Source organism: Polynucleobacter sp. IMCC30063 (genome assembly GCF_021395235.1).
Taxonomy (GTDB): Bacteria; Pseudomonadota; Gammaproteobacteria; order Burkholderiales; family Burkholderiaceae; genus Polynucleobacter.
Window position 1 is genome coordinate 1 of record NZ_JAJVCQ010000005.1, and the last position, 57,671, is coordinate 57,671.

Genomic DNA, 57,671 nt, shown 5'->3' on the forward strand with positions numbered 1-57,671 from the left:
TCAGCCAAAAGTGGAGTATGCCCATCAGAGATTGGAAGGGTGCATTAAATCAGTTTAGTATTAAGTATGAGGAGAGAATCCCTCTGTAGTAAACGAACCCCGTTTACACAAAATATGGGACACCCTCAGTTTTGGCAATAAGTCCTGCACTTCCTGGTTAAACTTTTCATCTCTTTGAAAGTGATCTTGATTATTATCACCCTCATACTCTTTCATCATCATGTCCCACTCAGCTCTGACAGGCTCAATATTGATCTTATTCATATAATCATGATCAGTTGTATAAAAACGAGGACTGATCATTGAGCTAGAGACTGCCTTACGGGCAGCATCCTCTGCCGATTGAATCTCTTTAATAGTGACAGAGGCTGACATAGCTATATCTCCCTAATCAAATGTTATTTGTATGGATATATCCTAATTACCAGCCTCAAACAAGGTTTGACTTAGATCAAAGAATCTTGAGGTAATTTTTCTGAAATTTACCAATTAGGTAAAAGTACTAACTCAATCTGGAGAGAAATCCCATGGATTCATTAGATGCTTTAATGTCATCCGATTGGAAATTCAGGCCTTTGGCCTGGCCAGCACGATTCGAGCGTGCGACCTGGGCCTTAGATGAGATTATTCCAAGAGCCCAAAGTCTCTTATTGGCCGATAGCATCTGCACAAGCGTTACTTAATGTAACGCTCAAAAAAATACCAACCCTAGAGTTGGTATTGTGATTCTTGGTGGGCCCACCAGGACTTGAACCTGGGACCAAAGGATTCCGGTTTGTGTAGCTTTCACTACTCCCTGGACTTTATATTAGGCCTATTTTAGGCGCAATGAACGCTTCAAAAACCTGGCTAGCGATTCTTCAAAAGTCCCACTAAAGCAGTCGGAATCAGTCACCTGAACTTCCCGAGGATAAAAATGTGAAGCGCCTTGAATTTCGCAGGAAACATAATTTATTCCAACTTTTTTAAAGTAGTCTTCAAAAATGGGTCCTTGACTCAAAACATAATCTAAATCTTTAGACCCCCAAGAAACATAAACCGGTGGCTCATCGGCATTTCCGAGAATGCTTCTATTCATATCCATGGAATCCATATACCCCGATAAAGAAAATACAGCAGCTACCTTTTCTTTTTCAGGAAAAGCAGCATGTAAAGCTATACGGCCGCCAGCTGACCAACCACCAATTGCAATCTTAGTTTTATCGATATTAAAAAATTCAGCATTTTTTTTAACCCACTGAATTGCAGATACGCCATCATCAATAGCTCCCTCTATTCCTCTCCACAGGGTCAAATTATCTGCAGGGGGTAAATTCATAATTTTCCTTACCTCATCTACCCTGGAGCGGGGAACTGCTGCGGGACTGGAGATTGCAATGGTCTCCCCGGGATCAGGATCCTCTTGAATTAACCGATAGTCAATCGAGAAACAAACGTAGCCTCGCTTTGCAAACTCTAGACAGTATTCGGATATAGCAGTATTGGTAGATCCATTAACCTCAAAAGCATCATTATTTTTACTGCCACGATGAAACGCCCCACCAAATGCCATAATCAATGCTGGAGATGTGACATCCATTGGCAGCCCAATCGGTTCATATATATCGATTAGCACATCACGCTCAATAGGGTTTGTAGAAGAGTGGATAATTGCTCTTTTATAAACCTGATTAGAGATAAGCTTTACCTGAAATTGCTTGTTTAAATAATCTACATCGCTTGATAACATAATTTAGTATTTAATTTAATGAATAGAGGATCTATATGACAAATACAAATGAAAATCAAAGATTGGTTCTAATGCTAGATGATTTTTGTGAAGCTTTTAATCAACATAATCCTGATGCCATTGTATCGATGATTACTGATGATTGCGAGTTTAGACCTCCTATGGGAGAAAGTAGTTTTGGCGAGTCAATTAAGGGCAAAAAGGCAATTTGGGAAGTCTTTACTAATAACTTTAAAATTTTTCCTGACGCAAAATGGGTCCCAAGAAACACGAACCAAGTTTTTGGGGAGCGTGGCTTTTCTGAGTGGACATTTATTGCCACTCGAAAATCTGATGGTGAATTTTTTGAGTTAGATGGGGTAGATTTATTCTTTTTCAGAGGAGGAAAAATTTGCCTTAAAGATACTTATAGAAAAAATCGCACGCCAAAAATTTCTAATTGAGGTACTGGACTAAACCTGTTAAAAAATCATCGTCATCAATAGGACTATCTGCTGCTCTAGGCTTTGGTCGCGCGCCAAATGTGGCTACCACGATTTTTTTATGGGGATTGACATAAAGATATTGGCCAAAAATACCACGAGCCTTAAAGGCGCCCTGGTGTATTGCGCCCTTTTCAGGCGGCACTAGCCAAAATAAATAACCATAATCAACTGGCTTTCCCTTAACTTGAAATGGTGTGGAGGAATTTTTGACCCAATCCGCTGGCAATATTTGGCTTCCATTGATCATGCCATCATCAAGTAAAAACTGACCAAAGCGCGCTAGATCTCTTAAGCAAAAAGATAGGCCACCACCGCCAAATTCTTGGCCATTTATGGAATCTAGCCACCAACTTGCAGGAAATTCCATGCCTAATGGTTGCCAAATTTTTTCCTGTAAATACGTAGATAATGATTTATGAATCGCAGCTTTTAACAATGCACCAGCTATGAATGTATCTCCCGTATTGTAGTTCCACAGATCACCAGGCTTAGACTTGCGGGGTAGTTGGGACAAAAAATTTAAAATAGCATCCGCCTGCTGCAAGTGTTGTACTTCTAGCATTTTTCGTCGATCAGAATTTGGATTGCTATAAGTTTCATCCCACTGGACTCCAGAGCACATGCGTAATACCTGCTCTATGGTAACTTCACCATAAATACTTTTATCTAATTGAGGCAAATAGGTACTCACTTGCTCACCAACACCACCTATTGACCCATCTTGTATAGCAGCACCAATAAGCGTTGACGTAATTGATTTAGTTATTGAAAAACCACACCATTGTGTATCGTAGTTATTCCCATTGAAATAATTTTCATAGATCTTTATTCCATTTTTTAAGATACAAATCCCCGTAACATAATTCAGACGAATGTAATCATCTAAATTTAAATTTTGATTTAGTGTTAAAAAATTAAAATTTTCAAAATTAAATGGCTCATACGAAATTGAACTTGGAATTAAGCTTTGCTTAATCTGATGGCAAGGGAAAAAACGATCCAAATTTCGAATCGTTTTAACTCGTTGTGCAAGGTCTAATCGGCTCTCGTATAGCTCTTCTAAGGAGCTAATTTTCTCATTCTGCTGAAGATCCTGAAGATTATTCCATTTTTGCATTAACTGATTTTGCTATTTCTGCCCATTGTTTTGTCTCTTTTGCATACTGTGCGGTCCACTGACTAGGGGTACCTGCTTTTTCAATCGGTATTGATCCGCCACTAATAATTCGCTCTATCACTTTGGGCTGATCAATTGCCTTATTAAAAGCAGCACTTAGCTTATTAACAATTGGCGCTGGGGTACCAATAGGTACAAAAACTGCATGCCATCCCACTGCATCAAATGCAATGCCCGATTCTACTAATGTAGGAATGTTGGGTAAAACTGGTAAACGTTTGGGGCCAGTTACAGCCAATGCTTTTAGTTTTCCTTGCTGCACTAAGGGTAGAGTTGAAACTGCATCCAAAATACCAATGGTTACATTACCCGCCAAAATATCTGGGAGAGCTTTTGGGCCGCCGACATAGGGAACGTGGGTCATCTTTACTTTACCTAGGCGATTTATTGCCTCGCCAGCGAGATGGGATGGTGTGGCATTCCCAAATGAAGCAAAGGTTACTTTATCTCCATCTTTTTTTGCAAGCTCTAATAAGTCATTCATATTCTCAAGTTTGCTTTCACTGCGTGTCACAATTATTAAGGGAACAATTGCTAGCTGGCGCACCCCTGTAAAGTCCTTAATTGGATCGTATCCAGCTTTTGGCAGCACTGCAGGTGCAATCACAAATCCTGCGGCAGCCATTAGTAGGGTATAGCCATCAGCGGGTGATTTTGCAACATCTGCTGCTGCTACTGCCCCGCCGGCACCAGGTTTGTTTTCTATCACAATGGGTTGGCCTAATTCATTCTGCAAACTCTCTGATAGTAGGCGCGCAACGACATCAGTACCTCCTCCTGGCGCATTTGGAATAACAATTCGAATTGGCTTATTGGGATATGACTGAGCAATTGCTACCGGGTTAAAAGCGATGCTACCTATAATGCCAATAACATAAACTAGTGCCAGTTGAGATATTTTCATCAATTAACTTCCTATCTAAAGAAACTTACTTTATATTAATAATATGCAGGTCTACAACCCATTACATGATCCCTTGAGAGATTCTATACCAGGAATTAATCAACATTATTCCCCAACTTACTGGGTAGCAACAGCCGGTACTCCACCGCCAAATAATGGCTCAATTCAAGGGGATATAGACGTTGATGTGGTCATTGTTGGTTCAGGGGCCACAGGCATAGCTACATCCCTTTACTTAGCACAAGAACATGGCATACAGGCCATAATTCTTGAGGCAAATCAATCGGCCTGGGGTTGCTCTAGTCGCAATGGCGGGCAAGGACAAAATGCAAGCGGTCGACTTAGTCGGTCTCAGTGGATTGAGCGCTGGGGCCTAGATACTGCAAAAAAACTTGATAAAGAAATCCGGATGGGATTCGATAACTTTGCACAACTAACTACCGAAATTGAGTGTGAAGCAACTCCTGGCGGGCACCTCTATATAGCCCATCGCCCTGATAAATTAGCATATCTTCAGCATGAGGCTGATATTAAACATAAGATTTTTGGATACAACCCGAAAATTCTTACTAAAGCTGAGATTAAAGAGCGGTATTGCGATGATCATGATGCTCATGGCGCTATGCTTGAAGAAGAGGGAATAGGAATTCATCCGCTTAAATTTAATTTTGGCATGCTTAAAAAAGCACAGGCCTTAGGTGTCAAAATTTATACTGGTAGCCCTGTTACTGAATCTAAAGTAATAAATGGGATTCACCATTTATACACACCTAATGGCGTGGTTAGAGCTAAACGCGTTGCATTTTGCACGGGTGGATATACCGGGCAAAATCTTAATGGAGCTCTTAAAAATAAACTGCTCCCCGTGCTTTCTAATTCTATAGTGACTAGACCCCTAACGAGCAGTGAAATTGCTGCTACACAATTTCACTCTCATGTATTTATTACCGATACTCGTAAATTACGTTTTTATTACCGCCTATTAAAAGATAATCGCTTGCAAATTGGCAGTCGAAGCGCAGTGATTGGTAGTGATGCTAGTAATCCAAAGCATTACCAATTGCTGTTAGATGGATTGGCTCGTAAATTTCCGCCCTTGGCCGGAATTAAAATCGACTATTCCTGGTGGGGATGGGTTGATATGAGCCATGACATGATGCCCAGAATCATTAAACCTAACCCGGAGAATAATCTCTGGTATGCACTAGGGTATGGTGGAAATGGGGTATCTTTTTCAACTTGGGCCGGCAAAAGGTTAGCGCAGCGGATAGCAGGAAAAGATCACAGTGAGCCTGCATTTAGTTTGCCAATTTATACATCTCAGCTTGAATACCCAAACCTATTCGGCAAAATTAAATCGGAGTTATTCGCTCCTTTTCGTCGACTAGGCCAAGCGTTACTTTATAAATGGTATTGGCTGAAAGATGAAATTATTTAACGTATAGCCCCACAAGAGTTACTTAAAGTAACGCTAAAAAAAATACCAACCCTATAGTTGGTATTGTGATTATTGGTGGGCCCAAGAGGACTTGAACCTGGCTTATAGGAGATTAGATTGTTAATCTATAGGCGTTACTTAAAGTAACGCTTAGGAAGCTCATTCACGATGATGAGTGTCAAATTAAGCCAGCAGGCTTTAGCTATCATTCCTCAAAGCGATTAAGAGAGGATGCCCAGTAGGAAAATTTACATCCTCTACAGCTACTGCTACAGCTACTTCAGGTAACTTTTTGGCTACCTCTTCGCTATCCTGAAAAATCATAGTCCACTTATTAAAGCTTCTATGTTCAATTGGCTTTGACTCTATGAGGCGAATATTTTTATGCCTAGTATCTTTTTGAATTTTTTCCCATAAATCCTCAATCTGGGTCCTTGGTCCTTCAATGACTTGACCAAAGCGATTATTTTCAAAAATTAAAGCGCCTGTAACCCCTATACTCGTATTTCTCAAATAGGAGTGATAAAGCAAGCGCATCAAACCCAGAAAGGACATCTCTTGGGCGGGCTCGCTCACATAAGTTAATTCGATCAATTGGGTCATATAGTTCTAATATAAAGAAATATCTCAATCAACACAGACAACACTAATAATCCCTCGCTACAAGTAGTGTCAAATATAAAACCACCCGCAGGTAGTTTTAGTGTTTCTTGGTGGCCCGGGGCGAAATCTAACCAGGACTGAAGATGGTAAATCCTAACCCCCCACAAGCGTTACTTTAAGTAACGCTCAAAAAAATACCAACCCTAGAGTTGGTATTGTGATTTATGGTGGGCCCACCAGGACTTGAACCTGGGACCAGAGTAAATTTTAAGTTTCCAGCTTTTCAAGCTCTACTTTTACAAAATCAGTTCTTTGAGGCTCAGCACTTGGCGCAGAAGCCATAATGGCTATTATTTTTTTCCCAATAGCTTCAATATTTTCTCTATCTTTCGTGGCATCACTAAAACTTTGGATATTTAAAATTGAGTTTTGGGAGTAGCTCCTAAAAAAATTACTCGGGTTTAAATGCATCATTGATGCCAAAAGAGGAATATTTTCATTCTGTAACGCCTGGGATAGGATTTTTCTAAATAGAACAACCCCCTTATCCCCTGAAAGTCGGTGCTCATCGACGCGAGAAGCAATCTCACCTTGACCAACAATTGCTTCAAAATCACCAGGTAACATTTGCCGCTCTTTATGTGTCCGAGATCCAGCTACTTGGCCACCCAAAAAATCAATCGAGTCATGTCCAACTTGATCCATATTGCCCATATTGTCCGGGTCAATTGAAGGACCAAACATTCGCCATCCAAAAATGATTGAATTTTCGTTATCTACTGGAACATACCATCTAGCCATATGAACGCGGTGAAAAACTCTTCTGGTATTGCCCTTCTCATATAAATAGGCGTGGTGACTTAAATTCGGTAAGATACATTCATTAATCCTCCACCAAACTAATTTTTCTGACATTCTTCTTCCGGCAACAAATGCCATTGCAGTATTTTCGCGAACTGCATGGTAATCAAGTACCGGTATGCTGCTAAACGATGGAAGAGTAAAAGAGTCAAAATCAACCTCGCTGGGTAATTCCCCATCATAGAGACTCATTGGCTGATGTAAGGTGGCTGTATGCATTTGATCTGCGATATTTTCAATAACCTGCAGCCAATTACAAGGGTAAATATTGGAAAAAGCGACTAATTCTGTTTTATTTTCTTTTGAAAAAGAGTCCCACTCCTCGAATTCTGGAATGGTATCGGGATTTCCAAAATAAGCAAAGATTAAACCGTCTCTTTCGATAGTTGGATATGCGGGCTGGCAAAACCGCCCCATTACTCGCTGCCCCCCATTTGGCTCAGATGGAATTTCAAGAATTTCTCCAGTTACATCAAAATGTATACCGTGGTAACAACACTTAATTCCACCAGCTTCTTGTGTCACTCCAAACTCGAGGGAAGCTCCCCTATGGGCGCAATGAAGTTGCATTAAACCAATTTGGTTCTTGCCATCTCTAAAAATAACAAGATCTTCATTAAATATTTTTATTTTTTTTGGTAAACGTGTAACTTGAGATGCAAGTGAGACTGGCTGCCAAAAACACCTCATATACTCACCTAATGGAGTACCAAAATTAGAATCGGTCAAAAGATCATCTGGCTTATTTTGCCTTCTTATCTTATAACCTTGATACGCTGTGGATGAATTTTTTATCATATTTTTCATAAAATTACTTTTGGTTTGCTTGAGCAATAGATTCAGAAATTTTTTCAGCCAGCATTAAGATAGGAATATTGGTGTTACTACTTATATGCATTGGAAGAACTGATCCATCAACTACACGTAATTTAGTGGTCCCAAAGACTTTGCAATTAGTATCTACAACACTATTTTTTTCTAATCCCATTTTGCAAGTTCCAATGGGATGCCAGCAGGTATGTCCTGTCTCTTTTGCAAAATTCAGTAAATCGTCATTTGAACTTACTTTTTTTGTTGGTCGAATTTCTTTTGTAATTATATTTTTTAAGGCTGGAGATTCTGCAAGTTTTCGAATAAGTTGCAATCCCTCAATAACTGTTTTTTGATCTCTCGCAGTATCAAGATAGTTTGGCTGGATATTTGATGGACTATTAATATCTAAGGAATTTATATGAGAATATCCGCTTGAGTCGGGATAAATTCCGTAAACTCCGATATGAAAAGCAGAGCCAGGATCAAGACTAGCCCTAATTCCTGCTAAGTCTAGTCCAGATTTTCCAGATTCGGGAATTCTGCCCTCAGCACTCATAAGTGAAACCTGAATTCTTAGGTTTGGAATGGCCTCAGATTCATTGCTGCGTAAATATGCTGTAGATTTTAAGGTAGTCGTTGAAAAGATCCCCTTTTTAAATACCAAATAATTTAATAGTTGCATTCCCAATGAAAATTTATTACCCATCATATAGTTAACTGTATCTTTAGAGCTTGTCTCATAACAAATACGAGTCATAAAGTGGTCCTGCAAATTCTCACCAACAAATGCATTTTCAAATACCATAGGAATGGAATAATTATTTAATATCTTTGGATTTCCCACCCCCGATAACTCAAGTAATTTAGGGCTTCGAATAGCCCCAGCGCATAAAATAACTTCTTTATCTGCTAACGCTTCATATATCTGATTATTTTTTATATAACTAACGCCAATAGCCTGGTTACCAGAAAATAAAATCTTATTAACCTGCGCATTTTTTAATATAGTTAAATTTTTCCGATGAGAAATATTATCTAGATAACCCTTAGCCGAACTAACTCTTTTTCCATTTTTTGAAGACAACTGCAAATATCCGACTCCATCTGGTATATCAGCGTTATAGTCAATAACCCGTGGATATCCATTTTCAATGCATGCCTTTATAAACAACTCTGAAATTTCATCTTTTTCAGCTAAAGCAGCTCCAATTGGGCCTCCACGGTGTCTTAAATTTGACGAACTAAACTGGCAATCCTCTAATTTCTTGAAATAAGGTAAGCAGTCTTTATAGCTCCATCCATTGCAGCCCAATGTAACCCAATCATCATATCGAATTGGATGCCCCCTAACAAAAATCATTCCGTTAATAGCACTTGATCCTCCAATGCATTTACCGCTAATCCAATCAATTTTTCGCTGAAGAGTTCCGCCAGAAGGTTTTGTAATATCGGCCCATAAATTCTGCTTATTATTTAATAATTTTCCCACGCCTAAGGGAATTGATAATGCTAAATCGGAGCTAATATCATCGCCTGCCTCAATTAAAAGAACTTGATTTTGGTTGTTCTCGCTTAATCTTGATGCAAGCACACATCCTGCGGATCCAGCGCCAACAATGACATAGTCAAATTGCATATAACTTAGTCGGTATTATTTGTATATTTACGATACTTATCTAGCTCCCTAACTGGAAACTTGAGTGCATCACGCCGATATGGTTCATTTAGGATCGCAGGATCAGTCATTATTTCAATTACTGAAGGTATAGATTGTTTAAAAGCATCTTTTACCGCCGACCCAATATCCGCAGCTTTATCAATTTGATAGCTTTTTGCTCCCATATCACCAGCAATTTGAGCAAATGATGGATTTTCTAAATCTGTATAAAAATAACGCTTTCCAAAAAAATCATATTGATTTCGCCGCTCTGCCCCATAAACCTTGTTATTAAAAATAATAGTTACAAAATTGAGTTTTTCTCTAACTGTTGTCATTACCTCTTGTAAAGACATACTCCATGCGCCGTCACCAACTAATGCGAGGACTTTTCTATCGGGACTTGCAAGCGAAACTCCCATTGCAGTTGGGTATCCAACTCCAATACCGCCTAAGCTGCCTGCAGCAAACCACGATCTTGGTTTATCAAACGAAGTAAAGTAGGCATTAGCGCTACCACTAATGTTTCCTACGTCAGCTACCACTGAAACGTCAGTACCTGAAACCGCTTTTGAGACCTCCCACAATGCGCGTCTAGGCGGAATCGGATCGCCTTCGATATCGGACATTTCTTTTAATTTCTGAGACCAAGTATCCTTTTGCTCTTGAATATGTTGTTTTCTTGCTTTTGAATCAATTTCTAACTTGCATCCCGTTAAAGCTTCAATAAGTTGATTAGTTACAGCCTTGCAGTCGCCAAGTAAGCCTACGTTCATGGCCCTTAGAGAGCCTAACTCCAGAGGATTAATAGAGTTGTGTATTAATTTAGCGTGTTTAGGGAAAAAATCAATACCATACTGCGGTGTTGTTCCAAATGAATTTAATCGTGAACCCAAAACTAGAATTAAATCGGATTCGGATAATAATCGCATCGCAGCTTCTGACCCTTGATAGCCAATTGGGCCAACAGCCAATGGATGTGAACCATAAAAAGCATCATTGTGCGCATACACGCATGCAACAGGTGCCGTCAACATTTCTGCAAGGCGGGCAATAGAATCATGTGCTTCGCTGTCAATTGCGCCATGTCCTACTAATATAGATATTTTTTTACTTTGTTTAATTAGCTGAATAGCTTCTTTAATTGATTCTACATCTGCCCCACCATAACGACCATTGGTTCGATAAAGCTCAGGAGAAAGTTCGTCTTCATCCCAGATTCCATAATAGGAATCTCGAGGTACATCAATTTGAACTGGCCCACGAAGACTAACAGCTGCACGAAAAGCACCACGTATTGCCTCTGACATTCGATCTGGTCTATTTACTTGCAATTGCCATTTAACAACTGGGGCAAGCATACGCATTTGGTCAATTTCTTGAAACGCACCAGTACCAATTGCAGAAGTTACGACTGATGGCGTAATAACTACTAATGGCGTGTGATTAAGGTATGCACTAGCCACGCCTGTTACTAAATTTGTAATCCCTGGTCCATTTTGACCAATGCAAACTCCAGGCTTTCCAGTTGCACGGGCATAGCCCTCTGCCATAAGGGCTGCACTTTGTTCATGTCGGACTTGAATAAATCTGATCCCAGCCTCTGGAAAAAGATCTAAGGGGTCCATAAATGCAGAGCCAACAATTCCACAAATATACTCGACACCTTCTAAGCGAAATGCCTCTACAAAAGCTTCACTACCAGAAATCTTTCTTTTCATTTTTTTCTCACTTTAATTTTTATTTTTTAAGTATTTGCTACTAAATGCAAAATCTCTCTAATTCTTCGGGCAACTCGAACGCACTCATCACTACTAATATCTCTAGGCCTAGCACTATCCATAGTCAATATCTCAACTATCCTTCCGGGTCGAGGAGACATGATAATAATTCGATCGGCAAGTTTTATTGACTCTTCAATGCTGTGGGTAATGAATACAACTACCTTTTTGTTAAGCTGCCAAATACGTACTAGCTCATCTTGCATGCGCTCCCTGGTAAATGAGTCAAGAGCAGCAAATGGTTCGTCCATAAGTAAAATTGCAGGATCTACTGCCATAGCCCTTGCCAAGGCTACTCTTTGACGCATTCCACCAGATAGTTGGATTGGATACTTATTTTCAAACCCCTTAAGATCAATCAATTCAATGAAATGATTGACAATTTTTTGTCGTTCAGATTTTCCAAAGTTTCTTTGTTTTAAACCATACTCAATATTTTTACTAATTGTCAGCCAGGGAAATAATGCATAGTCTTGAAACATCATAGTACGATCAGGGCCCGGGCCTAAGATAGGATTGCCAAGAACCTCTGCAAATCCTTTTGTGGGGAACTCAAATCCGGCAAGGATATTTAATAAAGTTGTTTTGCCACAGCCACTAGGCCCCAATACACAAATAAACTCTTGCTGCTGAATATTGAGATTAATTTTTTCTAATGCTAATACTTCATTAGAACCGGATCCATAAATCTTTTCTAAATCTTTAATTTGAATTACGTTATCAGTCATTATTGATTTCCCAGTCTCCACCACGGCATTATGGTGGCCTGAATTAATCTAATGAGCGCATCTAGAAGCAAGCCAATTAAACCAATCACAACCATTCCTACAATTACATAATCACTTCGAAAAAGATATCTACCTTGGTTAATCAAGTACCCAAGACCTGAAGTAGCAGCAACCAATTCCCCGGCAACTAGAGCCATCCATGCAATCCCAGTGCCAACACGAAGCCCCACAAACATCTGAGGCAATGCTGCAGGAAAAATAACAGTCATAATGATTGAAAATTTTGATGCCCCTAAAGTCTTTGCAGCTCTTATATATTGCGGGTCAACATCTCTGACACCTTCCATTGTGCTTATTAAAATAGGGAAAACTGCGCCCAAGAAAATAATGAATTCATTTTGAACATTTGAAATACCAAACCATAAAATACTTAATGGTATCCATGCTAAAGGAGGAATTGGTCTAAAAAAATTCACTACGGGTTCAAAAGACCATGAAAAACTTTTAGAGGCGCCAAGCAGAGAACCTAACGGTATCGCCACTAAAAGAGCAACGCCAATGGCGATAAAAACCCTAGAAAGACTAGCGTAAATATCTTTTTGAAGGGTTCCTTTTTGAATTAGCTCAACCGCACCCGAAAAAACTTCACTCGGTGGCGGAAGTTGCAGTGAAATTGTGCTGCTATTCTCGCTTACAAGTTGCCAAACAATTATAAGAAGGGCCAAAAGCCAAAGTCTAGCAACAGACTTTAATGCTTTTTTTATTTGCAATTCATTCCCCAGATTCCATTTAAAACACTTACTAAGTATTTTTATTGATTAAATAATTTAACTTGGCTTAAATGTTTTGCCAGCGAAAGTCCATGGACGAATTAAGTCACCAGGGCCTGGAAAATTCTGCTTACCCATTTCCATCACCCCATAAGGAGGATAAGGAGGTTGACCAACCTTTCCTGCCCAATTTGAAGGCATAAAGGGAGCCTTTTTGGGCACGGCCCATCCTAATTGGTTGAATGTTTCAGCAAGGTATTTAGGCCGTAATACAGCCTTAAAATCAGCCTCGGTATAGCGGCGCTTCAAGACTCCGGCGTCAGTCATAATTCCAGATTGATATAACTCCAGTGGTATCCATAAACCTCCGGTATCTTCAAAAACATAATTTCGCGTGGGCTTAGGATTAAGCACATGGATTTGAACGTCACGCTCAATTAATTTAATATCGCGCCCTCTTTGGGATGGGTCAGCAGCAAAATCAGAAATTGCCTCTTTTGGCTTATAGCGAGCAATTAATTGCGCCTCCATAAAGCTATCCGTATAAGCCTGAACTACGTCGGGAGCATTTTCTTCAATTTCCCCACGCATATAGGAGTAACCATTAAATATCTCATAATTATTAATGAGGTCAAAAATGCGTGCATTTTTAAGAAACTCATCCATGAGCATCACATTGGGTTCCCAGATCCCGACTATATCTATCCCTTGAGGCATCATAAGAATATCGGCAGGCGCAGTATTTTTAATCACATAATCTTTGCCTTCTTCAAGCCCATACACCTTTACTGCAATTAAAAATGCGAGGTGGGTTGTGCTTCCAATTGTGATGCCAACTACAGCAGGCCGTCCAAGAACTTTTGCACCTTTTAATTCTGAAATGCTATTTTTTAAGGGGGAGTCCTTATGGCATAAAAAAGCCTGTCTTTGAGTAGGATAGCAAGCAATTGCAGCAGTGGGGATTTTTTTATCTATAACCTGCAATAAGCCTAAAGAGCCTGCTTGGGCAACTTGAACGCGCCCTGGCATGTATACCTCATTCATCAGGCTGGCGGCAACAAAGGGGCTATATTCAGCCTCGATGCCTCTTAGCTCCATTAACTTTTGCTGGCGCATTAAAAAAAGGATTATGTTCCCCTCCGACCAAAGAGGGTTCCATGCAATTTGAAGTGGCCACCAACCTTTAGACTTTAGCCACGCAACAGATTTATCAGAAATTTTTCGGTAGGGAGTTGGCCAGCCCCATTGCGTAAAAGTGCTAGTTTGGGCGAACGAAGATGTTGAACCAAGCATCAGAGACGAAAGCCCTGCTGAAGCTGTCAAACTTAAGCTTTGCTCTATAAAAGTACGTCTAGAGTTCTTTTCTAATTTATTTAAATCAGATATACCGCTTAATTTCTTATTTGTCATATCTCCTCCCAAAAATTTAATGAATTAGCTTTTCATTTTTTTAAATCTAACAGAAATTTTATTAATGTCAATATTGAGATAATAAATCTCATTTTTTGCAAAAATTGATTAAAATAAGTAAAATATCAATAGGTGACTATCAAAACTAAGGGCAGATGAAAAATAAAATTACTGGATATGACGAATTTATAAGGGAAAGTACTAACTCCTCTAAGGACTCCGCGATCACAAGAGCTATTGAAATTCTATTTGCACTTAGTAGCTCACCAGAACCTCTATCGGCGATTGGTGTTTCAGAAAAATTAAAGATCCCTAAAGCATCAATTCATAGACTAATGGTTCATTTAGAGTCAATTGGAATTTTAGAAAGAGAGCCTGGAAGTAAAAAATTTATAACAGGGCAAAGGTTAAACAACTTAGCAATAGAAACCTTAATTAACTCGCCAAATAAATCAATGCGCCATTCAATCCTTGAAGCGCTAGTGAGTGATTTAAAAGAGACTTGCAACATCACGGCTCTTGCTGGAAATAAAGTGATTTATATAGATCGAGTTGAATCACAATGGCCCCTAAGAATTCATTTGCAGCCTGGATCTATAGTGCCAATTTATTGCGGTGCAAGCGGAAAACTTTTTTTAAGTTATATGCCAGCTCAGCAAAGACGAAGAATTTTAAACTCTATAACTCTTGTTAAATACACCGAGCACACAATAATCAATATAGAAAAAATTGAAAAAGAATTAAAAAAAATTCGTTCACAAAACTATGGCTTAGATATTGAAGAGTTTATGCAAGGTCTAATTGGTATAGCGGTTCCAATTTTTAATCGTAATAATAAGATATGCGGAACCGTATCAATCCATATACCAACCGTCCGCCATGATCTATCAGAGGCGATTGCGTGCATTCCAAAGCTCAGAATTGCTGCCGAGAAAATAAGTCAAACTTTTTCGCGAGAGGATATTTAATTTGACCCCAAATTAATTTATCGAAAATCGTTCAATTTACTAGCAGTGGTTACGTAACTAAAACAATTATTTGTTAATATTTTTGAGAATTTTTTGCATTTCCTCTAAATCTTGATTCATTACCACCAAAGTATCAGATTGGGGCACATAGCTTTTTTCCGATGCAAAAGAATCCTTCAAGTAGGCTTTATATTTTGGTAAATTAACTATCTTATTTAAAGCTTGAGATATAACTGCTATTTTTGCAGGATCAGTGCCAGCCTTAATAATTAGCGCTCTTCTTTGGGGCAGTGTAACATTATATCCAACCTCCTTAGATGTTGGAATGTCTTTAAAATCATTTAATCGCTCGGCACTGAAAAAGATGATTGGTCTCATTTGCTTTGACTCTACAAAGCTAGCCACATTGCCGGCTGGCGAATACAGGGCATCAACGTGCCCTCCAATTAATGCTGCGTACCTCTCTCCAGGCTTTGCATAAGGAATTACATTTATCTTCAATCCTTTGGATTGTAGATAACTCATCGTAATATCATCCGTACTTCCAAGTCCAGAAATTGCTATTGAGACAGGACTATTTTTTGCTGCTTGCTCAAAACTCTTCCAATTATTAAATTTATCACCTGAAACATATAGGCCTGAAGGAAGTTGAATGACTATGCCTAAGTTAATAAAATCATCAATTTTCCATTTCGGCTGCTGGGTAGCTAAAAGAGCAAAATTATCCCAGGCCAATAAGAGCAAGGTTTGACCATCAGCTGGATCAGACAATAACTTTTGCATACCAATATTTCCAGTTGCCCCGGGCATATTAATTACGGGTACTGATATTTTTAACTCCTGCTCTAATTGATTGGCAATTAGCCTTCCAGTTTGATCTGATCCGCCTGAGGGACCCCAGGGGATGATTAATTGAATGGGCTTTGAGGGATATTTATCCTGGGCCCAAGAGTATTGCCCAAAACATAAGCTGGCTATAAAAAAGAAAAATAGGAAATAGCTCTTTATCTTATCAATCATTATTAACCCCAAATTTTTAATGCATTAACTTATTAACCCTCTGTTGCCCTAACCATTGCCGATGTCCAGCCGCCATCAACAGTAAGAACTGTGCCAGAAATAAAATCCGAAGAGTTAGAGCAAAGAAAAAAAACTGCATCTGCAACTTCGCTTGGCTTACCCCATCTGCCTACATTATTTTCTTTCCCCCAAACTGCAGCTAATTCATTATCAGCTGCAAATCCTGAATTTAGTGGTGTATCAATCAACGCAGGAGCAACTGCATTAATATAGATATTTTTACCGCGCATATCCAAAGCAGCAGCTTTAGTAAAGGCAATTTCGCCACCTTTAGAGGCGCAATATGCCACTCTCTCTGGTCTTCCAAATAATCCTGCTACCGATGAAATATTAACAATCTTACCTTTTCCATTTTTTAACATGTATGGAATGACTGCTTTACAACACAAAAATGGGGCTGTTAAATTAACGTCTAAAGTACGGCGCCATTCTTCTTCTGTTTGCTCTAATAATGGATTTATAAATCTTATTCCTGCATTGTTTACTAGAATATCAATACGCGAATATTTTGCAAAAGTTTGATCTGCCATATTGGCAACATCACTGGAGTTTGAAACATCTGCCTTAACTGCGAAGGCATTTCCACCGCCCTTCAGAATTTCTGAAACCGCTAAATTTGCAGATTCTAAATTTATGTCGGCAATTACTACAGTAGCTCCCTCGCTAACTAATTTTCCAACAATTGCCCGGCCTATTCCTACGCTTCCACCGGTAACGATTGCTACCTTATTTTTGAGTTCCATAATTTTTCATTTTTAAAATGGTATTGATCCCGCAAAAGTAGTTCTATGCATTTTTCTCCGTAAAGGGGGAGCATAGTCGCTGACTGCTAAATGCTGTGTGGAGCAGTTATCCCACATTATTAAATCATTAGCTTTCCATTTATGCCGATATACAAAATCTTCTCTGGTGCATAACTTGTCTAACTCTTGAAGGATTTTCTTACTTTCTGCCTCAGGGATTCCTTCTATTTTAGTAACGCACAATGGACTTAAATATATGGACTTCCTACCTGTTACAGGATGGGTTCGAATAATGGGATGGTTTTCAGGTGGCCTCTTAATCTGTTCATCTGTAAATTTAACTGCGGTTATTGTGTCTTTGGGGGCATCATCATAGGCTTTAGTCATTTTATGAAGCGCCTTTAGATCTCGTAACTTAATCTTCATGTCTTCACTTAAAGCATCATATGCTGCAAAAGTACTGGCAAATAAAGTATTTCCGAGAGAATTCCCTTTTGAATCATATGGAACCTCTAATGCATAAAGTGCCGATCCAGCGCTTGGCGTTTTTAAATAGGAGGTGTCTGTATGCCAAGTAGCTACGCGCTCAGTGTCAGCAAATCCTATTGGCTTACCGTTTTCAATAATATTTGATAGAAGAAGAATCTCTGGATGGTCTTCCAGTAAATACTGCTTTAAAGAATGAATTTCTAATGATCCAAAGCGCTTACTAAAGTCGACATGCACTTTTGGTGAGATTCTTTGATCATGAAAAACAAGTAACGAGTATTCATAGTACGCATCTTTTATTTTGGAAAAAGTTTCCTCATCTATATCCTTAGAAAGGTCAATTCCGCTGATTTCAGCTCCAAAATATGGGTTTAAGCGCTTTATTTGAAATGAACTATTTGTTTCGCTACTCATATTGCCCCCCATTTATATTTTTAGGGTTAACCACTAATTTTTTTAAATATGATTACACGGATATAAATTTAGCACTAACCTAACGAATATTTTATGATTCATATAGTATCTTAAAAAAGTAATTGCTATTAAATTTAATGTTTTTTCTTGTGGTAATTTAGCGCTAACTTCAAACGGTTTTTATCTTTAGTAAAGAATTGCAATTAAATGGTTATATTTTGAACTACTGAAATCATTTTAAAAGCCGCCTCCACAAGCGTTACTTAAAGTAACGCTCAAAAAAATACCAACCCTAGAGTTGGTATTGTGATTATTGGTGGGCGCACCAGGACTTGAACCTGGGACCAAAGGATTCCGGTTTGTGTTAGCTTCCTAACTCCCTGGACTTATGCATTCACCATATCTTTCGGCTTAGTTGGGAACCAATCCTCGCTCTAGGGGGCTTTTTTGTTTCTTGCTTAAGTAGATGTTTTGGCTATAAAGAACACTTTCGGAACTGGTGTACACCAAACTACCCCATCACCCATCTGCCCAGTCTGACAAATCAAGACAATTTGATCCATTAGTATTTCAGCAATTTCTTCATCGCAAATAATTTCAATTCTTACTTTTGCTGAGTAATCTGTTAGCTCATCTTTGATATTGACTTTATTGGTCTTGGATGGCGCACTGCAGCCCTCAACCTTAGTAACTGTCATCCCTGGAAACCCAGGTGTTTCTAGTAATGCCGTTCTTAGGGCGGCTAACTTATTTGGGCGAACAACCGCTTTGACTTCCATCATGCTTCCACCTCTTTTTCTTCAAACCATCTATATAAAACTGGTAATACTAGTAACGTTAATGCCGTTGAGGTTACCAAACCAGCAATAACTACGGCTGCAAGGGGGCGAGTAACTTCAGACCCTGGACCGCCAGAGAACAACATGGGAACTAGGGCAAGCATCGCAACTGATGCCGTCATCATGACAGGTCTAAAGCGATGACTACAACCATGAAGCAAGGCGTCCTCCATACTATATCCATCCTCGCGCAGTTGCTTAATAAAGGAAATCAATACCACCCCATTAAGTACCGCAATTCCCCACAGATTAATAAATCCTACTGCTGCCGGAACAGAAAGATACTCTCCCGTCAAAAATAAACCAAACACGCCCCCAATTGAGGCAAATGGCAGTACTAAGATAATTAAACTAGCCAATCTAATGGATTTAAAGAGCATAAAGAGCAAAAAGAAAATTGCTAGGATTGTTAGCGGAATGATAATCATCAGGCGTGCCATCGCTCTTTGCATATTTTCAAATTGACCGCCCCATTGCAAGGTGTATCCCTGAGGTAGCTCTACACCTTTGGCGATTAGTGCCTGTGCCTCTTGAACAAAACCACCTAAGTCACGTCCCTCAACATTAACACCCACAACCAAACGACGTCTACCGGACTCACGAGAAATCTGCGCCGGCCCTTCAACTAGGGCTATCTCGGCTAAGTCTCGCATTAAAACCTGAGCGCCATTAGGCGAATGCAAAATAATATTCTCAATTGCATCGATTTTATTTCGATAAAAATCTGGATAACGCAACATTAGCGGAAAGCGCCGTTCTCCTTCGTACACCGTACTGGCTTGCTTACCACCAATTGCAGTTTCTATTACCTCATTCACATCCGAAACATTTATACCGTAACGTGCTATCGCATCTCGATCAATTTTAATATTGAGATAGTTTTGACCAGAGGCCTGTTCTATGCGTAAGTCATTGCTACCTTTCATCTTCATGAGAATTTGACCGATTTGTGATCCAAGCTTTTGAAGAACAGTAAGATCTTCGCCAAAAATCTTTACTGCTACTTGTGAGCGAACGCCAGATACCATCTCATCAACACGTGCTGCGATTGGCTGAGAGATAGATAACTCAATACCCGGAAGTGTTTTAAGCTTTTCACGAATTTGCTGAGCAATTTCTTCTTGGCTTAAGTCTCTATCGCCTAATGGTTTTAGAGTAACAATCGGATCTGACTCATTAGGCTGTCCTGGATCAGCAGGAGATTCACCTTTACCCAATCGAGAGACCGCCATCTCAACGCCGGGGATAGTCATGATGCGCTTAATTGCCTCGAACTCTAACTTAATAGATTCATCTAGGGAGATATTTGGCGCCCTGATAATGACTGGCGTAATTGAACCTTCTTGCATCACTGGAATAAACGCCTTACCTAATAGAACAAAGCCAATTAGACTGATACCCAAGGCGAGTAAGGATCGCTTTACAACTAATTTTGGATGAGCCAAGCTCCAATGTAACCAACGCTCATATGGCGCCCGTAATTTTTTGACAATCTTCGTATCATCTTCACTGCCCCCCTTCAGAATATAAGAACATAGGACGGGTGATAAGGTAAATGACAAAATTAGTGAGATAGCCAACGCAATAGCAATCGTAATTGCCATGGGCGCAAACATCTTGCCCTCCATACCTTCTAACGACAGTAACGGCATGAAGACAAGAATAATAATTCCCACACCAAAAAGCACTGGTTTACCTACTTCAGTTGCGGCTTCTAAGATAATTCTATTCTTTGACTCTCCAGTCTTGAGGCGCTCACCTAATTTGGCGAAAGTGTTTTCAACAACTACTACTGATCCATCGACCATAATTCCAATTGCAATCGCTAAACCGCCTAATGACATCAGATTTGCTGAAATACCGTAGCGATTCATGACTAAGAAAGTAAGTAATGGCGTCAGCAAAAGCGTAGCAACTACAATCAAAGAGGAGCGAACATCACCCAAAAATAAGAACAGTAAAATAATTACTAGAATGACGCCCTCAATGAGAACCTTGGCTACATTAAACATCGCTGCATTAACTAAATCAGTTCGGTCATAGAAAGGCACGATCTGGAGACCGTCAGGTAGTAATTTACCTTCGTTAATCTCTTCAACTTTGAGCTTAATTCGTTTTACTACATCGCGTGCATTACCACCTCGAATCATTTGAATAATTCCAGCAACACTTTCCGTGTAGCCATTCTTAATAGCAGCGCCCTGTCTAATTTCGCTACCAATAGTAACCTCGGCTACATTTTTGACGTAGATTGGCGTGCCCTTTACTTCCTTCAAAATAATTTTACTAATATCTTCAGGCTTTGAAATTAAGCCTAGCCCACGTATTAAATATCGTTCTGCATAAGTAGGGAGTTGTCCACCTCCCGAGTTAGCATTATTTCTAGCAAGCGCTTGATAAACTTCATTAAGATTAATTTGATAATGTCGTAAACGCTCAGGGTTGACGAGTACTTGATATTCTCTTGCATAACCGCCTTGGGTATTAATTTCTGCAACCCCAGGAATCGACCGTAACATTGGCCTTACGATCCAATCCTGCACAGCACGTCGTTCAGATAGCTCATCTACAGTGAGCTCTCGGTTTCTATCCGAGGGGTGATCTAATGTGTACTGATATACCTCGCCCAATCCAGTGGATGGTGGAGCAAGTACCGGAGTAATGCCGATTGGCATTTTAGAGGCCACCTCAATCAACCTCTCAGTCACTAATTGACGGGCAAAGTAGATATCTGTTTTTTCAGTAAAAACTAAAGTAATGATAGATAAACCATTACGATTTAATGAGCGCATCTCCGTCAAGCCTGGTAAGCCCGTCATCCCCAGTTCTATTGGGATAGTAACAAACCGTTCTACCTCTTCAGGTGATTTACCAGGAGCCTCAGCTGCAACTTGTACCTGAACATTTGTTACGTCCGGAAATGCATCCACTGATAGTCTTTTGGTGGCTAATAACCCCGCTACCATCAATGCAAGCGCAACGATAACTACCAGTAAGCGCTGCTGAAGAGAAAGGCGAACGATTTTTTCAATCATTTCGCTGAGCCACCACTCAGCTGACGTTTACGTTCAGTATTTAAATGATAGGCACCTTCAATGGCGATTTCTTGCCCTTCTTTTAAGCCAGAGATGACCGGACGATAGCCTTTACCTTCGGGACCAAGTTTAACGGGAACCATACGATATACATCATCATTTATTCTCACAAAAACATGGTCTTGGTTATCGTCTCGAACTATGGAGCCTAAGGGTACAACCAACTTATCTATTGGTTGACTTTCAATCAACATGGTTGCGAGCATGCCGGGCTTAATTTGAGCTTCTTTATTGGCAAGCTCCATCCGCACAACTACAGTTCGAGTTTGCGGATTTACGATGGAATCAACATGAGCAACAGTCCCCCCAATCTCTTGATTACGTAATGCCGGAATAATTAGAGAAGCTTTTTGACCTTTACGGATTAAATAAGAATTACTTTCGGGAACTTCGGCAATTGCCCATAAAGTGCTGAGATCGGCCACGGTAAATAATGCATCTGCAGGCTGTACAACTTGTCCTTTATTAATTTTGCGCTCAACTATTTCACCTGGAATCGTTGCAATCACATTATTGATCGATTCAATCACGCCTGATTTTGCAAAGCGATCAATACTTTTTTGATCCATACCTTGTACGCGCAATTGATCATTAGCAGCACGAAACTCTGCCTTAGCACTGCTAGATTCAGCTTCTCGCCTTTGTAATTCCGCAAGAGCGATCACATCTTCTTTATACAAAATTTTGGCGCGGTTAGCTGCTTGATCGGCCAATTGGGCCGCACTCTTCGCTTTTAAGTAAGCAAGTTGCGATTGAGTTAGCTCAGTGGAAGTAATTTTGGCCAGAACATCACCCTGCTTCACAATTTGACCAGGAACCGCTAAAATTTCTGAAACTCTACCTGTAACGTTTGCACCGATACGCGATAGAAACAGTTCATTAAAGTCAATTCGACCTGATGCGCGTAACTCTTCAATAAATGGAGAGATCTGTGCTTTACCATCTGCAATAATCTTCCGTAAATCCGCATTTACTACTACGACATTAGGATCCTGAACTGATTTAATCATCGGTTTTCTATCAAATACATCAAAGTAATTCAGGGTGATGATGAGTACACAAAACCAAGGGAGTAAAAATATCCCCTTTTTAAACCACTGAGGTGATCCGTCATAACGATTAGCAACAGTTGGAGCATGGTTGGCGGTCCAATCATGCGCAATTTGATACCAATTATTTTGGGCCTGAATCACTTGCTTAAGCCAATCTTGTGAATAAAGGGTGACCTTTTGCACTAAGAAAGTCTTCCAAACCCCTAGCTTTCTCATGAATGCCATAAAGTTCTGTTTCATTGCTTTCCACCCTCTATTTTGGCGAGCCATTCAGGACTTGCCCTTAACCTCTGAATCTCAGTAAATATTGAAGCTAAATCAAACCTCGCTTTGATCAAATCATTTCTAGCGGCCCGAAAGGTTCTTTGTGCATCTAGGTATTCCAGCATGCCTCTCTCTCCATATCGATAAGATACTTCCGCAATCCGCTGAGCACTCGCGGCAAGCTGAACAACCTCCTGATCCAAAACTTTGACCTGATAAGCGGCAATTTGATATAACTTATATGCTGTCTCAAGCTGCTGATCTAAACTTTGACTCTGCGCATTAAGCTGATTTTTGGCTTTAGATGCATTTGCTTCAGCTTCAGCCACTTGACCGACCTTAAAGTCCCAAATCGGAATGCTAATTTGCAGTCCATAGAGTCGATCGGTAAAATTTGGATCGTTATACTGAGACGCTTTAAACGCTAGTCTGGGTAGACGAGCATTTTTCTCAAAACTTAATCTTGATTCGCTTGCTTCAACATCCGCTTTCGCCTTTTGCAGCTCAGGACTTTGCGCCTGAATCTCGCTTAATAGGATATTTAATGGCGGCAATGTTTCTACATTCGGCTGTTCTGAAATTACCGTGTAATTTGCTGGTAGCATATGCCCAACAACCTGACGCAATTGACTGCGCGCCTGCTCAATACGTAACTTTCCTGATTCAGCCGTAATTTGTGCATTCAGAAACTCAGTTTGTGCACGAATTAGCTCAAACCTGGCAGTTTCTCCAACATCGTACCTAAGCTGCATACGCTCACGAATTTGTTTTGTTAAGCTTAAATCTTCCTCGCTAGCCTTTGCCTCAGCTTCACGTCGCATTAATTCATAAAACCGTTGCTGAACTTTTGCAATAGTTTCTATTTCAAAAGCAACTCGAGTTGCTTCTGCTGAGCGGAGGTTTGCCTCTGCTGCATTCACTCTTGGATAGCGGTTGTAAGGCATATCCAGTGGCTGAGTAACTGACCATGAAGACACATTCCCAACCGTCAATGATCCAGAAACTGATCGCTGCTGACCAGTCCCCACCTCAAATTCAGGATTAGGAATTGCCCGAGCGGTTGATAGCTGTCCCTTAATTGCTTTTGACTGATCTCTAGCGGCTAATACCTGTGGACTTGATTCAAGGGCAATAACAATTAGCTCATTAATTGTGTACAGTTTTTCTGTTTGCGCAAAAGTATGCGTACTTAATGCAGTAGTGGCAAAAATCAAAAAAAACCATCGATACAGGTTTATTTTCAACACTTTAATAACAGAAATACTTCACTCCATTATCTATAAACTTTTTTAATTCTGACTCTACCTTGTCTTGAAATTCTAAGAATACGTCCATAATTAATCTCCTTTTTAAAACTTCATAGGTTCAATATACGTGCAGTATTATTCTTAATAAAGCAGAATTTAATTGACATAAATTCTGCTTTTTACTGAATATTTAGTGAAAAAAAGCCCTCGCGAGGAGGGCTAAAGAGGGACTACGGAAAAAATAAAATTAATCGATTACCGCTACCATCATTGCAGTTACTGCGCCAGCTCCAAGGGCTGGTATACCCCAACGCTCTATGGCAGGCATAGACTTTCCAGTAACAACTTCAACTGGTATGTTGCATATCTCTAACAATTTAGCGGTAGTGGAGTTCTCAAATAATCTACTGAGTGTGTTTTTCTTCGCGGTTCCGATCACAATTCGGCTGCAACCCAAACGCTCTGCCTCATCACACAAAGCAACGCCCTTATCACCACTTACATTGGTAAAAGAAAAATCCACTCCAGCCTTCTCTAGAAACTGAATAGCAGATGCTGCAGCAATTTTTGCACGCTCTGCTTGCCATTCATTAATCGTTTGTTTATTGAGAAACTTGCTAATATGCCTATATAAGGTTGGCTGGACGTTACAAATATAAAAATGTGTTTTTGGTTCTTTGCCATAAGCACCAACTGCATGCTTAAGCGCTAAAAGAGAATTAATTGAATCATCAACTGGAATGAAAACTTTATTCATTACTTCACCTCCTAAGATATGAGACTGCTTTTCAATCATCGTTGCGGGTGCAACTGGAGCAACTTCAGCTGGCGCAATTACCTCTTCTAGACCAAGCCTATTTTTAATAAATCCACCAAATAAAACCCCAAGAATTACCAGTACCTGTATTGCATATTCAAAAGCTGGGTTTTTAAATGCTGGCCATTCTTGAACGATAGGCTCTGAAGTCATCATTTTTGCTGCCGTCCATGCCAGTACAGCTGCTCCCAAATAAGTAACTGAGGGGTAGCGCTCTACTAACTTTAGGATTTGGGTTGAGCCCCATATCACAATTGGAACGCTAATCAATAGGCCCAGCACGACTAATACATAACTCCCATGAGAGGCCCCAGCTACAGCTAAGACATTATCTAATCCCATTACAGCATCGGCTATAACGATTGTCTTCATTGCACCCCAAAAACTGGTAGATGCATGATCGCGCTCCCCATCACCATCTTTAGCTGAATTTAATAATTTATAAGCAATCCACACCAGCAGGAGGCCGCCCAGCAACATCAAGCCTGGAATCTTTAATAGGTATACGACCGCAAGCGTCATGGCACTTCGCACTGCAATTGCACCTACTGCCCCCCAAATAATTGCCTTTTTCTGTAAATGGGCTGGTAAGTTTCTTGCTGCCATCGCAATTACGATGGCATTATCGCCAGCCAAAACTAAATCAATGACAACAATTGCCATTAATGCTGAAAAAAATTCCGGGCTAAATAATTCCAATTTCAAAACCTCTATCTATGTTAAAAGCATCGAATTACCATGGCTCTAGATGGGGTTAATTTAGACGTATTTGTGTTTAGCTAAAAGCAGATATATATTGATACTAATTTCGGAAAAAACTGATTATGAGCAATTCCTATAACTATCGTCACCTTTACTATTTTTGGGTTGTAGCTAAAGAGGGCAGCATGTCCAAAGCGGCTGAGCGGCTTGATATGGCGATTCAAACAATTAGTGCTCAAGTTCACGAACTCGAAAAATCACTTGGTTACCTATTGTTTAAGCCTGCGGGACGCGGCATTGCCCTTACAGAGTCTGGCTTTACCGCACTAGAAATTGCCGATCAAATTTTCTCTATCGGCGAAAGGCTACCTGAAGCCCTAAGAGATGCAGCTAAATCCCCAAAAATAAAAATTATTGTTGGCGTATCAGATAGCTTACCCAAACTCGTTACCAGGCAGCTACTAGAGCCTATCCTAAAACATAAAAATGCTCACCTCATTGCCCATGAGGGTAAATTTGATGATTTATTAGCAGATTTGGCGCTTCATCATCTAGATATTATTTTGGCAGACCGTCCTGCCCCAAATAACAAGAATCTCAATGTTTATAGCGAAGAGTTAGCTAAAACTTCGATTGCTTGGTTTAGCCCTAAGCAATTATTAAAAAAAACTAAAAAAGATTTCCCAGAATGCCTTGGTGAGTTACCCATTCTTCTACCAACACAGCACTCAACTGTTCGGCTTTTGATTGATCAATGGTTTAATAAGAACGGTATAACACCGAATGTTGTTGGAGAATTTCAAGATAGCGCTCTTCTTAAAACCTTTGCGGCTAGCGGCCTAGGAGTATTCCCAGCTGGAAAATTTATTCAGAAAGACCTTAAGGAAACCTATGGAATTGAGTTGCTTGGGAACTGTGATGAGATCTATGAATACTTCTATGCCATTCGATCTGAGAAAAAAATTCAGCACCCACTAGTTCAAGCCATTCTTAAAAAGTAATTTTTCTATAAGCTTATTTATTAAGGGTATAAGAATAAAAAATCGGATGTCTTTAGAATGTATATATGACCAATTTCTTAGATCCTGCAATTTTATTTTTTATATTTAGCGTATTTGCAGGCACTATCAAATCGAATCTAGAAATTCCTCCTCCAATCTCGAGGTTTTTATCGCTTTATTTATTAATGGCCCTAGGATTAAAGGGTGGTTTTGCGCTTCACAAATCGGGCTTCACTAGTGAGATTGGATTCTCGCTTGGTCTTGCAGTTTTCCTGGCCATCATCATCCCTATTTTTGGCTACTGGCTTTTAAGAAGAAGTTTAAATACCTTTGATGCCGCCGCTATTGCCGCTACCTATGGATCCGTGAGTGCTGTTACCTTCATTACTGCTACTCAGTACTTAGATCAATTCAATATTGAGTATGGTGGTCACATGGCGGCTGCTATGGCGCTAATGGAATCACCAGCCATTATCTTGGCTATTATTTTGGCTAATAAAGCGAGAGCTACTCAATCAAAAGATTTAAAAACGAAACAAGAAGTAACTGGCATCTCTAAAATATTGCACGAATCTTTTACCGATGGCGCTCAACTGCTATTGCTAGGCTCAATGCTGGTAGGCCTGATGAGTGGTGATGCTGGCCAAAAGTTAATGGCTCCTTTTTCGATTGATCTGTTCAAAGGTATGCTGGCCTTTTTCCTATTAGATATGGGCCTGATGGCGGCCAGAAATTTTAGCGGCCTTAAAGGTAAACCTCCCATTACGCTTTTATACGCAATTGGCTCTCCTTTATTTCATGCTCTATTGGCACTAGCGCTTTGTAAGCTGATTGGTTTGCCCCTTGGAAATACCATCTTACTTATGGTACTTGCCTCTAGCGCTTCTTATATTGCTGTACCTGCAGTCTTACGTCACGCATTGCCCGAAGTAAATCCAGCTCTGTATATGGGAATGTCCTTAGGTATTACCTTCCCTTTTAATATTATTTTAGGCATTCCCATCTATAGCGTACTTGCCAAGTATTTTATGCAATAAACCGCCAAGAGTTGGTATTGTGATTCTTGGTGGGCCCACCAGGACTTGAGCCTGGCTTATAGGAGACTTGATTGTTAGTCCCAATCTTTATGAACGGCCAATAGAAAATAAATTCCTAATAGCTCTCATCCTTAAGGCGCAAGCTTAGGCTCCCAAGTGCATTTAAATAAGCAATAATTTATACCGTCTTACTGCCACTAAAATGCTCTTGCTTTAGGGTATATATTTCCACAGATCATTTAAGTAACCTGCGCTATTGGTTGCGTCATACCCAAAGCCGCCAAATATCCATAAGTTGCCACTCAAATCTGTCCAACCGATACTGTCTTTTCTGCCGCCAGGTTGGTTAGTTGAGGCCAGCATCCCCATGCTTCCATAAACTCCGATCCCATTGATTTCACTACTACCACCCATCCAAGTCCATTGATTGTTGGTGGGAGTGTATTTCCATAAATCATTTAAATAGCTAGCAGTACCTGGAAGAACAGGTGGTGGAGGTGTTGATGCTCCGTTGCCATCCCCGCCGAACATCCATAAGCTTCCGCCTGCATCTATCCACGAAAACGGGGTGCGGTGAAATCTAGCACCTGGCACGTTATTAGGCGAAGCCTCCCCTTGAGATCCGTATACACCATATGCCTTATATCTCCTATCTCCACTCATCCACACCCATTGTTTCGTAGTTGGGCTATATTTCCATAAATCATTCAAAATGCCTTGAGGATTACCGAGACCATCAAAGCCTGAACCGCCAAATAACCACAAGTTACCGCTACTGTCGAGCCAACTAATCGCATCTAATCTTGAGCCAGGCACAGTAGTGCTAGTTGCTATACCCTGAACCTCATAAGTTCCCGAGACATTTGTACTGTAGCTAGAACCTGTCTTACCGGCGCCCGATCTAAATGTCCAGGTGCTATCGCCTGGATTAAATTCCCATAAGTTGTTATAAGTCGTTGTAGTTGCAAGATCACTTGCGCCACCAAAAAACCAAAGATGGCCATCCTTTGAGGTCCAACCAATTGCGCCAAGTAATCCACCTGGTGTATTAGAAGTGCTAGCAACATCTTTGGCGCCATAAGCTGGAGATGCGCCAGTTGATTTACTTCCAGATACCCAAGTCCATTCATTTGTCGTAATGCTAAATTTCCATAGATCATTTAATGTGCCAGGTAACAAATTTAGCTCATCAAAACCATATCCCCCATATAGCCACAAATTACCACTAGAATCATGCCAACTTACTGCCCCCATCCGGGCGCCTGGAACATTCCTAGCACTAGAAATACCCTGGATTCCATAAATACCTGATGCATTGGCTGCAGAAGAGCCGCTTACCCAAGTCCATAAATTCGTGCCTGGAGAATATTTCCATAAATCATTTAGAAAAGTCGTGGTGCCATTCCAGCCTCCAAACATCCATAAGTTACCGCTACTATCAGTCCAGCTAATAGAGATATAACGACTTCCTGGGATATTGGTCGCGCTTGATGACCCTTTAGTGCCATAAACACCTGGGGCGCCCGTCTGATTACTGCCTCCCACCCAAGTCCAACTCGATGTCGGTGAAGATGACGTGCAGTTTACATTGCAGCCAGATGATCCGCCTCCACAAGAACCTAAGGCAGCAATTGCAATTAACAGCAACGCATATCTAATCATTGATTTCAATTTAAAAAGCCTTATTCAATGTAATTGTTAATGCCTGGGTTGTAACATTGCCTGAGCTAGTGCCAGTATTTGTTCCGGTTCTTGTTCCGCCAATGGCAGGATTATCGGCCCATGCACCGCCCCAATTACTGGTCTGATTTCCTGTTACTGAGTAGGTATAGCTCATATCCAAAAACCAAGTTGGGTCAATAAAGTATGTGGCTCCAATCACTGCACCCGCCCCAAACACCCATTGTGAAGCTGAGTAACTTGATGGTGTACTAAGTCCTGTAACGCTGGTTGTTAAACCATTCATGTCAGCAAACCCAGTAATTTGATTAATGTTGTATTTGGTTTGAGCCAATGTAGGGCCTGCGCCAAAGTAGACATAACTTTTCTCAAAAGATCGACCAATAAATGGCATTAGAGACATCTGATGATTGATGGTTTGCTGATAAGAACGAACAACATAATTGCCATTAAACGGTGTATATGTGCCTGCTTGATAGTAGCCACCAGATTGAGGAATCAACATATTATTTACAGTGGAGGTTGTTCCTAAATAGCTATAAGCAAATTTTCCACCCCACATCCAATTACTTCCAGAAAAATGCTGAAAGTAACCGGCTTGTAATGATGGGGCTGCTGTATTTTGATTTCCTAAAGTAACTCCGGTTGATCCTGCGGCTGATCCAGTAATTGAGGCCTGTGGAATTCCTAACTTATCTTGGGTGGGAGGTGTATAAGACGTTCCTCTACCATAAGTATTTTGATTACTAAAACCAATCGTATTTTCACTAACGCCTAAGCCAACAAAAAAAGCTGATTGCGGCACGATTGAAACTGAGCTGGTTTGCGCTAAAGTGCATACACTAAAGCTAAAACCCATTAATGCAACAGCCTTTGATTTAAATTTCATACACCCACCCCTAGTTATTAGTTTAATGAAATATGTAAGATCCATAACTAAATCCTAGCATAGTAAACAGAGAATAAAAAGGCGGAATTTCACTAGATTTTTAATTGGTTTAGCATCTCATTGCGGTCAACATCCGTCACCCTATTAGCGTTACTTAATGTAACGCTCAAAAAAATACCAACCCTAAGGTTGGTATTTTCATTTCTGGTGGGCCCAAGAGGACTTGATCCTAGCTTCTAGGATATTAGATTGTTTCCTACCTTAACTAATAAGGCGGAATCGAAGCAGGGCCTAGGATGCCGATCCTAAATCAGGCAAGGGCAATCAAAAGCTCTTCTTTTAACGCCAACATCAGGCTCTTAGCATTGAGCTTTCTTGTTCTGGAATAATCTTGCCCAGCCCATAAACTTTGATATTCACCATTATTAGCTCTTCCCGCTAATTGCCTTAGAGATGCTGTCATCGTATTTTGTATTGGAAAAGGCAAAACCATTTTGTCATCCATCAATTGAATAAATTCGTTATCTATTCCCCGAGCAGGCCTTCCAGAAAATCCCGTCGTGAATACTGAGCCCCTGCTATGGTGCTTAAGCAAATACTCCTTATGAGCGGGAGAGGCGGTTGACTCAACACAACATAAAAAGGCTGTTCCCAGTTGAGCGGCCACAGCGCCAGCCTTTAACGCATTGGCAATGTCTGCTCCATCCATGATTGCGCCTGCGGTGACAACAGGAATAGAGCATTCTTTAACTAGTTGCTTAGTTAAATCCATCGCACTTAATTTTTCATCTTCTCCATCAGGGTTAAATATGCCTCGATGTCCGCCAGCCTCAATGCCTTGCGCCACAATAAAATCAGCGCCGGCTTTTTCAACCGCCTTTCCCTCTTTGAGACTTGTCGCAGTAATGCCAACAGCAATTCCTAGTGAATGCGCTTTTTCAATGAGGCTTAGCGACGGAACTCCAAAATGGAAAGTTAGTATTTCTGGGCGATGCTCCCATATAGGATTAAGTTGATCCTCAATAGCAGGATAAAACGGGGCTTGAGGCGTAGAAACTGAATACTCGCCTTCAACAGGTAAATTCTTTAATGCTTCAATGGCTTGCGTTTGAATATCTTGTGATGGCATATCAACTGAGCTAAACACAAAGAAGTTGGCATTAATGGGTCCATTTGTTAAGGCTCTCGTAGCCGCTAAATCTTCGCTAATTTTTTGTGGAGTGCTGTAAGCGAATCCAAAACTACCAACACCGCCAGCATTAGAAACTTCTGAGGCAAACAATGGATTATTGATGCCGCCAGCCATCGGCGCCTGAATAATCGGAACGCCTAACTTAGAGAAGTTGAACATAGCTGTTTCATTAAATATTGATCAAAAAATCATTATATGAGGGGCATCCAAAATACAAAGCCTCAAATGAAAAAACCACCCGAAGGTAGTTTATAGAATCTTGGTGGCCCGGGGCGGAATCGACCAGATCTAATAAATTCTTTAGATATCTCAAGGGCCAGTCGGGCCTTTGGCCTACCCAGCACGATTCGAACGTGCGACCTAGACCGATAAGCTTAGTTGCTTAACGTTGCAGCCTGATAGAAATAAATTGACCCCGTATTGCCCATCATATAAATTAATCCTCCATATCCAAGATTTGGTAGAGATCCTAGAGCAGTTGATGGCGTATATGCGCTAGATGGCGGCCTAAGAATAGTCGCACCTGTGCTGGCATTGGCCCACTCTACAGTTTCGGTATAGTTGCCACTATAGAGCGCAGCTTGCAGAACACTTGTCGAAGTAGAAATATTCGGATTAAGGTATTGAGAAATTAGTATCCTCTGGTTAGCTGGGCCAACTAAAGAAAAATAATCTGTCGTGCGCCAATCGGGTCGATTCCAAACAGTAGTCATTACGCCTGTTGTTTGATTTAAGCTAAGTCCCACTACTCCTTCATAAGTATCTTGTGCGTAAACCATATTATTTTCCGGGTCTACTCCAAAACTACCCAGTGATGCACTCCAACCCCCCGTTGGACTGGCTGTTGGGAGGGTTGTTCCCCAAGGGGTGGCACGCACAGAGGTAACAGAGCCATCCCCATTAATGTCTTGACTTACTGCAAAAGGAGTAATGGGTACTAATGCAGACCCCCCGCCATTTTGGTTGGCAATAATCCAGTTTCCTAGAACTGCAGGAGCATCCCCCGCAGTTTGACCAGGTAGTAAATAGGACGGGGGAACCCACGCTTTATCAACAGTTAATTGACTCGTGAGAGGATTAACAATAATGCGCTCTAAATTACTTAATCCAGCTAGATACCAATAAATTCTATTATTGTGCTTTGTCACAACTCCACGCGTTCCCACCATCTGATTAAGCGCAATAGAATCAATTAATTGGAGGTTACTAGAGTCCAGAGCAACCGCTGTTGAATTTGGTGGTAGCCCATACTGCGCTTGACATGAGGTCATCGCCAGATTTCCCTGAGTGGGACAGCCAATGGGTCGATTCTGGCTTTTTAATAATATGGCACCAGCTGCATTTGGGGCAATCAATAAGCCGTCAAAATTTGCGTTAATTGGACTTGAGAGAGTGGGTGATACCCCCAATTGAACTGACTTTAATATTGACCCCGTTAATGGATCGAGCTTAACAATCGTTGTGCCCGCTGCAGCAATAATTGTTCCATCGGCAATCACTCCCATGCTACCAAAAGCATTCCACTGCCCAGCAGGTAGTGGATTGACGGCATTAATATAGGTAAGCCAAATTTGTTGACCAGTTAATGGATTAAATTTTGCAACATATTGACCAGTTGTTTCAGATGCTAAACCTCCACCCATAATATAGCTGCCCGTGGGGCCATCATTCACAATAAACTGAATCGATCCCCATGTACTGGCCGATGTCATCTGGATTGCCTGATTTGAACCACTAAAAGAACCAGTAAAAGTGGCACATGGTTGCACGCCACTGTGAATCGAGTCAGTATGCTCTGGAGCCCCTATAGCAGGTGCATAGTTCACATAATTGTTTGATGGATCGGCAGCATATTGCTTCATGCATCCAACTTCTGTAGCGACGATTGTTGAATCAACAGAAATTTGCTTTGCAGTCGTATTAGTTGAGCTACTTCCCTCGCTACAACCAATGATTTGAGCAGTAGTAAAAATTGCAATGATTAAAAAGAAAATAGCTCTCATGTTTTCACCCCATGATTAATTTGATATTCGAAATCTAGAGCGGTAGGCTTAACTAAACGTTAAGGCAGCTCGAAGATCTGTTAAAAAGATTTTACCTAACTCTAGGTATGTATAAAATTCATACTCATATAGCGCTCTATAACTGAACTGGCTGCGTTTAGCGATAGCATCTGCACAACCGTTACTTAAAGTAACGCTCAAAAAAATACCAACCCTAGAGTTGGTATTGTGATTCTTGGTGGGCCCACCAGGACTTGAACCTGGGACCAAAGGATTGAGATTTTTGGTGGGCGTGTAATGATCTTTTTTAAAAATTGACCCAATAAAAAACCACTCCTAAGAGTGGCTAATTAAAACAATGTCAAAGCGGGGGTTAATTTCTTAATACTTGTATCCAACACCAACTAAAAAGTTATAAGCGCTGACATTCTGATTAACATTAAATCTAGCTTGGCTAGTAGCATTAATAGTTGGAGTGCTTAGCGTACTCGAGCTATATCCCAGGTAATTAGCTTCGCCAAATCCATAAAAACCGCCAGAGATAATTTGTTTATATCCTACTCCCAAGATATATCCGCCCACCCTATCTGAATTCGTTGCGCGACCATCATTAGGGTTTTTAATTTGAATAATTTCGCTTGTATACCCCAACTTCACATAAGCTAACTTATCTTTATCGATTGCGTATCCTGGCGTAACATATAAGTTGTAGCGGTCTTTTGCTGTGTAGTAATAGCTTACCTTGCCATTGGCTAATTGACCTTTAAAATCTGTTGCTACAGTATTGCTATTAGGCATATACAGCGAATAGTCAGCGCCAACGCCTAAGGTCCATTTAGGCATTACTTCAAAGATGTAACCTACGCCGACATTTAAAGGAGTGTATCCCCAGCTTCCAGTATCACTTGCGGTACCTGTAGCCGAACCATATTTTGAAGTTGTAATTGAGGGTGAGCTAGATTGTGCTGTATTTTGATCCCAGCCAGTAGAGATCTGTCCATAAACACCCACAAAATCTGAATAAGGAGCAACCGAAACTGAGCTCGTTTGCGCTACAGAAGAAACGCTAAAGCCAAAACCGAATAATGACAATGCTAATAATTTGCTTTTCATATACCCACCTTTAGTTCGTATTTTCATGAAATATGAGATTTATTATCAAATATTTTCATGTCTATTTCATCAAAAATTAGGGTAAATCACTAGTAGAAGTGCTTTTATCTACCAAAAAGCACTCCACAAGCGTTACTTAAAGTAACGCTCAAAAAAATACCAACCCCAAGGTTGGTATTTTGTACGACTCGACACATAGTTAACACTTTATACCGGACACATACTTTACAGTTTTAGGCATAGGAGGGACCACTCTATGCCGTGGAATGAAAGTACTGGGTATATGTAACCATGTGATCGGTACCGGACGTAAAGCATGTGTCCGGTAAGGACCTTTTCATTTCTGGTGGGCCCAAGAGGACTTGAACCTGGGACCAAAAAATTCCGGTTTGTGTTAGTTTCCTAACTCCCTGGACTATGCGTTCTAAAGGGTATGCTAGTATTTTGTCAGCAGCTATCGGAGCTGACCTTGATAACGGAGGCAAGCATGCCATTGATACAAATTTCACTAGCTGAAGGAAAATCCCCAGAATATATTCAAGCAATAGCTGATGGCATACACCAAGCATTACAAACTTCTTGGAAAATTCTATTAAATGATCGATTTCAGATAATTTCGGAACATAAAAAATCCCATTTCCTGATCGATAAAATGATGTGGAATGGAAATCGCTCTGACGATGTTGTGGTAATACACATCACTTCTGTTTTAAGAACAAAAGAAATGAAATTGAATTTATATAGTGAATTGGTAAAAGTGTTGACTGTCAATCCAGGAGTTAGAAAAGAGGATATCTTTGTAACTATTGTTGACAACACTCCAGAGAATTGGTCATTCGGCAAAGGACTTGCACAACTCTCAGCCTGACATTTATTAGGTGTGCGTAATCGACCAGGGCCTGGGATGCCCAATCCCCCCCCCACAAGCGTCACTTAAAGTAACGCTTAAAAGACTAAACCCCCACTATCGCTAGTGAGGGCTTTTTCTGGTGGGCCCAAGAGGACTTGAACCTGGGACTGGCTGGTTCTGAATTTTGTAATTTTCTTTACTCCCTGAACTTTGCATTTGTCAAGTTAAAACAAGCTTAATACCTGCTAACTTGAGCAATGCTAACTAATACCGCCAATCTTTAGATAAAAGCATTTCGATCTGCAATACCAGTACATATATTTTTTGCAGAACTATGCTATATTTTTCTGACGAAATGAATTTAGCGAGGGAATTCTGTGCCAAAAACTATTAAACCAAGCGCAACCCATGCAAATACACATGACCCTATTACCTCGGAACAGGTAAAAAGCGATGCTGCAGAAATTCTTACTGTTCTCAAAAATGGTGGGGTCGCAGTACTGGGGCTAGATGTAGCTTATGCTGTAATTGGCAGTAGAGAAAATGCGATTAAACGAATTTTCCAAGCAAAAAATCGGAGCTATGAAAAACCGAGTGGGTTTTTTTCCAACTGGGAAATTAGTAATGAGATTCATATGCTCCCAAGTGAAAAAAGAGGGGTGATTCGTGAAATTATTGAGCAGGAAAAATTACCTTTCTCTGTAGTAGCCCCTTTTAAGCCAAACCATTCCTTCTTTAAAAATGTAGATCCCTTTGTGCTTCAAAATTCAACAAAGGGTGGCACGATTGACATGCTACTGAATGCGGGCGTGCTGCATGATGAGTTAGTTAATCAATCTTGGGAAATGGGTATGCCTGTATTTGGCTCCTCAGCTAATACATCCCTTATGGGAAGTAAGTATCGTGCTGAAGACATTGAGGCAGAGGTATTAAATTCAGTAGATCTTGTGGCTGATTATGGGCTTTCTAAGTATCACAATCCTCTAGGGCGTTCTAGCACCATTATTGATTTCAGTGATTTTTCTGTTATTCGCATAGGCGTCATGTTTGAGCAATTACAAAAAGCCTTTAAGAAGCGCTTCAATATCAATCTATAAACTACAAAAAAAGAGTCTCAATACACAATATGAAAATGCGAATTTGTAATCAATTAAAGCAGCTACTGCTTACTCTGTGTTTACTTAATGCTATATCAAATGCTTATTCGCAGACTTCAAACAATTACCCCAACAGGCCAATTAAATTCATAGTTCCCTATGCAGCCGGCGGTGGAACTGACATATTTGCCAGGCTCGCCGCGCAAGAGCTAGGAAAACAAATTGGTCAATCAGTTATTGTTGATAACGTGGTGGGTGCCGCTGGCATGGTCGCTGGATCAATGGTAGCCAAGGCCGCACCAGACGGCTATACGATCTTGGTAGATCAAGCCTCTATTGCTACTAATCCACTGCTTTATGACAAAGTGCCATTCGATCTTAAGAAAGATCTAGAGCCCGTTATGCTGGGTGTATCACTAGATAATATCTTAGTAGTTAACCCCAGCTTAATGGCAAATAACGTGAATGAGCTGGTGGTTTTAGCCAAAAGTCAACCGGGGGTTCTCAATTACGCTTCCACTGGGATTGGCTCGCCGCAACATTTAGCCATGGAAATATTCAAAGATAAAACTGGGGCTAATATTGTTCACATTCCTTATAAGGGTGGAAGCCCTGGAATTATGGCTACAAGCACTAATGAAGTCCAAATGTTTTTAATAAGTGTTTCTACTGCATTGCCATTTATAAAATCTGGCAAAGTACGAGCGCTAGGTAATGGTGGTCTTAAGCGCTCGCCATTACTGCCCGAAGTTCCTGCAATTGCGGAATCATTACCTGGTTTTCAAAGCACGAATTGGCTGGCCTTTTTTGCTCCAGCTAGTACGCCCAAACCTATCATCGAAAAATTAAATAGCTCTCTCCAAAAAGCATTCGCAAATCCAATACTAATGGAGCAATTTAAACAGCAGGGGATGATCCCATTAGGGGGGGCACCATCTGATTTAGCAAATACAATTAATCGAGATATGGCTTACTTTGGACGAATCATCAAAACTGCAAACATAAGAGCGGAGTAAGTATTACTGCAACCTAAAATGTTGATTTGTACGCAAAACTGATCCAATTAGCGCCTTAATTTGCAACCAATTTCAGACCAACATCCGCTCAATATAGGCTGTCAGTCAAAGATAACAATATCATTTGGATGGATTAAAGTTAGATACAAATGGTGGATCAGTTTTAGATGTAAACCAACATTGTTAAGGCAGAATTGACCAGACCTGGGATGCCTAATCCTCTCTCACAAGCGTTACTTCAAGTAACGTCGAAAATATACCAACCCTCATAAATTGACCCATAAAATTTGAGCAGTTTTAATAGGCAACTTTAGCCACACTCACCCTATTTAATTAGATAAAGAAACCTGCCCACGCACTGCATTCGCTTTAGCATTAACAATAATTTGGCCGTTACTTGCTATAGGTAAGCTCTTACATACGCCATTAATCATTAATTTTTGATCACCTAATGTCATGGAATTAAATATCGTTTTTATACTTGAGTCTAATAATGCAGTACTCCAGTAGTCTTCAAAGTTATTGAAAGTTTTTTTGACTATAAATTCATCCATCTTGATCGATTTTAAATTAGCCTGAGTCCAAAGATTTTGCAACACAACTAACTTAGAAGCCTTCAAGCTTGGGGGTAATAATTCTTGTATGCCCATCGCACTAAGCTGTTGATTTATTGGTGCTAAAGGATAAAGGTTGTCTAGCATATCCCAGGCATAAGCAGCTACGCTCCCACCAGGTCGAACCACACGAACCATCTCAGATAAACCTTTTGCAGGCTCAGGTACAAAAAAAATACTTAATGCCATTACAGCAACATCAAATTGGTTATTAGAATACGGCAGATTAATTGCATTCCCAAGCCGAAAACTGGCAAGCTCACATCCCGGTCTTGATCGTGCATAGCTTAATTGTTCAGCTGAGGGGTCCATACCCGATATTGCCTCTGGTGAGTTGCGCTTAATAACCATTTCAGTAAAGTCACCATTACCGCAACCAACATCTAACCATTCGAGTTTATTGGGTAAATCAAGCCAGTCTAAAAATACGCCACCAACAAGCTCGCTCCAGGCGCCCATTAATTTTTCATAATTGGCGCCATTATTGAAATTTATCTTATCCTGAGACATCAGCAACTTTCCATTTATTCTAAATACTAATACCTAAAGTTGGTAATTAATTAGAAAAAGCAAGCCTGCCAGAAGGAAATTTTGCTTTTCTAGTTAGATCAAAAGGACTTGAACCTGAGTAAATGCTTTTGGTTTGCCGGTCCTACTCTGGCTAGCTAATTTATGAGGCAGTTAACGATAGAAATAAACGATTAGGACAAAAAACCGCTCCGTAGAGTGGTATCAAATGCATTAATTAACTTATCTTGTGACCTAAAACGCATATCCCGCCCCAATTAAGAATTGATAGGTATTTAAGCCGTTAAAGTTTGTAGAGTGATAGGTAGTAGATGTTGAAGTTACGCCCAGATTATTTTTTACGGCAGAATAACCCGTGGTGTAGCTATAACTAGGATTCGCATAACCCATATAGTTTCCTTCAACAAATCCATAAAAGCCACTGGCAATCATTTGCTTATAACCCAAGCCAATCAGATAACCGCCGAGGGTCGAAGACTGGGAGGATGCCTTGGTCGCCGAAGTGGCTGAAATTCCGTTAGAACTAGTTGTAGTAGCGCTACCCGGAGGGTTGTATTGCGCACTAACTTGGCTATAGCCAGCCTTCAGATAAATTATTTTTTCTTTATCTAAGACATAGGCAGGACTAACAAAAAAATTATACCGATTAGAAGCTTTTAGACTTGCACCATTTCCTGAATCGGTAGTGCCTGGAGGAAGTAAAGAGTTACCAGCCGCATTAGTATTAGTAACAGAGAAAGTAGAGCTAGTTTGTGATAGTGCAGAATAATCAGCACCTAAGCCCAGTAACCAATTAGGACTCGCTTGCCAGTAATAGCCTATACCAAGTACTAATGGCATGCCCCCAAAATTTTGACTGGGACTACTTCTATTTAGATTACTGTTATCTGCAGGAACGGCGACTGCGGTACCCGTCATGCTTCCTAATTGATTACTTTCATAACCAGTAGAGACCTGTCCATAAAATCCAGCAAAGGCACTTTGAGCCTGAACATTTGAACTATTAAAGCCAATCGTCAGTAAAGCAGTCAATAGACTAAGCGTGAATCTGTATTTCATAAGCCGCCCCCGTTAGATTGAAAAATACTTCTCTATGAGTATTTCCAATCTCAGGCGGTGCGCTAGATATATCTAGTCGAAGGAATAAACTGGTTATAGGAACTATATGCTTATATATAGCTTAAGGTGTGCTGGTATACCCTTGGTTTAGTAATTAATTAAGGATTACTCCATCCCCCCCAAGCGTTACTTAAAATCACGCTCAAAAGACCAAACCCCCACTATGGCTAGTGAGGGCTTTTTCTGGTGGGCCCACCAGGACTTGAGCCTGGGACCAAAGGATTATGCTTACCACTACAGTTTTCACTGCCTGTTTCCAGTTTGTAGTCTGGACTGTCTCTTGTCTTTACGACCTACCCGTACAGTCTCTACACCTTCTAAGCATTGCTGCCTAGCTTGGCTCGGGATTACCACGCTGTTACACAGAGGCTTCCCCGAATTTGAGTAGTTCTACATACGAGCAGAGCTAACTTACTCATATGCAACCCACTAGCAATAAACCCTGGCACTTTTGATGCTGTAGTTGGGATCGAAACCTGGTGAAATGCGCCATTTATCAAAATCAATCTGGCTTTATATTTGCAACCCGGATTACTTTGCTCCACTTATCAATTTCACTATTAATTAAAGTGCCAAATGATTCAGGAGAACTTCCACCTAAATCAGCACCAAGACCGGCAAGTTTTTTTCGAATCTCTGGGTCTTGTAAGGTTCGACCAATATCTATATTTAATCTAGCAAGTACTTCCTTAGGTACGCCTGCAGGTGCAATAAAACCAAACCATGCTGTAACATCATAGCCAGGAATTCCACTTTCATTGAGCGTTGGTATATCAGGTAAAGTTGGATGTCGGTCCAAAGTTGAAACGCCAAGCACCTTTAATTTTCCTGCCTTTACATATTGAGTAACTGCTGGTCCACCAGTAAAAAGAATTGAAACATGCCCAGCCAATAAATCAACGATGGCTGGGCCATTACCTTTATAGGGTACATGTGTGAGATTTATGTTACCCATTGAATTAAGTAACTCGCTACAGAGATGCGGCATAGATCCATTACCAGCTGATGCGTAATTAATTTGCCCAGGTTTTATTTGCGCTTGGGATTTAAGATCCATTACGCTATTTATTTTATGATCTGAATTTACGACCAATAGCATGGGGTAAGTACCCACAATACTAATCGGAGCAAAAGCCTTCTTTGTATCATAAGGAAGCTTAGATTGCATGCTAGGATTAATTGTTAAATCAGGTGTTGCCAACATAATGGTATAGCCATCTGGCGTAGCTTTAGCCAGCATTTCAGTTCCAATAACTGTACCGCCACCGGCGCGATTTTCAATGATGACGGGCTGGCCAAGAAACTCTGAGAGCTTTGGACCTATTGTTCTAGCAACAACATCTGTTGTTCCCCCAGGAGCAAACGGAACAATAATTTTTATCGGTTTTGTTGGGTAAGTCTGAGCCATAGCTGGAAGGGCAATACTCAGGCTAAAAACAACACTAGATACAGTGCGATAAAAGTTTTGCATTTTATAGCCCTCCACTAAGTAGCCATTAGTTCTATTTTTGACCCCAATAACTCCTCAAGCGCTGCTTTAGCAGCTATTTTTTGAGTGGGTGATGCTGGTGTCAATGGCCCCCTGGGATTACCTACGGGAATCCCCTGCAATCCTAAAGTGTACTTAGTAACAGCTAAGCGATTGTCGCCTGAAATTGAATTCCACATCTTAAGTAATTGATTATGCAATATCAAAGCATTTTTATGATCACCTTTTTGAACTAGATTCCATAAATCGACACAAGGTCCAGGCACTGCAGATAGAATCTGCGAAATAGCGCCGTGCGCCCCTAATGCAAAGGTTGGATATAGCAATGCGTCTATTGCTGCATATATTCGACTCTCTGGTTTACAGCGAAGTAATAAATCAGCCATCGTTTTTAAATCGCCTGCGCTTTGTTTAACGCCACAGATTCCTGGATTATCTTTCATTAATTTTATTAAAAGGTCTACTGATAAATAATTCCAAGGAATAACGTTATAAATAATGATGGGAATTCCAACGGCATCATATATTTTTCCGAAGTGCCGAATCATCGCCTCATCATCATTCTTATAAATGTAATGTACGGGAGTAATTTGAAGAGCAGACACCCCTAAGTCAGCAAGCGCTTTAGCTCTTTGAATGGCATCACGAGTACTATTGGCAATAATTCCCGCGACAACGGGAGTCCGACCATTAACTTCTTCGCAGGTTATGCCCACAATACGGCGAAGCTCATCTATCGAAAGTGTATTCCCCTCTCCAGCACTACCCCCAGGCACAACGCCGTGAACACCCTGATCCAGCATATATTTGATTTCTTGTCGCAAGATATCATCTCTAATCTCTTCATTTTCATCAAATGGGGTTAAGAGGGGCGGAAGAATTCCAACTATATCTTCAGGTTTGAATATTTTTGCATTTTTCATATGACACCTTTAAATAAAAATTAATAGTTACCTACAAAATAGTTCTGGTTAATCTACTTTTGATAATCTCCTTGTGATCAATTTTGCTTCTCGACAAACAATTTGAATTAATTTTTGACGACTCTGTTCATAACGCCAAGTAGGAGCGCCTAGATTTAAAGCTGCAATAATTGCACCACTTGGTCCAAATATAGGTGCCGAAACCCCAGAAGCTCCTTCAATATTTCCATCTTTGAGCTCAGCGAAACCATCTTTATATGCTCGTCTAATCACGGCATATATTTTTTCTAAATTTATTTCAGTATATTTTGTTATAGATTTAATCTTAGCTAATTTTAGCCATCGTGCTACATCGTCACTAGATGAGTAGGCCATCATGAGCAAACCCATTGAAGTGCAATATATAGGACGTAGGTGATCTAACGAAGCGTCATATCGAATTTCATTCTGACTAATTGCTTTAGCTAAGTACTTAACCTTAGCTTCGGCTGTCAAAACGCCAATAAATGCAGATTCTTGACTCTCTTCTGCCATAGCTTCAAGAACTGGTTTCGAAATTGATATAAGTCTATTTTGAATTCCCCCCACCCAGCTACCCCTTAGTTTTTCAGGAAGAAAATATCCCAAAATATCTTTCGAGAGATAGCCACGTGCAACCAAAGTTGTTAACAATGCTTGAGTGCTACTTTTTGGCATTTCCAGGCGCCTTGCTACATCACTTACACCTAATGGTTCCTGAACCGCTGCAAATAACTCAAGAAGCTCTAGCGTCCTAACGGATGACTTTACTAATTCGTTCATGTATGTGAATATTTATAATTGATTAATTTATATATATATTATCTCTATTTAATATAAAAAGCATAGATTTATATTAAATAAATTCTTATTTGTTCATATATAAGAACAATAAACACTAGCTTCTATTAATAATTAAAAATACAGTCACTTAAAGTAACTAAAAAAATACCAACCCTAGAGTTAGTATTAGATTATTGGTGGGCCCACCAGGACTTGAACCTGGGTCTAGGAGCTTGGATTGAGGTGGTCTAGTCTGACTGCTTTGACGGAATGACTCAGAGTCTAGAATTTTGATGGCTAATAATTTAGGCTATTTCGCCCAAGACAGCATCTAATCAAAAAGCGGAGTTCACTAACTCATCCAACTGATTTTTCAAGGTAGGCGGCGTAAATAATGAGAGCATCGCCCTATAGGCATGCTTATCTATAAGCTTCATTCCCTTTTGCTTAAACTCACTAAACTCCGCAGCCTCTGGAATACTAAAGTAACAGCGCTTATCAGCAATTTGCGGGCTTATAAAAGGGTCTTTATTTATGACAAGGTTATTAACTAATTCCAAAATCAATGGAATACCAGCAAGATAAAGCTCAAATGTATGCTGCATTAGGCATAGATTTTGGCGAAGCGGAACCCAAGCAATATCAATAATTGGGCCAGTATCAATTCCTGAATCAACTCTATGAAATGTGCATCCAAGCGTAGGGGCACCCGATAGCATCTGACGAAGTGGCGCAAACAAACCGCCGAAGGCGGGAAGCGCCCCAGGATGTAAATTAAAGATACCAAATTTTGGTAAGCTAAAAATAGGTTTTTTAAATATTAATCTGAATCTGACAGATATGATTACATCTGGATCAAATGCATAAAGAGTTGCGCCGTCTCCAGTGGGTAACAAATCTCGCAATACATTAGTTTTAAAATGATACTTCTGAGTCATTTGAAGCGGGGTTAATAGCTCTCCAACATTGCTCGTTTTTTCTATTAGAGGAAAGAGCGTGTTAAGTGGTAGATCCCGCTCAAGAAAATTAAACCGCGCAAGCTCAGGGACTGATGATTCACCGGAGAGACTTTCATGGCTAAAAAAAACTGCTAGCTCATGCTCGGACAGATTGGGTATTAAGTGATTTAGAACGATGGCCCCAAATAAATCATGCTTAGTGCAAATTGCGATTTTCAATTTCTTGCTTTCCTAATATTTATTAGATTACTTCCCTTAGTTATTTTCATTTTTAGCACAAAAATATTTCCAGGATCCCATAAATGACAAAACCGCCCGAAGGTGGTTTTAGTACTTCTTGGTGGCCCGGGGCGGAATCTAACCAGGGCCTAGGATGCCCAATCCACTTACCCATCCGTCACTTAAAGTAACACTCAAAAAAATACCAACCCTAGAGTTGGTATTTTTTTGCTAAACGTCCAAATAGGCCCTAAAATTTATTAATATTTAATTATTTCCACAGCGAACATTTTGATTCGGCTTTAGTTGCAAAGGCCTGATCACCAGGAACTGTAGCTACTAACTTGTAATAATCCCAAGGATATTTGGATTCAGAGGGTTTCTTGACTTGCATTAAAAACATATCGTGTACCATGCGGCCATCTGGACGAATATAACCACCCTTTGCAAACATATCATTAATTTTGGCTGTTTTTAATTGGGTCATCACCTTTTCAGGATTATCTGTACCAATTGCTTTTACTGCTTTAAGATAAGTTGTAGTTGCTGAATAGTCTGCGGCCTGAGTGGAGGATGGCTCCTTTTTCATAATTTCAAAATATCGCTTAGCCCAAGCCCTAGAATCTGGATTTGAATCCCAATACCAAGCATCAGCTAGATACATATTTTGCGTTAAATTAAGTCCCAAAGCATGAATATCGGTAATGAACATGAGCAAACCAGCCAATTGCATTGTTTTGGTAATCCCGAATTCATTGGCGGATTTAATTGAATTAATAGTGTCGCCGCCAGAATTAGCTAGGCCAAGAATTTTTGCTTTTGAATTCTGTGCCTGCAATAAGTAAGAAGAAAAATCTTGAGTATTGAGTGGAGCTTTAACATCCCCAAGCACTTTACCGCCCGATGCTTTAATGACGGTTGAGGCATCATTTTGCAATGCGGCACCAAAAGCATAATCTGCAGTTAGGAAAAACCAAGTATCGCCGCCTTGCTTAACAATAGCTGAACCAGCTACCTTTGATAGGGCGATTGTGTCATAGGAATAATGAACGGTATAGGGGGTGCAGTCTTCATTAGTAACACGTGATGTACCTGCGGAAACGACGATAATTGGCTTCTTTTTCTCTAAGGCAATTTTATTCATTGCTAAAGCTACTGCTGAGTTAGTTCCAGCAATTAATAAATCTACTCCCTGCTGGTCAACCCACTCTCGCGCCTTACTAGCAGCAATATCTGGTTTATTTTGATGATCAGCTGTTAATAGTTCAATTTTCTTTCCATTAACACTTCCTCCAAAATCAGCTATGGCCATTTTGATAGCTTCAATACCGCCCTGCCCGTCAATATCACCGTATAGCCCGGAAATATCTGTTATGAATCCAATTTTTACCGTATCGCCAGAAATTTGGGCTTTACTAACGGTAGACATACTCATTACCGCAGCTGCAATTGCCGTTGTTACCAATATTTTTGATTTTTTCATCATCATCTCCTTTGTTAAATTAGTTTTAAACATTCACATCTACAACAATTCGTCCACGTACTTCACCAGTTAAAATCTTTTTTCCCGCATCAATAGCACTTTCTAAATTTACTAATTGCGCAATCGAATTTAAAGCTGCTGGAGGCGTATCACTGGCTAAGCGTTTCCATGCCGCATCCCTAATCGAGCGTTTAGCCATAACACTATCCACTCCAATTAGGCTAACAGATCTCAAAATAAAGGGGGCTACCGATAACGGTAAATCCATGCCCTGGGCTAAGCCGCAGGCAGCTACCACGCCACCATATATAGAACTAGCACACGCATTGGCTAATGTGAATGAGCCAACAGAATCGATCACACCAGCCCACCGCTCCTTTTGCAAGGGTTTGCCAGGTTCAGATAAAGAGGTGCGCGAAATAACATCCTTTGCGCCTAAGCCCTTAAGATAATCGTGCTCAGCATCTTTTCCAGTGGAGGCAATTACTTGATATCCCAAATTTGATAACAAAGAAATTGCAAAAGATCCCACTCCGCCACTAGCACCAGTGACCAAAATTTCACCTGCTTGAGGATTAACGCCATTTTTTTCAAGAGCCATGATACAAAGCATTGCCGTATATCCAGCAGTACCAATAGACATGCAGTCTTTAGCGGTAAGAGATGCTGGCTTTCTAATTAGCCAATCCCCCGATACGCGTGCCATTTGCGCGAGGCCACCCCAGTGGGATTCACCGACACCCCAGCCGTTCAATACAACCTCGTCCCCAATTTTCCAATTTGGATCATCGCTTGCACTTACGGCGCCACAAAAATCAATCCCAGGAACCATCGGAAACTTTCTCACAACCGGAGCCTTGCCGGTAATTGCTAAGCCATCTTTATAGTTAATAGTTGAGTATTTAATAGCCACTGTTACGCCCGACTGATCAAAGTTTGGCAAATCAGAGACGTCCAAATTTTTTAAATTGGCCTCTGCTTTTCCGTCTTCTGACTTAGTCAAATAAATTGCACGAAACATATTTTTCCTTATAAATTTAAACTGGTTGAAGTAATTCGGTAATAAATAATCTGCTCACAATGTTTAAAGGCTGGGTTGATAACTCTAATTTGGAGCATAAAACTGCTCCCTCCCAGGCGCACCAGAAAAAATTAGCCAATTCAGACGCATCAACTGTTGTTTTTATTTCTCGTCGCTCTTTAGCTAAATCGATACATTGTCGAACTTGATCACGCCAGTCTGCAATGACATTTAAAAGCTCAATTCGAAAACGCTCCTCTAAGGTTGCCATCTCCTGCCCAAGATTGCCAATAAGGCAGCCACGCTTAAATTCATAGCGCCTTACACCAGCCTCTGCCTCCTTGGTAAATTCTTTGAGACGTTCTAATGGAGATTTTTTTTCGTTACTTAAGATACGCTGTAATTTATTTGAAAAATAAATTCCATAATTTTTAATTACTTCAATTGCAAATTCATCTTTACTTTTAAAGTAATAATAAAAAGAGCCCTTTGGTATCTCAGCAATTTCAACAATCTCATCAAGACTTGTAATGCTGAAACCTTTTTGAGTAAATATTGCTGTACCAATATTAATTAATAATAATTTTTTATCATTTGGCTTTGCCGCTGCCTGCTTAATTTGCATAATTTTATTCACAGCTAATTTCCTTTGACTTGAGAAAATTGAAGGTTCTGTTTTTCCTTAAGCAATCCCCTCATAAAAAATAAACCAAATATGGGTCCGGGCAATAAAAGCCATGCCACTTTATCTCCTAAATATGGAAAGGCGAAAGTGACTATGAATATAGAAATGATGGTGATCAAAAATCCAATACTATTTTGAATTGTTAGGGCTGTGCCCACTAACTCCTGCGGGCATGCCTTAGCAGAAATAGCTGAAAATTGAGGAGAATCCGCCACAACTGCAAATCCCCAAACCAATAAAATAAAAATTTTCCAATTGGGAGAAATTGCATTGAGAAAGGGATAAATCAAGCAAATTACTCCCGAGGTAAATAAGGCAATCCAAGCAACGCGCCCGCTCCCGATAGATTGGCTCAGCCATCCGCCAATAATGCAACCAAGGGCTCCAATACCTATCACCATGAATGCCAAAAACGATACATTTTCATGCGCTACAGCGCCTTCAGTAGACAACAATATAAGTAACAGTAATGGGATAATTGTCCAAAATGAATAGAGCTCCCACATATGGCCAAAATAACCAAAAGCAGATGATCTAAATTCAGGTACGCGAAATGCCTGAATAACATTTGAAAAGGGAATACGCTGTTTATTGGGGGCATTCTTTAAATAAGGGCCATCGCCCAATATTCCGATAGCAATCGCTGCAATAAGGGCCAAAACCGATGAGCTTAATATCACGGCCTGCCAAGACAAGTCAGCGCCTACAGCTCTAATACCATGAGGCAATGCTGTGCCCAGCGTTAGCATCCCTACCAATAATCCTAAGTTTTTACCTGCCGTATTGGGATCCCAACTAACAATTAATTTCATTCCCAGTGGATAAATGCCCGCCAGAGAAACACCTACAAAAAATCGAAACATAATTGCTGAAATTAGACCTTCGCTGAGTAATGCAAAACAGCCATTTAATATTGCGCCAAAAATACTACAGAAAGCAAAAATTTTACTAGCGGGGAATTTATCAGCCCATCCACTCAAAGAAAAAAATAAGGTGCCAACAATAAAACCTAGTTGCACAGCATTTGTCAGTAAACCAATATCGCCTGTACTTAACATCCATAATTTAGTTAAATTATCAGAAGCGCTATTTGCACTAAACCACAGGGAGGTGCCAAAGAGCTCTGCAATAATAATTACTAAAATTGGTTTACTCATTAGTAGTCGTACCTGCAAACCGCGCATCTCTCCAGGCTATTGCCTCCCGCATTCCTCTTTCTCTAGCGATATCCATAAATACTTTTTTATCTGGGGATCCTACTGATTCAATTTGATGATCAATATCTAAAGCGACCTTTAGCGCCCTCTGAATTCCCTGAATTTCATATGTACTATTGATTGCTTTTTTAGTTCCCATCACTACATTAGGATCAACCAAAGCAATTGATCTAGCAATTTGTCTAGCGACCTCAAGATGCATACCGTCTTTAACTACCCTACTAATAATTCCCATTTGTAGGGCGCTCGGGGCATCTATTCTGTCTTGACCAGTAAAAATAATATCTTTTGCTTTTTTGGGGCCAATTACCCAAGGCAATAGAAGAGTTACTATGCCAGCACCAAATTTAAGTTCTGGCTCTCCAAAAATAGCATTCTCAGACGCAATAGCTATATCACAAGACAAGGCAAATTCAAAAGCGCCTGCCATACATGCTCCATGGATGGCCGCTACGGTTGGTTTTGGGCTATTCCAAAACCGCATTGTTGTATTGAAATCTAAATCTAGTATTTCTCGCCAAACTTTTTCTCCTGCTGGTTTAGCATCCATCTGGGCCTTAAGATCAAAACCTGATGAAAATGCTCGCCCTGCTCCGCATAAAATAATTACTCGGACTTTACTATCGGCTTCAGCCAAATCCATAGCATCATTAATCTCTATTAACGTGGCCTTATCTAAGGCATTCAGCCTATCTGGGCGGTTTAAAGTAATTTCCGCAATATGTTCATTAGCGTCATACAAGATTGAATTAAATTTTTTCATTTTGTAATTTATTGGTCAAGAAACTGCTATAGGCTCTATTGCCCCAGACAAAATCTTATTCTTAAACTCACCCCGATCTGCTTTACCCGTTCTTCCCAATGGTAATTCGGACAAAATATACATAGCATCAGGATGTTTATATTTTTCTAATTTTTGCTGCAAAAAATGATTCATTTGCAAAAGCTCTGCCACTACACCCACTTTAAGAACTAATAAAACGTGTATTCGCTCACCTAATATAGAATCTGAAACGCCTACTGCCATTGCTGCTGCAACCATTGGATGAGCGCAAATTATTTGTTCAATCTCGCCAGGCGTAATCTTATTTCCTCCGCGGCTAATAATTTCTTTACTTCGCCCCATTAATTCCACTAGTGATCTATCAACTTCTCGTGCTAGATCACCAGTTTTGAACCACTTATCAAAAAATGCTTTTTCCGTAAGATCCTGTTCATCTAAGTAGCCGTTCATTAAAAATGGGCTAGATATTTGTAACTCGCCTATCTCACCAAATTTAACTAACTCATTTTTTTGATTCACTATTTGAAACTGGACCTCTCCAGATGGGCGACCAATACAACCCGGGAACCGAATAAAATCGTTTGGAAAAAGAAAAAAGTCGCAGGTAGCAGTTTCAGTAGATCCATAAATATCAATTAAATCAGTATTAGAAAAATTTTCTCTAATGGAGATGGCCAAAGATTTCCCAAGTGACTCGCCGCCCATTAATATTTGCTTTAAAACTTTATTTTGATTAATAACTTTTATTTTATTTAGCACATCAAGCCGAGAAAATATACTTCGCATCATTGTTGGCACCATCCCAACTCGAGTTATTTTTTCTTCTAATAAAGAATTTAAAAATATTATTGGATCAAATTTTTCCAGCATCACTAGACTTCCACCTGTAAAAAGAGTCAGGAGGCAAACCCATAATCCAAAGCTAAAGTTGATGTTTAATACAAGTAAGGTGCGCTCATCAGTCTTAAAATTTAATAGCCGATTTATTTCATGAATTTTTTTATAGAAGGCTTGGTGAGAAATAACTGCGCCCTTGGGCTCGCCCGTTGATCCTGAAGTAAATATGACGAAGGCCGCATTTATGAGAATTTCTCTTTCTGGCGGAGTCTCTTTTGCTAAAATTAAAATACTTTTATTAATTTGAAAGCGGGCCTTGGTTTTAATTTGTAATTTTTTTAATACTTCATCGGGAGAGCTTCTATGCACTGGAATAATGACTCCACCCGCGAGCCATACACTTAAAATAGCTGCTACATCCATCATCTGATTAGAGACCGTGACGAGAACTGGTTCATTTGGTCTGATTCCCAGTTCAATTAATCGCGCTGCATATTCTTCCGCTGCCGCATTTAGCTTTGAGTAACTAAAAGTTTCTTTATCAGCGCTTAAAGCTATTCGTTTGCCGTATTTGAGGCATGCCGTAGATAAAACGCTACCAAGGTTTACTGACAAGATATAGGTGACCTTCTTTTACCAATTGAAATACCAACGGAAGGACTAAATCTAATCTTAACTAGACGAACGGTCAACTAGTATGTTCCCTAACTTAAATAAACCGTATTTTTCTTAAAGTACGAATCCCAATTTGGCCAAAAATTCATTACACACTTAATTGCACGCCCTATTTTGACGCTTGTAAGCTATTGAATTTACTGTAGTTTTAGGTGGAACAATATTCTTTTAATCCGTTGGTGGTGGTTCGAATCCCGCCCGACCCACCATATAGAATAGAGCTTTGCAGGCCGTTTCATAATCCTCGCGTGGAACATTTTCCTATAATCCGCTGTTTTACCCATTAGGCCCATATAGATCTTGGCGTTCAAGCTGACAAGCTCTTTGCATACTTGATGCTTTTTCGTGCGTAAATGGTTCGACTCTGTGGGTGATATTTTAATTCTTGGTGGGCCCAAAGGGACTTGAACCTGGGTCTAGGGGATTGGTTTGTGTTAGTTTCCTAACTCCCTGGATCAGACGATACAGCCTGCATCTAGCGGATGTCCGACATACATTATTTGGTGCTATTTACAAACTGTATTAATTCTCGATTAAACCGAGGCGCATTCTCCCAAAAAGGTGAATGTCCTACGCCCTCATAAAACGAATCCTTTGCTCCTGGCACGGTTGCAACGAGATATTTGCCAAGACCAATGCCAAGAATCTTATCCTGAACACCATGTGTTACAAGAGTGGGAACTTTTACGGCCTTCAAAGCATCTTCATAAGGAGCTGGACGACGTAACCAACTCCTAATTTTTGGTGGGACCACCATATTAAATGCAAGCATTTCCTCAAACTCAGATCTCGTTGGCTGAATTTCAAAGCAGCCACGGATGAAGTCCTTGGTTGCTTGGATATTCTGCGCTAAATCTTCTGTGAAGGTTTTTGGGATTAATTGAATCAATGAGCCTAGATTTTCAGGCGCAGCATTACCAGCACCACCGACAAAGTTGATCCCAGCAATGTTAGCGTCACCATACTTTTTTAAATAATCACTAATTATTCGCGATCCATAAGACCATCCTACAAGAACTGGTTTTTTTAATTGTGCAGTTTGAATAACTGCATTTAGCTCATCAGCAAATTTTTCTGAATTGTTATATAGCGCTGGATCCATGATCTTGTCTGAGAAGCCATGACCGCGAAAATCATAAGTGATAATCCGAAATTGCTTGGTAATCTCAGGGTCATTTAGTTGCTTTGCCCACGAAAGGTGACTTTGCATAAAGCCATGAATAAAGACTATTTCTTTGCCATTTGGGTTGCCCCATTCTTGAGCGCTAATATTTACACCGTCTGGTGTCTTGACGGTAAATGACTTATAACCTTGTGCGCTGGTGAAACCCACCCCAAAAAATAATAAAAGACCTACCAATGTGATGATTCTTAGAAAGTGTGGCATGCAACCCCCTTGTTCGACATACTTTTGAATAAATTCAAAAGCGGGTCATTTTGTTTCATTATTAGTTAAAAAAACCATAAAAAGGCAACTATTCTAAAAATTGAAACAATTTGTCTCAAAAAATATAATAGAAATTAATTTAAAGCGTATCTTAAATAGTGTCAAGCTACTATTAATGGATTCAAATTTATAGCATCAGTAGGTGTTTATAAGAAAAAAACCGCCCGAAGGTGGTTTTGGTCTTTCTTGGTGGCCCGGGGCGGAATCTAACCAGGACTGAAGATGGTAAATCCTAACCCCCCCCCACAAGCGTTACTTAAAGTAACGCTCAAAAGACAAAACCCCCACTATCGCTAGTGAGGGTTTACTTGGTGGGCCCACCAGGACTTGAACCTGGGACCAAAGGATGTCTGGCTCAATTCGTACTGAAGCCACCTGAAGTAGGTACAGTTCCCCAACTAATACATTCACCACTAGCATTGGTTCCAGTACAAAGAGCGTTGTAGCCTTGGCAATCTGAATTTTGAGTACATGAAACACCTAAGCCCCCTGCACTCCCTTGATTTATACCCAAATTTTGCTGACCATTAATTCCCCCAAAGCAGCTCATCAACAACATTCCTATTGTTCCACCCTTACCGCACTCAGTGCACGCACCAGTTCCCACGGTGCTTCCCTTAGGAACTCCAACTGGATTCCAACATCCTCTGACAGCGCCATCGTAGTCGCAATTGGTCTCAGTACCATATCCGTTTGTCCAGCCTTGAGGGCACTCGCAATTATAAGTACCACTTATGCCGCTGGGATCAGTGGGATAACCGCCATCTTTAGTTCCAGCTGCGTTACTGCTACACATGTTTATAGGAATCCCATAGCTCGTGTCGCCATAGTTAGCAGCTATCCAAGCCTGCGCCCCCACGCTCCCAGCAGTTAAGCTAGCGGTAATAGCAAATAAAATAGTGATGCAGTATTTTTTGATGAAGTTCATAAGCTTTCTGACATTATCAAATGACGCTGTTAAATGTATTTATGAAAATGATTCAGCATTAAAGTTAATTCGCTGTAGTAGGAGCACGCACAATGGCACATTTCAATTTCTTTTGTAAGGTTTTATCACTGCTAGTAACACTGACATAATGCCCTGCTGGTGAATTCGCTCCCAGACCATTACAAGCTTCAGTTGTAGTTGCTGCGCCAATTGCCCCATTGCAGTTTTCTGAAGAAGAAGGTTTGCCAGTAGTAATATCTTTTTGGGCAGCACAACTTGATAAAGCTCGAGCATATACAAAGCTACCATCAGATTTGGTATAACTGCATGCCCCAAGGGCATTGCAGTCTTTTTCGGTGGTTGTAGCTTCCATTGCAGTTAAGCAGGCAATTGATGGTCCGCCTACTGCTTTCATACAGCCAGCTAGTGCTATCGGTGTAGCAGTAGAAGAGTTACTTGAACTAGAGTCGCCACCACCACAAGCTACTAGAGCAAAGGCGGCTACTAAGAACAAGCTAATTAAATAGATGCGCATGACTTATCCTTGACTATGAGTATTTCCAATCTCAGGCGGTGCGCTAGATATATCTAGTCGAAGGAATAAACTGGTTATAGGAACTATATGCTTATATATAGCTTAAGGTGTGCTGGTATACCCTTGGTTTAGTAATTAATTAAGGAATATTCCGCCACGAGCGTCACTTAAAGTAACGCTCAAAAAAATACCAACCCTAGAGTTGGTATTAGATTATTGGTGGGCCCACCAGGACTTGAACCTAGATCTAGGAGCTTGGATTGTGGTATCACCTGCGGTTGCTTGGGGCCAATCGAACTAAGATCCAGGATACGCCATACCTATTTCACTGCCTTAAAGTCATAGCATAGAGCAGCGTAATTATTAAACCAATCATCAAACGTTCCTTTAGATCCTCGAACTGCCCCGCAACCAGAAAGAGAATTACCTGATAAATTCAAAAGCAACGAAAGGCCACCTTGGTCAGTTGCCATTATTTGCTTGCCGTCTTTGGAAATAGTAGCAATCCAATGAACTTCACCCCTGGGATGCTTAAGTGCTAGGTCTAAATGCCGTCCCTCTTGCCGAAGAACGGTAAGCGTTCTGGCCTCATCAAAACTGTTCCAATCTTTGGCAGACTGATTAGGATTGGCTACTTTATTAGCGCTACCAATTGAGGTTGAGGATACTTCACCCTTCCATTCTTTGGGCAGCATTGGAGTAGTTTGAGCAAATACTGAGCCACAGAAAACTGATGTAGTAAATAATAAGCAAAGCTTTTTCATTTGAAAAAATCCTTTTAAAGACTTGGGTTAGAGTGAAAGGTGGAAGCGAATTCACAAATATATTAACTGCTTTTTTACTATTAGCCATTCTTATTAAATCGGCCTTCACAAGCGTTACTTAAAGTAACGCTCAAAAGACCAAACCCCCACTATCGCTAGTGAGGGTTTTTTATGTTTAAAAGTCTACTTTCTACCCAAAGCAGACTTTTGCGAACAACCCATTATTTAAATTAAAGTAATCACGAAGGCACTACAGTTACTCGCTGAATCATTCCTAGATCAGAATGCTGCAGCATTTGACAATGCATGACGTAGGGTCCTGTGAAATCGTCAAAACGCATTCTGAAAGTAATCGATTTGGGTTCTAGCGCTGTTCCGCCAGCAGGTAAAGCGACCGTATCACACCAATAAGGCTTTATCGAGGTGCCATTGATACGAGTAATGAACATCGGATTGACATGAATATGAAATACATGAGATAAATTATTGCAGTTAAAAATAGTCCATTCTTCCACATCGCCCAGAATAATATTTTGAATAATCGTGTTTGAAGCTTGCAATTCGTATTCGTATTTTGGTACAGGGTTCGGCGCAATATAAACTGAACCTGCTATAGGCATCCCTATAAGCTTTGACAGATCGTCTTTTACTTTAGCAGTATTTTTCTTAAAAGACTCTAAGGTATCAGAACTTATTTCAGTCAAACCGGTAAATGCTTTATTCCATGCAGAAAAACTGCTATCTGCATTCTGCTTTATTTCATTACTAATCATGTTAAAAATAATACTGCGCTTCTTACCGCCAGCATTAGCAAATTCTTCATCGGTAATTGGCTTTAAATAATCCGTCATAGGTAGAGGTGCGGCTGGAATAGTAGTGGCAGTAGGGGCTGCAGTTGTTAAAGCTCCAGCTTTTTTTGCATCTACTACGATCACTGTAGCTAAAACATCTCCCGGTAATATGATGGGATTGTTTCCTTGGGTAATTTTGACGGGTAAAGATCTTAATAAATAGGTTCCTGGCCTACCCGCTTTCACAATTACTGAGGAACGGTTACCTGCTGCCAAAAGTACACCCCTACCATCCTTTTGCCGTGTATCCGGAAATTCTTGATAAGCGCTACTACCCCAACCATCGGTAGTATATTGATGGAAAACATGATCATCTAAATTAAGATTAAGGTAATTAAATACCTGAGTATTGATGAAACGCCATCTTTGTACCTCACCGCTTTGCATCACAATAGTAGGCTGACGTACACCGTTGATCAGTACTGGCTGCGCATTAATGTAGCCATTACTATGGCTGAGCCCATGACCTGTTGGATGATTGGCTATTTGTGCAAATTTTTCCAGTAAGCCATCCTTTACACCATAGTTATTAGGTACTTTGCTATTAGCAAAGTACGGTGCCTGAAATAAGAAAACGAGTTCAGTTGCTTGCGCCATCTCCGGCAACTCATCAATTGCGCCGCGCACCAAGATAGCGCCAGCCATTAGGCTGGCTACTTGAATCGCACTTGAACCGTGGTATTGAGGATGATAATAAAAAGGACCTGCAGAATGATTCTTTGGTAAGTGATATACATACTGGCGCTTGTCCCCTTGAGGAATTACTCCGCCATAATTAGGATCAACTACATAATCACCATACTTAGCGTCTTTCTTATCTGCATAAATTCCCGGAAATACATGTAAGCCATGCGTATGTAAATTCATTGTGTTCGGCTTCATATAGTTTGTAGGATCTCTAAAGGCTACAAAGGGGGGATTAACAGGTAAGTTATTTACCAACTTGATACGCAATTGATCGCCGCCTCGAACTACTAGTGTTGGACCTGAGTAACTTGGGGTCTGGTTATCATAGCCATAGGCGCGCAATGAAACTGGAAACTGTTGGTTAGGGCTGGCGCCTGATAACTTTGTATCTAAATAAGATGCCGTTAATGTGACATCGAGCAAACCATTTTTTGCTTCTAACATCGTTGGCTGTACAAAAGTCTGTAGGGACTTATTCGTTATTTTGTCGTCCTCTTCTCGACTGCACGCATTAAAACCGACAGGAAGCACCATGCCAGATGCCACACTCACGCCTAAGCGCAAGAAATGACGACGCCTATTTTCAGATTGCACGAGATCAGTCATTCTTAGCCTAGGCAATCGCTAAAAAGGGGTTAGGCGTAGTTTGTCTGATGGCTGCTTTACCAAGTTGACCAGATTCATTATTTCCCCAGCCCAATAAATGATTTTTACCAATGGCTAATGAATGCATTTCGCCGGCAGCAATTGCTCGCACCCCTAAGAGATTTGGAATCACGGTAGGCAGTCTACGAGACTGCAGATCACCTAAACCGAGCTGACCAAAGCCACTCCAACCCCATGCATACACTCTTCCAGATGCTGAAAGTGCCAGCGAATAATGCATTCCGGCAGCAAGCGCTGTAATCTTTTCCGGAAATGCAATCGGTGTCGGCCGATTCAGGTGGGCTTGCCTACTACTTCCCAATTGCCCATAGTGATTACTACCCCAGCCAAATACCTTACCTTCGTTGCTCAACGCTAAAACATGGGTTGAGCCGATTGCAATACGCTTGATTGGAGCTGAAATAGATAAAGGCTCAGGACTATGAACGGTATAAAGATGGCCTAAGCCTAATTGACCAGCAGAATTACTTCCCCACCCATAAACTCTTTGATCTT

50 protein-coding genes, 1 tRNA gene and 2 pseudogenes (1 of these 53 running past the window's edge) are annotated in these 57,671 nt (G+C 40.4%); 9 read left to right on the forward strand and 44 right to left on the reverse strand.

Annotated features, from left to right (window positions below):
- Positions 1–60 precede the first annotated feature (60 nt).
- Positions 61–375, reverse strand: coding sequence for a hypothetical protein (locus LZG75_RS09845; RefSeq protein ID WP_233937388.1), 315 nt, complete (start codon positions 373–375; stop codon positions 61–63).
- A gap of 152 nt (positions 376–527) precedes the next feature.
- On the opposite strand from LZG75_RS09845, the gene LZG75_RS09850 reads away from it, so the two are divergent.
- Complete coding sequence (locus LZG75_RS09850) at positions 528–683, forward strand: hypothetical protein (RefSeq protein ID WP_233937389.1); 156 nt, start codon at positions 528–530, stop codon at positions 681–683.
- Between the two features lie 131 nt (positions 684–814).
- On the opposite strand, the gene LZG75_RS09855 is transcribed toward LZG75_RS09850, so the two are convergent.
- Positions 815–1,729, reverse strand: a complete 915-nt coding sequence (locus tag LZG75_RS09855; RefSeq protein ID WP_233937390.1) for an alpha/beta hydrolase — start codon at positions 1,727–1,729, stop codon at positions 815–817.
- A gap of 35 nt (positions 1,730–1,764) precedes the next feature.
- On the opposite strand from LZG75_RS09855, the gene LZG75_RS09860 reads away from it, so the two are divergent.
- A complete protein-coding gene (locus LZG75_RS09860) occupies positions 1,765–2,172 on the forward strand; it encodes a nuclear transport factor 2 family protein (RefSeq protein ID WP_233937393.1) in 408 nt (135 codons plus the stop codon).
- On the opposite strand, the gene LZG75_RS09865 is transcribed toward LZG75_RS09860, so the two are convergent.
- Positions 2,165–3,331, reverse strand: coding sequence for a serine hydrolase (locus tag LZG75_RS09865; RefSeq protein ID WP_233937394.1), 1,167 nt, complete (start codon positions 3,329–3,331; stop codon positions 2,165–2,167). The two genes, LZG75_RS09860 and LZG75_RS09865, sit on opposite strands and share 8 nt — an antisense overlap.
- The gene (locus LZG75_RS09870) at positions 3,315–4,295 is read right to left on the reverse strand and encodes a tripartite tricarboxylate transporter substrate binding protein (RefSeq protein ID WP_233937396.1); all 981 of its coding nucleotides are present in this window, start codon (positions 4,293–4,295) and stop codon (positions 3,315–3,317) included. The genes LZG75_RS09865 and LZG75_RS09870 overlap by 17 nt, the downstream gene beginning before the upstream one ends.
- A 43-nt stretch (positions 4,296–4,338) precedes the next feature.
- On the opposite strand from LZG75_RS09870, the gene LZG75_RS09875 reads away from it, so the two are divergent.
- Positions 4,339–5,733, forward strand: coding sequence for an FAD-binding oxidoreductase (locus LZG75_RS09875; protein ID WP_233937398.1), 1,395 nt, complete (start codon positions 4,339–4,341; stop codon positions 5,731–5,733).
- Positions 5,734–5,931: 198 nt separating this feature from the next.
- Here the strand turns inward: LZG75_RS09875 and LZG75_RS09880 are convergent, their stop codons facing one another.
- The 8 genes and pseudogenes from LZG75_RS09880 to LZG75_RS09910 all read right to left on the reverse strand — a co-directional run bounded on the left by LZG75_RS09880 (position 5,932) and on the right by LZG75_RS09910 (position 14,062).
- Positions 5,932–6,336: a BLUF domain-containing protein gene (locus LZG75_RS09880; protein ID WP_255698881.1), complete on the reverse strand. Its 405-nt coding sequence runs from the start codon at positions 6,334–6,336 to the stop codon at positions 5,932–5,934.
- A gap of 225 nt (positions 6,337–6,561) precedes the next feature.
- A tRNA-OTHER gene (locus tag LZG75_RS09885) sits at positions 6,562–6,657 on the reverse strand.
- A gap of 987 nt (positions 6,658–7,644) precedes the next feature.
- Positions 7,645–8,004, reverse strand: a pseudogene (locus LZG75_RS12335) (Rieske 2Fe-2S domain-containing protein); the annotation flags it as partial.
- 4 nt (positions 8,005–8,008) lie between these two features.
- Positions 8,009–9,646 (reverse strand): GMC family oxidoreductase, encoded by a 1,638-nt coding sequence (locus LZG75_RS09890; RefSeq protein ID WP_233937399.1) that lies wholly within the window; start codon positions 9,644–9,646, stop codon positions 8,009–8,011.
- 5 nt (positions 9,647–9,651) lie between these two features.
- Positions 9,652–11,388, reverse strand: a complete 1,737-nt coding sequence (locus tag LZG75_RS09895) for a sulfoacetaldehyde acetyltransferase (protein ID WP_233937400.1) — start codon at positions 11,386–11,388, stop codon at positions 9,652–9,654.
- Between the two features lie 26 nt (positions 11,389–11,414).
- On the reverse strand, positions 11,415–12,176 hold the full coding sequence (locus tag LZG75_RS09900; protein ID WP_233937401.1) for an ABC transporter ATP-binding protein: 762 nt from the start codon (positions 12,174–12,176) through the stop codon (positions 11,415–11,417).
- Positions 12,176–12,946, reverse strand: coding sequence for an ABC transporter permease (locus LZG75_RS09905; protein WP_233937402.1), 771 nt, complete (start codon positions 12,944–12,946; stop codon positions 12,176–12,178). Before LZG75_RS09905 ends, LZG75_RS09900 begins: the two co-directional genes overlap by 1 nt.
- A 57-nt stretch (positions 12,947–13,003) precedes the next feature.
- Positions 13,004–14,062: an ABC transporter substrate-binding protein gene (locus tag LZG75_RS09910; protein WP_233937404.1), complete on the reverse strand. Its 1,059-nt coding sequence runs from the start codon at positions 14,060–14,062 to the stop codon at positions 13,004–13,006.
- Positions 14,063–14,511: 449 nt separating this feature from the next.
- Here LZG75_RS09910 and LZG75_RS09915 point away from each other — a divergent pair, with 449 nt between their 5' ends.
- Positions 14,512–15,324 carry an IclR family transcriptional regulator gene (locus LZG75_RS09915; protein ID WP_233937406.1) on the forward strand — a complete coding sequence of 271 codons (813 nt, stop codon included), beginning with the start codon at positions 14,512–14,514 and terminating at the stop codon, positions 15,322–15,324.
- A gap of 66 nt (positions 15,325–15,390) precedes the next feature.
- On the opposite strand, the gene LZG75_RS09920 is transcribed toward LZG75_RS09915, so the two are convergent.
- From LZG75_RS09920 to LZG75_RS09960, 9 genes and pseudogenes are all read right to left on the reverse strand, one after another.
- Positions 15,391–16,344 carry a tripartite tricarboxylate transporter substrate binding protein gene (locus LZG75_RS09920; protein WP_233937408.1) on the reverse strand — a complete coding sequence of 318 codons (954 nt, stop codon included), beginning with the start codon at positions 16,342–16,344 and terminating at the stop codon, positions 15,391–15,393.
- Positions 16,345–16,376: 32 nt separating this feature from the next.
- Positions 16,377–17,147 carry an SDR family NAD(P)-dependent oxidoreductase gene (locus tag LZG75_RS09925; protein ID WP_233937410.1) on the reverse strand — a complete coding sequence of 257 codons (771 nt, stop codon included), beginning with the start codon at positions 17,145–17,147 and terminating at the stop codon, positions 16,377–16,379.
- Between the two features lie 12 nt (positions 17,148–17,159).
- Positions 17,160–18,050, reverse strand: a complete 891-nt coding sequence (locus LZG75_RS09930) for a TauD/TfdA family dioxygenase (RefSeq protein ID WP_233937412.1) — start codon at positions 18,048–18,050, stop codon at positions 17,160–17,162.
- A gap of 458 nt (positions 18,051–18,508) precedes the next feature.
- Positions 18,509–18,829, reverse strand: coding sequence for a P-II family nitrogen regulator (locus LZG75_RS09935; protein ID WP_233937413.1), 321 nt, complete (start codon positions 18,827–18,829; stop codon positions 18,509–18,511).
- Entirely contained in the window at positions 18,829–21,924 is a 3,096-nt protein-coding gene (locus LZG75_RS09940) for an efflux RND transporter permease subunit (protein ID WP_233937414.1), read from the reverse strand. The genes LZG75_RS09935 and LZG75_RS09940 overlap by 1 nt, the downstream gene beginning before the upstream one ends.
- Positions 21,921–23,276: an efflux RND transporter periplasmic adaptor subunit gene (locus LZG75_RS09945; protein WP_233937415.1), complete on the reverse strand. Its 1,356-nt coding sequence runs from the start codon at positions 23,274–23,276 to the stop codon at positions 21,921–21,923. Before LZG75_RS09945 ends, LZG75_RS09940 begins: the two co-directional genes overlap by 4 nt.
- Positions 23,273–24,547, reverse strand: a complete 1,275-nt coding sequence (locus LZG75_RS09950; protein WP_233937416.1) for a TolC family protein — start codon at positions 24,545–24,547, stop codon at positions 23,273–23,275. Before LZG75_RS09950 ends, LZG75_RS09945 begins: the two co-directional genes overlap by 4 nt.
- 247 nt (positions 24,548–24,794) lie before the next feature.
- Positions 24,795–25,343 carry a universal stress protein gene (locus LZG75_RS09955; RefSeq protein ID WP_370635406.1) on the reverse strand — a complete coding sequence of 183 codons (549 nt, stop codon included), beginning with the start codon at positions 25,341–25,343 and terminating at the stop codon, positions 24,795–24,797.
- Between the two features lie 57 nt (positions 25,344–25,400).
- Positions 25,401–26,027, reverse strand: a pseudogene (locus LZG75_RS09960) (TerC family protein); the annotation flags it as partial.
- A 161-nt stretch (positions 26,028–26,188) separates the two neighbouring features.
- On the opposite strand from LZG75_RS09960, the gene LZG75_RS09965 reads away from it, so the two are divergent.
- Both LZG75_RS09965 and LZG75_RS09970 read left to right on the forward strand, forming a co-directional pair.
- Positions 26,189–27,067, forward strand: coding sequence for a LysR family transcriptional regulator (locus tag LZG75_RS09965; protein ID WP_233937418.1), 879 nt, complete (start codon positions 26,189–26,191; stop codon positions 27,065–27,067).
- Between the two features lie 65 nt (positions 27,068–27,132).
- Positions 27,133–28,104 (forward strand): sodium-dependent bicarbonate transport family permease, encoded by a 972-nt coding sequence (locus LZG75_RS09970; RefSeq protein ID WP_233937419.1) that lies wholly within the window; start codon positions 27,133–27,135, stop codon positions 28,102–28,104.
- 213 nt (positions 28,105–28,317) lie between these two features.
- Here the strand turns inward: LZG75_RS09970 and LZG75_RS09975 are convergent, their stop codons facing one another.
- The 5 genes from LZG75_RS09975 to LZG75_RS09995 form a co-directional block, all read right to left on the reverse strand.
- A complete protein-coding gene (locus tag LZG75_RS09975; RefSeq protein WP_233937514.1) occupies positions 28,318–29,766 on the reverse strand; it encodes a kelch repeat-containing protein in 1,449 nt (482 codons plus the stop codon).
- Positions 29,767–29,776: 10 nt separating this feature from the next.
- A complete protein-coding gene (locus LZG75_RS09980; protein WP_233937420.1) occupies positions 29,777–30,673 on the reverse strand; it encodes an outer membrane protein in 897 nt (298 codons plus the stop codon).
- 310 nt (positions 30,674–30,983) lie between these two features.
- On the reverse strand, positions 30,984–32,024 hold the full coding sequence (locus LZG75_RS09985; RefSeq protein ID WP_233937422.1) for a nitronate monooxygenase family protein: 1,041 nt from the start codon (positions 32,022–32,024) through the stop codon (positions 30,984–30,986).
- Positions 32,025–32,239: 215 nt separating this feature from the next.
- On the reverse strand, positions 32,240–33,868 hold the full coding sequence (locus LZG75_RS09990) for a hypothetical protein (protein WP_233937423.1): 1,629 nt from the start codon (positions 33,866–33,868) through the stop codon (positions 32,240–32,242).
- Positions 33,869–34,249: 381 nt separating this feature from the next.
- Entirely contained in the window at positions 34,250–34,981 is a 732-nt protein-coding gene (locus tag LZG75_RS09995) for an outer membrane protein (RefSeq protein WP_233937424.1), read from the reverse strand.
- Positions 34,982–35,468: 487 nt separating this feature from the next.
- Here LZG75_RS09995 and LZG75_RS10000 point away from each other — a divergent pair, with 487 nt between their 5' ends.
- From LZG75_RS10000 to LZG75_RS10010, 3 genes are all read left to right on the forward strand, one after another.
- A complete protein-coding gene (locus LZG75_RS10000) occupies positions 35,469–35,849 on the forward strand; it encodes a tautomerase family protein (RefSeq protein ID WP_233937429.1) in 381 nt (126 codons plus the stop codon).
- Positions 35,850–36,208: 359 nt separating this feature from the next.
- Positions 36,209–36,928, forward strand: a complete 720-nt coding sequence (locus tag LZG75_RS10005) for a Sua5/YciO/YrdC/YwlC family protein (RefSeq protein ID WP_233937430.1) — start codon at positions 36,209–36,211, stop codon at positions 36,926–36,928.
- Between the two features lie 29 nt (positions 36,929–36,957).
- Complete coding sequence (locus LZG75_RS10010) at positions 36,958–37,944, forward strand: tripartite tricarboxylate transporter substrate binding protein (RefSeq protein WP_233937431.1); 987 nt, start codon at positions 36,958–36,960, stop codon at positions 37,942–37,944.
- A 329-nt stretch (positions 37,945–38,273) separates the two neighbouring features.
- Here LZG75_RS10010 and LZG75_RS10015 read toward each other — a convergent pair whose 3' ends face one another.
- The 18 genes from LZG75_RS10015 to LZG75_RS10100 form a co-directional block, all read right to left on the reverse strand.
- Positions 38,274–39,068: a class I SAM-dependent methyltransferase gene (locus LZG75_RS10015; RefSeq protein WP_233937432.1), complete on the reverse strand. Its 795-nt coding sequence runs from the start codon at positions 39,066–39,068 to the stop codon at positions 38,274–38,276.
- A 252-nt stretch (positions 39,069–39,320) separates the two neighbouring features.
- Complete coding sequence (locus tag LZG75_RS10020) at positions 39,321–40,145, reverse strand: hypothetical protein (RefSeq protein ID WP_233937433.1); 825 nt, start codon at positions 40,143–40,145, stop codon at positions 39,321–39,323.
- 562 nt (positions 40,146–40,707) lie between these two features.
- Positions 40,708–41,676: a tripartite tricarboxylate transporter substrate binding protein gene (locus LZG75_RS10025; protein ID WP_233937434.1), complete on the reverse strand. Its 969-nt coding sequence runs from the start codon at positions 41,674–41,676 to the stop codon at positions 40,708–40,710.
- Positions 41,677–41,690: 14 nt separating this feature from the next.
- Positions 41,691–42,617: a dihydrodipicolinate synthase family protein gene (locus LZG75_RS10030; RefSeq protein ID WP_233937435.1), complete on the reverse strand. Its 927-nt coding sequence runs from the start codon at positions 42,615–42,617 to the stop codon at positions 41,691–41,693.
- 48 nt (positions 42,618–42,665) lie between these two features.
- Entirely contained in the window at positions 42,666–43,418 is a 753-nt protein-coding gene (locus LZG75_RS10035; RefSeq protein WP_233937436.1) for an IclR family transcriptional regulator, read from the reverse strand.
- Positions 43,419–43,753: 335 nt separating this feature from the next.
- Positions 43,754–44,596 carry a formyltransferase family protein gene (locus LZG75_RS10040; protein ID WP_233937437.1) on the reverse strand — a complete coding sequence of 281 codons (843 nt, stop codon included), beginning with the start codon at positions 44,594–44,596 and terminating at the stop codon, positions 43,754–43,756.
- Positions 44,597–44,867: 271 nt separating this feature from the next.
- Positions 44,868–46,031, reverse strand: coding sequence for an ABC transporter substrate-binding protein (locus tag LZG75_RS10045; RefSeq protein ID WP_370635407.1), 1,164 nt, complete (start codon positions 46,029–46,031; stop codon positions 44,868–44,870).
- Positions 46,032–46,104: 73 nt separating this feature from the next.
- A complete protein-coding gene (locus tag LZG75_RS10050) occupies positions 46,105–47,100 on the reverse strand; it encodes an MDR family oxidoreductase (protein WP_233937439.1) in 996 nt (331 codons plus the stop codon).
- 16 nt (positions 47,101–47,116) lie between these two features.
- A complete protein-coding gene (locus LZG75_RS10055; RefSeq protein ID WP_233937440.1) occupies positions 47,117–47,737 on the reverse strand; it encodes a TetR/AcrR family transcriptional regulator in 621 nt (206 codons plus the stop codon).
- 2 nt (positions 47,738–47,739) lie between these two features.
- Positions 47,740–48,942, reverse strand: coding sequence for an MFS transporter (locus LZG75_RS10060; protein ID WP_233937441.1), 1,203 nt, complete (start codon positions 48,940–48,942; stop codon positions 47,740–47,742).
- On the reverse strand, positions 48,935–49,765 hold the full coding sequence (locus LZG75_RS10065; protein WP_233937442.1) for an enoyl-CoA hydratase/isomerase family protein: 831 nt from the start codon (positions 49,763–49,765) through the stop codon (positions 48,935–48,937). The genes LZG75_RS10060 and LZG75_RS10065 overlap by 8 nt, the downstream gene beginning before the upstream one ends.
- A 15-nt stretch (positions 49,766–49,780) precedes the next feature.
- Positions 49,781–51,238 (reverse strand): class I adenylate-forming enzyme family protein, encoded by a 1,458-nt coding sequence (locus LZG75_RS10070; RefSeq protein ID WP_233937443.1) that lies wholly within the window; start codon positions 51,236–51,238, stop codon positions 49,781–49,783.
- 556 nt (positions 51,239–51,794) lie between these two features.
- On the reverse strand, positions 51,795–52,685 hold the full coding sequence (locus LZG75_RS10075) for an alpha/beta fold hydrolase (RefSeq protein ID WP_233937444.1): 891 nt from the start codon (positions 52,683–52,685) through the stop codon (positions 51,795–51,797).
- A gap of 415 nt (positions 52,686–53,100) precedes the next feature.
- On the reverse strand, positions 53,101–53,673 hold the full coding sequence (locus LZG75_RS10080) for a hypothetical protein (RefSeq protein ID WP_233937445.1): 573 nt from the start codon (positions 53,671–53,673) through the stop codon (positions 53,101–53,103).
- Between the two features lie 64 nt (positions 53,674–53,737).
- Positions 53,738–54,208 (reverse strand): hypothetical protein, encoded by a 471-nt coding sequence (locus tag LZG75_RS10085; protein ID WP_233937446.1) that lies wholly within the window; start codon positions 54,206–54,208, stop codon positions 53,738–53,740.
- Between the two features lie 320 nt (positions 54,209–54,528).
- Positions 54,529–54,972, reverse strand: coding sequence for a hypothetical protein (locus LZG75_RS10090; RefSeq protein WP_233937447.1), 444 nt, complete (start codon positions 54,970–54,972; stop codon positions 54,529–54,531).
- Positions 54,973–55,211: 239 nt separating this feature from the next.
- Entirely contained in the window at positions 55,212–57,116 is a 1,905-nt protein-coding gene (locus LZG75_RS10095) for a multicopper oxidase family protein (protein WP_233937448.1), read from the reverse strand.
- Between the two features lie 7 nt (positions 57,117–57,123).
- Positions 57,124–57,671, reverse strand: partial view of a hypothetical protein gene (locus LZG75_RS10100; RefSeq protein ID WP_233937449.1) — the final stretch only. Its footprint extends 553 nt past the window's final position; 548 of the gene's 1,101 nt are visible here — the last part of the coding sequence; its start codon lies off the right edge, out of view; the stop codon is at positions 57,124–57,126.

Excerpts from the sequence above, each read along its gene's own strand:
- LZG75_RS09845 (WP_233937388.1), bottom strand. The coding sequence starts at position 375 with ATGTCAGCCTCTGTCACTATTAAAGAGATTCAATCGGCAGAGGATGCT.
- LZG75_RS09850 (WP_233937389.1), top strand. The coding sequence starts at position 528 with ATGGATTCATTAGATGCTTTAATGTCATCCGATTGGAAATTCAGGCCT.
- LZG75_RS09855 (WP_233937390.1), bottom strand. The coding sequence starts at position 1,729 with ATGTTATCAAGCGATGTAGATTATTTAAACAAGCAATTTCAGGTAAAG.
- LZG75_RS09860 (WP_233937393.1), top strand. The coding sequence starts at position 1,765 with ATGACAAATACAAATGAAAATCAAAGATTGGTTCTAATGCTAGATGAT.
- LZG75_RS09865 (WP_233937394.1), bottom strand. The coding sequence starts at position 3,331 with ATGCAAAAATGGAATAATCTTCAGGATCTTCAGCAGAATGAGAAAATT.
- LZG75_RS09870 (WP_233937396.1), bottom strand. The coding sequence starts at position 4,295 with ATGAAAATATCTCAACTGGCACTAGTTTATGTTATTGGCATTATAGGT.
- LZG75_RS09875 (WP_233937398.1), top strand. The coding sequence starts at position 4,339 with ATGCAGGTCTACAACCCATTACATGATCCCTTGAGAGATTCTATACCA.
- LZG75_RS09880 (WP_255698881.1), bottom strand. The coding sequence starts at position 6,336 with ATGACCCAATTGATCGAATTAACTTATGTGAGCGAGCCCGCCCAAGAG.
- LZG75_RS09890 (WP_233937399.1), bottom strand. The coding sequence starts at position 9,646 with ATGCAATTTGACTATGTCATTGTTGGCGCTGGATCCGCAGGATGTGTG.
- LZG75_RS09895 (WP_233937400.1), bottom strand. The coding sequence starts at position 11,388 with ATGAAAAGAAAGATTTCTGGTAGTGAAGCTTTTGTAGAGGCATTTCGC.
- LZG75_RS09900 (WP_233937401.1), bottom strand. The coding sequence starts at position 12,176 with ATGACTGATAACGTAATTCAAATTAAAGATTTAGAAAAGATTTATGGA.
- LZG75_RS09910 (WP_233937404.1), bottom strand. The coding sequence starts at position 14,062 with ATGCGCCAGCAAAAGTTAATGGAGCTAAGAGGCATCGAGGCTGAATAT.
- LZG75_RS09915 (WP_233937406.1), top strand. The coding sequence starts at position 14,512 with ATGAAAAATAAAATTACTGGATATGACGAATTTATAAGGGAAAGTACT.
- LZG75_RS09920 (WP_233937408.1), bottom strand. The coding sequence starts at position 16,344 with ATGATTGATAAGATAAAGAGCTATTTCCTATTTTTCTTTTTTATAGCC.
- LZG75_RS09925 (WP_233937410.1), bottom strand. The coding sequence starts at position 17,147 with ATGGAACTCAAAAATAAGGTAGCAATCGTTACCGGTGGAAGCGTAGGA.
- LZG75_RS09930 (WP_233937412.1), bottom strand. The coding sequence starts at position 18,050 with ATGAGTAGCGAAACAAATAGTTCATTTCAAATAAAGCGCTTAAACCCA.
- LZG75_RS09935 (WP_233937413.1), bottom strand. The coding sequence starts at position 18,829 with ATGGAAGTCAAAGCGGTTGTTCGCCCAAATAAGTTAGCCGCCCTAAGA.
- LZG75_RS09940 (WP_233937414.1), bottom strand. The coding sequence starts at position 21,924 with ATGATTGAAAAAATCGTTCGCCTTTCTCTTCAGCAGCGCTTACTGGTA.
- LZG75_RS09945 (WP_233937415.1), bottom strand. The coding sequence starts at position 23,276 with ATGAAACAGAACTTTATGGCATTCATGAGAAAGCTAGGGGTTTGGAAG.
- LZG75_RS09955 (WP_370635406.1), bottom strand. The coding sequence starts at position 25,343 with ATGATTGAAAAGCAGTCTCATATCTTAGGAGGTGAAGTAATGAATAAA.
- LZG75_RS09965 (WP_233937418.1), top strand. The coding sequence starts at position 26,189 with ATGAGCAATTCCTATAACTATCGTCACCTTTACTATTTTTGGGTTGTA.
- LZG75_RS09970 (WP_233937419.1), top strand. The coding sequence starts at position 27,133 with ATGACCAATTTCTTAGATCCTGCAATTTTATTTTTTATATTTAGCGTA.
- LZG75_RS09975 (WP_233937514.1), bottom strand. The coding sequence starts at position 29,766 with ATGATTAGATATGCGTTGCTGTTAATTGCAATTGCTGCCTTAGGTTCT.
- LZG75_RS09980 (WP_233937420.1), bottom strand. The coding sequence starts at position 30,673 with ATGAAATTTAAATCAAAGGCTGTTGCATTAATGGGTTTTAGCTTTAGT.
- LZG75_RS09985 (WP_233937422.1), bottom strand. The coding sequence starts at position 32,024 with ATGTTCAACTTCTCTAAGTTAGGCGTTCCGATTATTCAGGCGCCGATG.
- LZG75_RS09990 (WP_233937423.1), bottom strand. The coding sequence starts at position 33,868 with ATGAGAGCTATTTTCTTTTTAATCATTGCAATTTTTACTACTGCTCAA.
- LZG75_RS09995 (WP_233937424.1), bottom strand. The coding sequence starts at position 34,981 with ATGAAAAGCAAATTATTAGCATTGTCATTATTCGGTTTTGGCTTTAGC.
- LZG75_RS10000 (WP_233937429.1), top strand. The coding sequence starts at position 35,469 with ATGCCATTGATACAAATTTCACTAGCTGAAGGAAAATCCCCAGAATAT.
- LZG75_RS10010 (WP_233937431.1), top strand. The coding sequence starts at position 36,958 with ATGAAAATGCGAATTTGTAATCAATTAAAGCAGCTACTGCTTACTCTG.
- LZG75_RS10015 (WP_233937432.1), bottom strand. The coding sequence starts at position 39,068 with ATGTCTCAGGATAAGATAAATTTCAATAATGGCGCCAATTATGAAAAA.
- LZG75_RS10020 (WP_233937433.1), bottom strand. The coding sequence starts at position 40,145 with ATGAAATACAGATTCACGCTTAGTCTATTGACTGCTTTACTGACGATT.
- LZG75_RS10025 (WP_233937434.1), bottom strand. The coding sequence starts at position 41,676 with ATGCAAAACTTTTATCGCACTGTATCTAGTGTTGTTTTTAGCCTGAGT.
- LZG75_RS10030 (WP_233937435.1), bottom strand. The coding sequence starts at position 42,617 with ATGAAAAATGCAAAAATATTCAAACCTGAAGATATAGTTGGAATTCTT.
- LZG75_RS10035 (WP_233937436.1), bottom strand. The coding sequence starts at position 43,418 with ATGAACGAATTAGTAAAGTCATCCGTTAGGACGCTAGAGCTTCTTGAG.
- LZG75_RS10045 (WP_370635407.1), bottom strand. The coding sequence starts at position 46,031 with ATGAGTATGTCTACCGTTAGTAAAGCCCAAATTTCTGGCGATACGGTA.
- LZG75_RS10050 (WP_233937439.1), bottom strand. The coding sequence starts at position 47,100 with ATGTTTCGTGCAATTTATTTGACTAAGTCAGAAGACGGAAAAGCAGAG.
- LZG75_RS10060 (WP_233937441.1), bottom strand. The coding sequence starts at position 48,942 with ATGAGTAAACCAATTTTAGTAATTATTATTGCAGAGCTCTTTGGCACC.
- LZG75_RS10065 (WP_233937442.1), bottom strand. The coding sequence starts at position 49,765 with ATGAAAAAATTTAATTCAATCTTGTATGACGCTAATGAACATATTGCG.
- LZG75_RS10075 (WP_233937444.1), bottom strand. The coding sequence starts at position 52,685 with ATGCCACACTTTCTAAGAATCATCACATTGGTAGGTCTTTTATTATTT.
- LZG75_RS10080 (WP_233937445.1), bottom strand. The coding sequence starts at position 53,673 with ATGAACTTCATCAAAAAATACTGCATCACTATTTTATTTGCTATTACC.
- LZG75_RS10085 (WP_233937446.1), bottom strand. The coding sequence starts at position 54,208 with ATGCGCATCTATTTAATTAGCTTGTTCTTAGTAGCCGCCTTTGCTCTA.
- LZG75_RS10090 (WP_233937447.1), bottom strand. The coding sequence starts at position 54,972 with ATGAAAAAGCTTTGCTTATTATTTACTACATCAGTTTTCTGTGGCTCA.
- LZG75_RS10095 (WP_233937448.1), bottom strand. The coding sequence starts at position 57,116 with ATGACTGATCTCGTGCAATCTGAAAATAGGCGTCGTCATTTCTTGCGC.